A 46309-nucleotide genomic window follows, 5' to 3' on the forward strand; every position below is an offset into this window, starting at 1 on the left:
ACTGTCGCCTACATCAGCCCGGAGGTGGTCACCCGGGGGCACTGCGACGAGCGGAGCGATCTGTACTCCCTCGGGGTGGTGCTCTTCGAGATGCTCACCGGCCGTCAGCCCTTCGTCGGCGAGCAGCCCGTCCACGTCGCGTTCCAGCACGTGCACGAGGACATCCCCGCACCGTCCACCCTGGTCACCCGGGTGCCGCGGGAGCTCGACTCCCTGGTGACCTGGGCCGCCGCCCGCCCCGTCGAGCAGCGACCCGCGACCGCGACCGATCTGCTGCGCGCCGTCCGTGAGCTGCAGCGCACTCTCCCCGCCGCGGTCCTGGACGCGCGTCCGGCGCCGCGGGAGACCCCGGAGGACGTCTCGACCGGCGAGATCCCGCAGCTGACCACCCCGCTCGAGGAGGTCGTCTCCTCACTCGACGGGGATCCGCGCGCCTTCCCCATCGGCCTGCTCGGCGAGACCGTCCAGGGCGCCGACGGGGAGGCCGCGCAGCACGCCGCGGCGGTGCCAGGCGGCGCGCTCGCCGTCGACAGCGACCTTGACACGGAGCCCGGCTCCGGCGCGCCCGTGGTGGATGCCGACACCGCGGCGTCCAAGCCGCGGGAGGTCGCGCTGCACACTCCCCGCGCCCGCCGCGGAAGGCATCTGCCGCTCGGAGCGCGGCGCCGCTCGCGCGCGGTCGCCGCGCTGGCCGCCCTGAGCCTGATCGCGTCCCTCGGCGCGAGCGGCTGGGCGGGCGGCGACTGGTACCTCAACTCCGGCCCGGGAGCGGACCGCACCATCCCCGTCGTGGCCGGCAGCGATCTCGCGGACGCCGAGGCGGTGCTGGGCGCCGCCGATCTCACCACCCGCACCGTGGAGCGCTTCGACGACACCGTCCCCGCCGGACAGGTGATCTCCGCCGACCCCTCTCCCGGGTCCACCGTGAAGAAGGGCACCGCGGTCGAGGTCGTCGTCTCCAAGGGCGTCGAGACCTTCCCGGTGCCGGCGCTCACGGGGCTCTCCCTTGAGGAGGCGCGCTCCGAGGTCGAGGCGGCGCGCCTCGAGCTCGTGGAGGACGAGCCGCAGTACTCCGAGACGGTGCCCGAGGGCGAGGTGATCTCCCAGTCCCAGGAGGCGGAGGCGCTCCCCGCCGGCGGCGAGGTGCACGTCGTCGTCTCCCAGGGCCGGATGCCGATCACGATCCCCGACCAGACCGGTCGCGGCGGGGATGCCGCCCGCTCCACCCTCCGGGACGCCGGCTTCGAGGTCTCGGTCTCCTCCGCCCACCACTCGTCGGTGCCGGCCGGCGCCGTGATCTCCCAGTCCCCTGCCTCCGGCACGGGATACCGCGGGGACACCATCCGTCTCGTGACCTCGCTCGGGCCCGAGATGGTCACCGTCCCGGACGTCTTCCAGCAGCCGGAGGCCGACGCCCGCGCTGCACTCGAGGCGGCCGGTTTCGTGGTCGCCGTCCAGTACGACCGCGGCGATCCCGTGTTCGGCCTCGTCTACGAGCAGTCCGCGACCGCGGGGACCGATCTCGCCAAGGGCTCCACCGTCACGCTGACCGTCTTCTGAGCACCGCCGCGCGGTGCGGTTCGGGGCGCTGCGGCGCGCCCCCGATCCGTCCGGGCGGGCGCGCGCCGCGCAGGGTGCCGCTCAGCGCCGGGCGAGCCGCTCGGCGACGAGGAAGGCGAGCTCGAGGGACTGGGAGTGGTTCAGCCGAGGATCCACCAGGGTCTCGTAGCGGCGGGTCAGGCCCTCCTCGTCGATCTCCCCGGCGCCCCCGAGCACCTCGGTGACGTCGTCCCCGGTCAGCTCCATGTGGAGTCCGGCCGGCACCGTCCCGGCCGCCTCGTGGACCTCGAAGAAGCCGACCACCTCGTCGAGGATGTCCTCGAAGCGGCGGGTCTTGTACCCGTTGGAGGAGGTGATGGTGTTGCCGTGCATCGGATCGGTGACCCAGGCGACCTGCGCCCCGGACGCCCGCACACCCTCGACGAGGGCGGGCAGACGATCGCGGATGGTCCCCGCCCCCATGCGGGTGATGAAGGTGAGGCGACCGGGCTCGCGCTCCGGATCGAGCGTGTCGATCAGGCGCAGCGTGTCGTCGACCGTGGCCGTGGGGCCGATCTTCACCCCGATCGGGTTCCGCAGGCGGGACATGAACTCGACGTGCGCCCCGTCGAGCTGACGGGTCCGCTCCCCGATCCACAGGAAGTGGCCCGAGCAGCCGTAGATCTCCCCGGTGCGGGAGTCGATGCGGGCGAGCGCCTCCTCGTAGTCCAGCAGCAGCGCCTCGTGGGAGGCGTAGAACTCGACCACCTTCAAGGCGTCGAAGTCGGCCCCGATCGCGTCCATGAAGCGGATCGCCTTGTCGATCTGCCCGGCGAGCTCCTCGTAGCGGTCGTACCCGCTCCCCGCGGTGAAGCCGCGGTTCCAGGAGTGCACCTCGCGCAGGTCCGCGAAGCCGCCGCCGGTGAAGGCCCGCAGCAGGTTCAGGGTCGAGGCGCTCGTGGTGTAGGTCCGCCACAGGCGCTGCGGATCGGGGATGCGCGACTCGGGGGTGAAGGCGTAGTCGTTGACCGCGTCGCCGCGATAGGTGGGCAGCGTGATGCCGTCGCGGGTCTCCTCGTCCGCCGAGCGGGGCTTCGCGAACTGACCCGCCATCCGCCCCATCTTCACGACCGGGAGGGAGGCGCCGTAGGTGAGGACGGCCGACATCTGCAGGATGGTGCGGATCTTGTTGCGGATCCGGTCGGCGCCGGACTCCGCGAAGGTCTCGGCGCAGTCGCCGCCGGCGAGCATGAACGCCTCCCCGCGGGCGGCCGCGGCGATGCGCTCGCGCAGCACGTCGACCTCGCCGGCGAAGACCAGCGGCGGTGCAGCGCGCAGGGCGTCGAAGACCTCGGCCCGACGTGCCTCGTCGGGCCACACCGGCTGCTGCACCCGGGGGCGCTCGCGCCAGCTCCCGAGCGCCGCCAGCCCCTCGTCGGCCGAGGACAGCGAGAAGGAGTGAGCGCGGGCGGGGGCATCGGGGCTGAACTGAGTCACGCGCACAGGGTACTCAGTGCGGCCCCGTGCCCTCGCCGCGTCCCGCGGTGCGGGAGGCGAGGCCCCCGGATCCCTGGAGCCGCGCTTCTGCATCTCTCAACCTCCCGGCGTCAGCCTCGGCCGGAGGCCCGCAGCCGGCGCTTGACGTCGGCGGCGTACTCGTCGCTGCGCTCCTGGCCCGACAGCTCGGCGATGCGGTCCATCACCGCATCGGTGACGGCCCGGAGCCGCTCCGCCTCCCCCGCCTCACCGAGGGACGCGGCCAGGGCCCGGAGGTCGATCGGCTCGCCCACGACCGCACGGATCCGCGGGGAGCGGCGCGGGAAGTACTTCCGGCCGCGCTGCGCCTCGTGGGCGCCGAGCATCGCCACCGGCACGACCGGCGCCCCGGAGGCGAGCGCGAGGCGGGCGACACCGGTCTTGCCCCGATAGAGGCGGCCGTCCGGGCTGCGGGTGCCCTCGGGGTAGATGCCGAGCACGCCGCCGTCCCGCAGCACCGCGAGGCCCGCCTCGATCGCCGCGGCCGAGGCGCTGCCGCCCATGCGGTCCACCGGCATGACGCGCAGTCCGCGCATCACTGCTGCGGCGATCCGCTGCAGCGGTCCGCGCCCGGAGAAGATGTCCGACTTCCCGAGGAAGTGCACGCTGCGGCGCACCTGACCGGGCAGGAAGACGGTGTCCGAGTACGCCTGGTGATTCGACGCGAGGATCACCGGGCCCGAGGCCGGGATCCGCTCCGCGCCGCTGATGGTGGGGTTCCACAGCACGCGCACCACGCCCATGACGACGGGCTTGGCGATCTCGTACAGCACGGACGACTCCTCGCGGTGGGCCTGCGGGGCTCGGGATGAGTTCCCCGGCGGAGGGTGCGACGATGTACCCATGGCGTTCAGCGAACTGTCCCGCCCCTGGCGCGCGCGGGGACACTCTAACCCGCGCGGCGGGCTGCTCCTGTGCCACGGATTCACCGGCTCGCCGCAGTCGCTGCGGCCCTGGGCCGAGCACCATGCCGCGCTCGGCTGGGAGGTCGAGCTCCCGCTCCTGCCCGGCCATGGGTCGACCTGGCAGGAGCTCGCCTCGACCCGTTGGGAGCAGTGGTACTGCACGGTCCGCAGCGCTGCTCTGGCGCTCTCCGAGGAGACGGGCCCGATCGCGATCGGCGGGCTGTCGATGGGCGGTGCGCTCACCCTGGCGCTGGCCGAGGACCCCGACCTCCGGGGTCGGATCGCCGCGATCGTCGCGGTGAACCCCGGGATGACCCTGCCTGCCGTCGCGCGGTTCGCCGGTGTCCTCGGCCGCATCGTCCCCACGATCCCGGGGATCGGCTCGGACGTCGCCCTGCCGGGAGCGAGCGAGGAGGCCTACGAGCGCACTTCGCTGCGGGCCGTCGCCCAGCTGCGCGAGCTGTTCGCCGTCACCCGTCGTGAGCTGGGCGCGGTCGAGGTTCCGCTGCTCCTGGCGACCTCCCCGCAGGACCACACCGTGCCCGCCCGGGACAGCGACCTGGTCGCGGCGGGGGTGCGCGGGCCCGTCGAGCGCCTCCCCCTCCCCCGCAGCTACCACCTGGCGACGCTCGATCACGATGCGGAGCTGCTGCTCGAATCCTCGGCGCGGTTCCTGGACCGGCACGTGCCGGTGCCGGAGGCACGGCGATGAGCACGGGGCGCAGCCCTTCGGATCCCCGGGACGTCGATGCCGAGTTCGCCCGGATGCTCGAGGGCGAGGGGATGGTCCTGCGACCCGGTCGCGCCCCGCAGGAGCCGGCCGCCCCCGAGGAGCCGGAGCGGGACGACCCCTGGGATCTCGGCCCCGAGTCCCCTGCGGAGCCGCCGTCGGACGAGGACCGTGCCCGGTCCAGGGCCGCCCATCCAGCGCTCGGCGACCCCGGTGCGGGAGTCCGTGGAGGGGCCGGGCCCCGGGAGCTCGACGACGACGAGGCGCTCGACGGCGACTTCGAGCCGCCGGACCCGGACCTGCCGGCCCCGACCACCGGGGCGCTGTGGGCCTGGACAGCCCTCGCGGGGGGCTTCGCGCTGATGCTCGCGGCGGCGCTCACCGTCCAGGTCCCGACGATCCTCGGGTGGGCGGGCGGCCTCTGCGCCATCGGCGGGCTGGTCGCCCTGCTGCTGCGCGCGCCCCGCTCGCGCGACGAGGATGACGACGGCGCCGAGGTCTGAGCCCCGGCGCCGTCCGCGGTGCCGCTCAGCGCGCGAGATCCGCGGCGCCGACGATGCCCGCCCGGTTCCCCATCGCCGCCGGTACGAAGGGCGTCAGCTCACGATGCGCGCGCGCCGTCAGGTGCGCTGCATAGGATTCCCGCGCCGGATCCAGCAGCAGATCACCGGCGGCGACCACCCCGCCGCCGACCACGATCACGTCGGGATCCAGCAGGGAGCAGATCGAGGCCGTGCCGAAGCCGAGCCAACGGCCGAGCTCGGCGATCAGCTCGCGCGCCCCCGGATCGCCCTGCTGGGCGAGGTGGGTGATGAGCGGCCCGTCGATCTCCTTCTTCGCCCCGCCGGCGGCCTGCACCAGCGGCCCCATCGCGGGGTCCCCGGTCGCGGCGCGGCGCTTGGCCGTGCGCACGAGCGCGGTGCCGGCGGTGTACTGCTCGAGACAGCCGCGATTCCCGCAACCGCACCACTGCCCGTCGGGAACCGCGATCATGTGCGCGACCTCGCCGGCGAAGCCCGCCGCGCCACGCACGAGCGACCCGTCCAGGACGATCGCCCCGCCGAGGCCGGTGCCGACGGTGAGCATCAGCATGTGGCTCGCCCCGCGCGCGGCGCCGAAGCGGTACTCGGCCCAGCCCGCCGCGTTGGCGTCGTTCTCGACGATCACCGGCAGGCCGATCAGCTGCTCGAGCTCGTCGGCGAGCGGCCGATGGCGCCAGGAGAGGTTGGCCGCGAAGTTGATGGTGCGGCGGTCGGATCCCACGAAGCCCGCCGCACCGACGCCGACACCGACGACGTCGTGGCCCGTGCGCAGCTCGGCGACGGCCTCCGCGACGGCCGCCTCGATCAGCTCCGGATCGGTGGCCGGTGTGCTGCGCGTCGTGGTCGCGACGATCGTGCCCTCCTCATCGACCACCCCCGCCGCGATCTTCGTCCCGCCGATGTCCACTCCGATGGAGAGCATGCCGCTCCTTCTCTTCCCAGCCGATCGTGACCTTGGATCAGAGCGATGCACCGCCTGCCCGCGCCCATCGTAGTGCCGCCTGCCGTACGATCGACCCGACCCCACCAGCGCTTCCGGGCAGGCGTCCGGCAAGTCGGCGTCTGGCGCACCGCCCGGATCAAAGGAGATTCGATGCAGCAGTTCAGCACTCCCCAGCAGCACGAGAGCCGTCCGGAGGAGAACACCACCGATCTCCTGCTGGGGCGTCGGCGCCAGGACCCGACCGTGCCGATCTTCGAGCGCACCCTCGCGGGCGGCGGGTACTCCCCGATGAGCGTGGACGAGTTCCTCGCGGAGGTGCACGGGGTGGCCAAGGGTCTGATCGCGAGCGGGGTCGGCACGGGCGACGTCGTCGCCATCCTCTCGCGCACTCGCTACGAGTGGGCGCTCGCCGACTGGGCGGTGTGGTGGGCCGGCGGGATCAGCGTCCCGATCTACGAGACCTCCTCCCCCAGCCAGATCCAGTGGATCGCCTCCGACTCCGGCGCCCGCTTCGCCCTCGTCGAGCAGGCCCGTCACCGCGAGGACATGGAGTCCGTGCGGGGCGAGCTGCCGGCCCTCGAGCACATCGGCGTGATCGAGGACGGCATCTTCGCGGAGCTCACCGAGCGCGGGGCCTCCGTGAGCGACGAGGAGCTCGAGGCGCGGCGCACCTCGCGCGGGATGGCCGACGTCGCGACGATCATCTACACCTCGGGCACCACCGGACGTCCCAAGGGTGCCGAGCTCACCCACGCGAACTTCGTCGACACCACGCGCAGCGCCGTCAACCTGCTCGGCGAGTCGGTGCTGCCGCCCGGCTCCCGAATGCTCATGTTCCTGCCGATGGCGCACGTCTTCGCCCGCCTGCTCACGGTCCTCGCCGCAGCCTGGCCGGTGACCACCGCCTTCACCCCGGACACGAAGAACCTCCTGCCCGATCTCGCGGAGTTCAAGCCCACCTTCCTGCTCGCGGTGCCGCGCGTCTTCGAGAAGGTCTACAACGGCGCGGAGGCCAAGGCCATCGCGGGCGGACGCGGCAAGATCTTCTCCGCGGCCGCGCAGACCGCGATCGACTGGTCGCGGGCGGTCTCGACCGGGAGGGTGCCGCTCACGCTCAAGGCCAAGCACGCCCTCTTCGACCGGCTGGTCTACGGGAAGCTCCGTGCGGCGATGGGCGGGGACGTGAAGTGGGCCGTCTCCGGAGGCGCCCCGCTCGGCGAGCGGCTCGCCCACTTCTTCCGCGGCATCGGCGTGACCATCCTCGAGGGGTACGGCCTCACCGAGACCACCGCCCCCGTGGGCGTGAACCTCCCCTGGGCGGTCAAGCCCGGCACCGTCGGCCCGCCGCTGCCCGGCGCGACCGTCGCGATCGCCGAGAACGGCGAGATCCTGGTCAAGGGCGTCATGGTGTTCAAGGGCTACCGCAACAACCCCGAGGCGACCGCCGAGGCGCTCAAGGACGGCTGGTTCCACACCGGGGACCTCGGTTCGCTCGGCCCGGACGGCTCGCTCACCATCACCGGCCGCTCCAAGGAGGTGCTGGTCACCGCGGGCGGCAAGAACATCTCCCCGGCGCAGCTAGAGGACCAGCTGCGCGCGCACCCTCTGATCAGCCAGTGCATCGTGGTCGGCGACCAGAAGCCGTTCGTCGCCGCGATCCTCACCCTCGACGCGGAGATGCTGCCCACCTGGCTGAAGAACAACGGCCTTCCGGAGATGACCATCGCCGAAGCCGCGCAGGACGAGCGGATCCGCGCCGAGCTGCAGACCGTCGTCGATTCCGCGAACGGCTCGGTCTCCCGGGCGGAGTCCATCCGCGCCTTCGAGGTCATCGACACCGACTTCACCGAGGAGAACGGCTACCTCACCCCGTCGCTCAAGCTCAAGCGCAACGTGGTGGTCCAGGAGATGTCCGGGGTCATCGCCCGCATCTACGGAGGCTCCAAGCCCGCCTCCTGATCCGCGGCGCCGGCCCGGCCCCGATCCGCCTCCCCGACGCCCGCGTCCGGGATCTCGCGGGTCGGGGCCGCGCCGTACCCTGGCCCCCATGCCCGCACGCCGCCAGCTCAGCTTCGAGGACCTCGGCACCCCGCTCGCGGAGGCGACCCTCGTGGTGGTCGATCTCGAGACGACCGGGACCGATCCCTCCGCCGACGCGATCACCGAGATCGGTGCGGTGAAGATCCGCGGCGGCGAGGTCCTCGGCGAGTTCCGCAGCTTCGTGGATCCGGAGCGGCCGATCCCCGCCTACATCGCCTCGCTCACGGGGATCACCGACGCGACGGTGGCGGGCGCCCCGTCGATCCGCGCCGTGCTGCCGATGTTCCTGGACTTCGTGGGCGACGCCGCGCTCGTCGCGCACAACGCCCGCTTCGACATCGGTTTCCTCACCGCGCAGGCCGCCCGTCTCGGGGTGGGATGGCCGCGGCCGACGGTCCTGGACACGCTCGCCCTCGCCCGGCGCGTGTACCGGCGGGACGAGGTGCGCGACCATCGTCTCTCGACCCTCGCCGCGCACGTCGGCGCGAGCATCACCCCCGATCACCGGGCGCTCTCCGACGCGCGCGCGACCGTCGACGTGCTCCACGCGATCATCGCCCGCCTCGGCGAGCAGGGCGCCGGGACGCTGGAGGACCTCGCGGGGGCGCACCGGCGGGCGACGCCGGTCCAGCTGCGGAAGAAGCACCTCGCCGAGACGATCCCCTCGGTCCCCGGGGTCTACCAGTTCCTGGACGCGGCCGGGTCGGTGCTCTACGTCGGCACCTCCCGCAACCTCCGCACCCGGGTGCGGACCTACTTCACCGCCGCCGAGACCCGGCGCAAGGTGCTGGACATGCTGCCGCGCGCGGAGGAGATCCGGGTGCTCGAGTGCGCGACGTCGACGGAGGCCGCGGTGCGTGAGCTGCGCATCATCGCGGCGGAGAAACCGCCCTCGAACCGGCACGGACTGCACCCCGAGAAGGCCCACTGGCTGCGGCTCGGCACCGGCCGGGAAGGACTGCGCGCGGCGCGACTGGCCCGCGCGGAGTCGGACGGATCCGCCCAGATCGGGCCGCTCCGCTCCCGTCACGACGTCGAGCCCCTGCGCGGCCTCCTCCACGATGCGATCCTCGGGCGCGGGGCCGCCTTCGAGCGCGGGGCCGACCGGCCGGAGGCCCTCGGGAGAGGGGCTCGCGAGCGGCTGCGGCGCGCGCTCGTGGAGGACCCGGTCGAGATCCTCGACCATGTCGCCGACCGTCTCCGGGCGCAGGTCACCGCCGGCCGCTACGAGGAGGCGGAGCGGATGCGCCGGTTCGCCCACCTGTACCTGGAGGCCGCGCACCGAGCCGGCCGACTGCGCGCCCTCGCCGCCGTGCCGCTGCTGATCGCCGCCCGCCCGAGCACCGAAGGCGTGATCGGCGGGCGGGGCTGGGAGCTGCTGTCAATGCGGCACGGACGCTTCGCGGGCACGACCCTGGTGCCACAGCGAGCGGATCCGCTCGCCGCCGCCCGGTCGCTCGCCCTGATCGGGGTCGGGGAGGCCGAGCTTGCCGCGCCGCTCTGCCAGGGCTATCACCAGGAGGCGGAGATCCTGCTCGGATGGCTCGAGGGCGAGGGCGTGAGGACGGTGCTCGTCGAGGGGACCTGGGCCGTCCCCGCCCGGGCCCGCTTCGACGCCGAGCATCTCGCCGCTCGCTTCGCCCGCACCGCGGCGGCCGACGGGGCATAGGCTCGGGAGCACGCACCCGTCCGACGACCGCGCCAGGAGCAGCCATGATCACCGCCATCGTCTCGATCCTCGTCGAGTCCGCCCGCATCCCCGAGGTCGCCGAGACCATCGTCGACCTCGACGGCGTGGACCACGTGTACTCCGTCACCGGCGACGTGGACCTGATCGTGGTGGTGCGCGTGCGCGAGCACGAGGAGCTGGCCGACGTGATCGCCGATCGGATCTCGAAGGTCGACGGCGTCCTGGACACCACCACCAACATCGCCTTCAAGACCTACTCGGGCCGTGATCTCGACGCGGCCTTCGACCTCGGCAACGAGGGCTGAGCTCCGCCCCGGACGGACGACCTGCCGGCCCGCCGCCCGTAGGCGGGAGGGCTCAGCCCCGGTCGTCCGCGGCGGCCTGGGAGGCCTCCGCCCAGCGGGTGACGAGCTCGGTAGGACGCCCCGAGTCGAGAGCCGCGGTGACCTCGGCATGGGCGGCGACGAAGCGCCTGGCGAAGTCCGTGGACGCCGGCTGGTCGATGCCGTCGAAGGCGACCACCCCCGCCGCGGCGTTCAGCAGCACCGCATCGCGGACCGGGCCCAGCCGGCCCTCGGACGACCCGGCGAACACCTCGCGGGCGACCTGAGCGTTCTCCTCCGCGGACCCGCCGCGCAGCGCATCGTGATCGCTGCGGGGGATGCCGAGGAGCACCTCGGGGTCCAGGACGTGCTCGCGCACCTCGCCGCCGCGCACCTCCCAGACGTCCGACGGGGCGGTGACGGTGAGCTCGTCGAGCCCGTCCTGCCCGCGGAACACGAGGGCGCTCGTCCCGCGGGAGGCGAAGACACCGGCGACGATCGGCGCGATCACGGGATCGGCGACGCCGACGGCGCTCGCTCGCGGCCGTGCCGGGTTCGTGATCGGGCCGAGGACGTTCATCACGGTCGGGATCCCGAGCCCCTTGCGAGCCTCGGCAGTGTGCCGCATCGACGGGTGGAAGACCTGCGCGAAGAGGAAGGTCATGCCGACCTGCTCCACGAGCGCCTCGACCGCGGGGACCGGCAGGTCGAGGCGGACCCCGAGCGCCTCGAGGACGTCGGCGGAGCCGGACTTCGAGGTCGACGCCCGATTGCCGTGCTTAACGACCGTGCGTCCGGTCGAGGCGATGACCACGGACGCCATCGTGGAGATGTTCACGGTCTGTGCGAGGTCGCCGCCCGTGCCGACGATGTCGATCGCGCGGTCGGTGGCGCGCACCGGCCGGGCATGGGCGACCATCGAGTCGGCCAGGGCGCCGAGCTCCTCGCTCGTGACCCCCTTCGCCTGCAGGGCGACCAGGAAACCGGCGAGCTGCACCGCGGACGCGCTGCCGGAGAAGACCTCGTCCATCGCCCACCCCGCCTGGACGGCCTCCAGATCCTCACCGCGCACGAGGCGCGCCGTGAGCCGGGACCAGGTCGGGGTGTTCTCGCTCATGCTCCCGATGATCGCACCTGCGCCGTGCAGCGCGCACGACGGCCCGCCCACCGAACCGCTCCGTCCCGTCCGTGCGGAGCGCGTCACGGAAGGGTCACGACGGGGCGACCCGACCCCTCACCTGCGCAGAGGGGGCGTGTCCCGGTTCGTGACACCTCGTCAGGAGGGCTATGCTGGGACGGTCCGCCCGGGGTGCTCCCCGCGGCGTGCCCGGACGTCGTGATCCGGGCCGCCGATCCTGACCGCACGACATAATGGTGACGTGAGTACTGCGACCCTGCCTGAGCGCCCCGCCGCCGCCCTGCCGGCGGTCGGCCGACCCAACCCGACGCAGATCGGCACGATCGTCTGGCTCGCGAGCGAGCTGATGTTCTTCGGCGGCCTGTTCGCGATGATCTTCACCCTCCGCTCGATGGTCCCCGAGACCTTCGCGGACGGCCAGGCCCACTTCACGCACGGCTTCGCCCTGCTGAACACCGTGATCCTCGTCGCGAGCTCCTTCACCTGCCAGATGGGCGTGTGGATCGCCGAGGGCCGCCTCCCGGGCGGCCGCACCTTCACCCCGCGCAAGCACCGCACCGGCTCGATCGTCAACATCGCCCGCTGGGGCATGGTCGAGTGGTACATCCTCACCTTCGCCATGGGTGCCGTGTTCGTCTCCGGCCAGGCCTTCGAGTACGCGGAGCTGGTGCACAAGGGCGTGACGCTGTCGTCCTCGCCCTTCGGCTCGGTGTTCTACCTCTCGACCGGCTTCCACGGACTGCACGTCCTCGGCGGCCTGATCGCCTTCCTGATGGTCCTGATGCGCGCCTTCGCCGCGGACTCCTTCTCGCAGCACGAGCAGGTCTCGGCCATCTGCATTTCGTACTACTGGCACTTCGTGGACGTGGTGTGGATCGTGCTGTTCTTCATCGTCTACCTGCTCGATCCGCTGTCCACGCTGCTGAACGGCGACCACATGGTGCCGGTCGACTTCGTCTGGAGGCTGTTCTGATCCCCGGTCGGATCCCGCCCCTGGGACCGCGGTCCGCGCCCGCTCCCTCCCCCGACTCCCCCCTCTCGCCCGTCTCGCCCGTCTTCCTCCTCCACGAAACGAGGTCCGAACCGTGAAGGCACTCGCCGCCCGACGTCATCATCCGATGGCGCTCCTCGTGATACTGCTGCTCGCGCTCGTTGCGACCGGCGGGCTGTACGCCGCCTTCCAGCCGCAGTCGGCGCAGGCCGAGGCCTACACCCAGGACGATGTGGAGGCCGGAGAGGCGCTCTTCCTCGCCAACTGCGCGACCTGCCACGGCCGCAGCGCCGAGGGCCTCCAGGATGCCGACGGCTCGACCCTCGGCCCCTCCCTCATCGGCGTCGGCGCCGCCGCGGTGGACTTCCAGGTCGGCACCGGCCGCATGCCCATGCAGTCCTCCGGTCCTCAGGCGCAGCGCAAGCCCGCGCAGATGAACGAGGAGCAGACCCGGCAGCTCGCCGCCTACGTCGCGTCGCTGGGCCCCGGCCCCGCGGTGCCCGACGAGGAGTACCTCGACACCTCCCTCGGGGACGCCGAGCGCGGTGGCGAGATCTTCCGCATCAACTGCGCCATGTGCCACAACGCCGCCGGCGCCGGCGGTGCCCTCACCCGCGGCAAGTACGCCCCGGAGGTGACCGGGCTCGAGGCCAAGCACGTCTACGAGGCGATGGAGACCGGCCCCCAGAACATGCCGGTGTTCAACGACACCAACCTGTCCCCCGAGGACAAGCGCGACGTCATCGCCTACCTGGAGGCGATCGATGAGGTCGGTTCGCCCGGCGGCATCTCCCTGGGCTCCCTCGGTCCCGTCACCGAGGGTCTGTACGCCTGGACCATCGTCCTGTCCCTGCTGACCGCCTGCGCCGTGTGGCTGGGGGCGAAGGCCAAGTGAACGCGAGCATGAACACCAACCTCGATGGCACCAACCCTGCGCGCGGCGTGAGCGCTGTCGCGCCCAAGGAGGACGGCGGCTTCCCGAACCCGGGACTGCCCCCGCACGTCCACCGTCAGGCGGATCACTCCCGGACCGCGGAGAAGCGCGCCGAGCGCCTCGTCGCCGGCATGTTCCTGCTTTCGGTGCTAGGGACCGCGGTCTTCATCGCCGCCTACTTCCTGGTCACGCCGACCGGGCGGAACATCTTCGCCGAGCAGGGCACCCCCAGCGCCCTGTGGTGGTCGAACCTGGTCACCGGGCTCGGCCTCGCGATCGCCGTCTTCTTCATCGGCGCCGCCGCCGTGCACTGGGCCAAGACGCTCATGCCCGACGAGGAGATGGTCGAGGAGCGCCACGACATCCGCAGCTCCGAGGAGACGCGCGAGGTCGCCGCCGGCATCATCACCGACGGCTTCGCGGAGTCGGGCATCGCCCGTCGACCCGTGATCGTCACTGCCATGGTCGCCGCCTTCGCCGCGCTCCCCATCGCGGTCCTCGCACCGCTGTCGACGCTCGGCCCGCTGCCGGGCAACAAGCTCCACCACACCTTCTGGGGCCACAACCCCGGCCAGCGCCTGGCGCGGGACCACGACGGCACCCCGATCAAGCTCTCCGACGTGGCGATGAACTCGATCTTCCACGTGATGCCGGAGGGGCTCACCGAGGAGACCCCGCACTTCCTCGAGGAGCGCGCCAAGGCGGCGGCGGTCATCGTCCGCATCGACCCGAAGCTCGCCAAGAACGAGGAGAGCATGAGCCAGGGCGTCCAGGGCGTCCTCGCGTTCTCCAAGATCTGCACCCATGTCGGCTGCCCCGTCGCTCTCTACGAGCAGCAGACGCACCACATGCTGTGCCCCTGCCACCAGTCCACCTTCGACGTCACCGACGGCGCCAAGGTGATCTTCGGCCCGGCCCACCGCCCGCTCCCCCAGCTGCCGATCGAGGTCGATGACGAGGGCTACCTCGTCGCCCCCGGCGACTTCAACTCGCCCATCGGTCCCAGCTTCTGGAACATCCACAAGGACCGGTGACCCCCATGACCACCACCACCTCCCGCTCCCCGAAGGCCGCCGCGGCGGCGAACGGCACCTCGCGCATCCAGAAGCTGGGCGCGGTCGGCGGCGACTGGCTCGACCAGCGCACCTCCGGCGGCGGCTTCGTCCGCTTCATCGCGCGCAAGATCTTCCCCGACCACTGGTCGTTCATGTTCGGCGAGGTCGCGCTGTACAGCTTCGTGATCCTCCTGATCTCGGGCGTCTTCCTCACGATGTTCTTCGACCCCTCCATGGAGGAGGTCATCTACACCGGGCCGTACGAGCCCTTGCAGGGCGCTCACGTGTCCCGCGCGTTCGAGTCGACGATGCAGATCTCCTTCGAGGTCAAGGGCGGCCTGCTCTTCCGCCAGATGCACCACTGGTCCGCGCTGGTGTTCATGGTCGCGATCTTCGTGCACATGTTCCGCGTGTTCTTCACCGGGGCCTTCCGCAAGCCGCGCGAGCTCAACTGGCTGGTCGGCTTCGCCCTCATGGTCCTGGGCATGGTCGCCGGCTTCACCGGCTACTCGCTCCCCGACGACGTCCTCTCCGGCAACGGTCTTCGCGTGGTCGACGGCCTGATGAAGTCGATCCCGGTGGTCGGCACCTACATCTCGATGCTGCTCTTCGGGGGCGAGTTCCCGGGCACGCAGATCATCCCGCGCTTCTTCACCATGCACATCCTGCTGGTGCCCGCGCTGATCCTCGGCCTGATCGCGATCCACATGGTGCTGCTCGTGCTGCACAAGCACACCCAGTACCCCGGGCCCGGCCGCACCGAGCGCAATGTCGTCGGCTTCCCCGTCTTCCCGGTGTACGCGGCAAAGGCCGGCGGCTTCTTCTTCCTGGTCTTCGGCATCATCACCCTCATCTCGGCGACGACCTCGATCAACGCCATGTGGGTCTACGGCCCCTACGACCCCTCCCCCGTGTCCGCCGGCTCGCAGCCCGACTGGTACATGCTCTGGACCGACGGCGGCCTCCGCCTCATCCCGGGGTGGGAGTTCACCATCTTCGGCTACGTGATCTCGCTGAACATGCTGATCCCGATGGCCCTCTACGGCGGGATGCTGGCCGTCCTGGCTCTGTACCCGTTCATCGAGGCCTGGGTGACCGGTGACGATCGAGAGCACCACCTCAACGACCTCCCGTACAACGCCCCGGTCCGTACCGGCCTCGGCGTCGCGTGGATCAGCATGTACATCATCCTGGCGCTGGCTGCGTCCAACGACCTCATCGCGATCGCACTGCACCTCTCGATCAACGACCTCACCTGGGCGTTCCGGATCGGCATCTTCGTGATCCCGGTGCTGCTGTTCTACGTGACGAAGCGGCTCTGCCTGGCGCTGCAGCGCCAGAAGCGCGAGCTCGTCCTGCACGGCCGCGAGACCTCGCGCATCGTCCGCACCGAGACCGGCGACATGATCGAGATCCACGCGCCGCTCAACGAGTACGACCGCTGGGTCCTCGTGCAGCATGACGATTACCGTCCGCTGCAGGCCGGGAACGGCGTCTCCTCGCTCCGTGCGAAGGCGACGAGCTTCTTCTTCAAGGACCGCATCGAGCCGGTCTCCCCGGCGGAGCTGCGTGAGGCCATGGAGCATGCCGGGCACGAGCGCCACGTCATCGACGAGCTCACCGGCGGCGATTACCGGACCCCGGCGGAGAAGGCCAGCCACTGAGGCCGTCCCCTCCCCCATCCTGACGAGGGCCCGAGAGCATCTGCTCTCGGGCCCTCGACATGTCGGTCAGCGCGCGGCGACAGGGCTCGCACGGCGCAGGGTCAGCGCTCGACGGACGGAGCATCCGGGCAGGCGAGCGTCACTCTCCAGCGCAGAGGGGACGTCAGCGCATCGCGGGCGCGAGGCGCGCTGCCTTACCCACGCAGTCAGAGGAACCTCAGTGCAGCACGGGGCTGGTCCGCCGCGGAGGCGTCTCTCCGCGTCCGGCAACCGCCTCGACGAGGAACCGCGCCGCGACGAGACTGAGCCGTCGGTCGGCTCGTCGGAGTTCCCGGAGGGAGCGCAGCTGTTGGGCGGACGGATCGAGACCGCGGACCGCGAGGATCTCGCGAGCCCACGCCAGCGCGCGGTCCAGGGCGTCGTCGTCCGCGAACAGTCCACGGACCTCGCGCTCTGCGCGCCCGGCCGGGTCGATGCTGCCACCGATCATCGTGGCCCCTCCTGTCATGAGCGGCATGCAGGAAGATGCCGCGCGGCCCGGAGGGGACAGCAGGTCCGCGTGTCCGCTCCGTCGCCCACGCTAGCACCGGGGGGCCCTCGGCTCGGGGAGACAGCAGGAATGCCTCAGTCCGCCCGCCGCACAGCCGACTGAGCGGTGCGTGCGGTACCAAGCACCGTCTGCATACATCGTTATTTGACAGTTTTCGCTAGTACGCCCTGGAGCGACAGGTGCTCCCTGGACCCAGCGCGCTCCGGGAACCGGGCGCGGTCCCTGGACCGAGCGTGCTCCGAGGAGCGGGGCGTTCTCCCTGGACTGAACGTGTCCCGAGAACCAGGCGTGCTCCCTGGACCGGGCGGATTCCGAGGAGCGGGGCGTCCTCCGCCGGCCGGGTGTGCTCCGCGGACCGAGCGTGCCTCGCGGCGAGGGCGCCCGCGGGTGACTCAGCTCCCCCACCCACACGCGCCGCACCCCCGCATCGGAGATCCGGTACGGGGGTGCGAGGAGCGTGAGGCGAGCTGCCGCCTCAGTGCTGGTGCTGGCCGACGGAGAACTCGAGGACCCAGCTGATGATGCCGTAGATGACGAACACGACGCCGATAGCGAGGATCCACCAGCCGGCGGCGACGCCGAGGAAGGCCATCGCGCATCCGATGGACAGCCACAGCGGTGCCCAGCTGTACGGGGCGAAGCTGCCCTGCACACCGGCCTCGTCGGAGACCTCGGCGTTCTCGTCACCTGCGGCGCCCTGATCATGCTTGCGCAGCGTGATCGTCATGAGAACGGCGATCATGAAGCTCAGACCCGAGGTCGCGAGGATCGCCGGGAAGCCCGCGCCCTCGATGCCCATCGGCTCATAGCGCCAGGTGAGATAGCCGTAAGCGGCACCGACGACGAGGAGGAAGACGCCGAGGATGTAGAAGATCTTGGCAGCGGCCTTCATGTCAGTTGCTCCTGGGGTGCTCGATGGGCTCCGCGTGCAGCATGTGGTCCTGCAGGCCGACCTCCGGGTGGTGGAGGTCGAAGGCGGGACGCTCCGAACGCACACGGGGCAGGGAGTGGAAGTTGTGGCGCGGCGGCGGGCACGACGTCGCCCACTCGAGCGAGGCGCCGTAGCCCCACGGATCGTCGACCGCGATCTTCTTGCCCTTGATGTGGGTGAGGACCACGTTGAGCAGGAAGGGCAGGGTCGAGGCGCCCATGATGAACGCACCGACGGTCGAGATCTGGTTCAGCCAGGTGAAGTCGTCCTCGGCAAGGTAGTTCACGTAGCGGCGGGGAGCGCCGAGCACGCCGAGCCAGTGCTGGATCAGGAACGTCATGTGGAAGCCGATGGTCAGCAGCCAGAAGTGCAGCTTGCCGATGCCCTCGGAGAGCTTGTAGCCGAACATCTTGGGCCACCAGAAGTAGAAGCCCGCGAACATCTCGAACACCACGGTCCCGGCCATCACGTAGTGGAAGTGCGCGACCACGAAGTAGGTATCGGACAGCGGCCAATCCAGCACCGGCGAGGAGAGGATGACGCCGGTGAGACCACCGAAGATGAAGGTGGTGAGGAAGCCGAGGGTGAACAGCATCGGCGTCTCGAAGGTCAGCGACCCTCGCCACATGGTCCCGATCCAGTTGAAGAACTTCACGCCCGTCGGCACCGCGATGAGCATCGTCATGAAGGCGAAGAAGTCCAGCATGACCGCACCGGTGGTGTACATGTGGTGCGCCCACACGGTGACGGAGAGGGCCGCGATCGAGATGGTCGCGCCGATCAGCGTCTTGTAACCGAAGATCGGCTTGCGGGAGAAGACCGGGATGATCTCCGAGGCGATGCCGAAGAAGGGCAGCGCGAGCACGTACACCTCGGGGTGGCCGAAGAACCAGAAGAGGTGCTGCCACAGGATCGGGCCGCCGTTCTCCGGGTTGAAGACCTGCGCGTCGAAGCGACGGTCGGCGCCGAGCGCCAGCAGGGCGGAGGCCAGGGGCGGGAAGGCCATCAGCACCAGCACACCGGTGATCAGCACGTTCCACGTGAAGATCGGCATGCGGAACATGGTCATGCCGGGCATGCGCATGCAAAGGATCGTGGTGATGAAGTTGACCGAGCCGAGGATCGTGCCGAATCCCTGCAAGGCGAGGCCGAAGACCCAGAGATCACCACCCAGTCCCGGCGTGAACGTGGTGTCGGACAGCGGCGCATAGGCGAACCAGCCGAAGGACGCGGCACCCTGCGGGGTGAGGAAGCCGGCGACCACGATCAGAGAGCCCCAGAGCGTGATCCAGAAGGCGAACATGTTCAGACGCGGGAACGCCATGTCCACGGCGCCGATCTGCAGCGGCACCAGGTAGTTCGCGAAGCCGTTGAACAGCGGGGTGCCGAACATCAGCAGCATGATCGTGCCGTGCATGGTGAACAGCTGGTTGTACTGGTCCTTCGAGACCACGACCTGGAGGCCGGGCTCCCACAGCTCGGTACGGATGCCGAGCGCGAGCAGGCCTCCGAAGGCGAAGAAGGCGAAGGCCATGCCCATGTACATCTTGCCGATCAGCTTGTGATCGGTGGTGGTCAGAAGCTGGAAGAACTGGCTGCCCAGGCTGTGCTTCCGCTGCTCGACGAATCGCGCCGGGCGCGCGGGCGACGCGGTGACGGTCTCGGCGCTCACTCGTTCTCTCCCTCGGTGGAGGTGGACTCGGAGTAACGGGGGCCCGCGTCGTCGTGACGCTCGCGCATGCTCCAGTCCTCCTGGTTGCGGTTGAGGTCCACGCCCAGCTGGCCGTCGTAGCCCTGGTCGCGCAGTTCCTGCATGTGGGCGTCGAACTCCTCCTGGGAGACGACCTCGATGTTGAAGAGCATGTCCGAGTGGTACTCGCCGCACAGCTCGGCGCACTTGCCGGCGTAGGTGCCCTCACGGGTCGGGGTCACCTGGAAGGTCGTGGTGTGCCCGGGGATCATGTCCTTCTTGTAGAGGAAGTCCACGACCCAGAACGAGTGGATGACGTCGCGCGAGTCCAGGCGGAACTCAACGGTCTGGCCGACCGGGAGGTACAGGGTCGGCAGCGTCTCGGCCGCCCCCTCCTCACCGGTGGCGAAGGACTGCACGCCCGCGGGCTCGTGGACGTCGGCCTCGACGTAGTTGAAGTCCCAGCTCCACTGCTTGGCGACGACGTTCACGGTGACGTCGGGCTCGGCGACGTGCATCTCGACCTCTCGCGCGTCCCGCTGCGTGAAGTAGAAGAAGGTGAGCACCATGACGACGGGGACGAGCGTGAACATCAGCTCGAGCGGCACGTGATAGCGCAGCTGCGTCGGGAAGCCGGTGTCGTTCTTGCGGCGGCGGTAGGCGATCGCGCACCAGATGGTCAGGCCCCACACGATCAGACCCACGATGATCAGCACGGCCCACGAGCCGACCCACAGGTCGGTGATCATCCCGGTGCGGTCGGTGACCTCGCCGTCGGAGTATCCGGGCAGGAAGCCTCGCAGCTGCTGGTCCGTGCAGCCCGAGAGGACCAGGACGGCCAGGGCGAGTCCTGCGGCCAGAGCGCGACGTCCGTGCCGCGAAGGCTTGGGAACCTGGGGGATCACAGGGAATGACCTTCCGCTCGTCGGCCCCGCTCTCCGGCACCGGTTCCGCGTCAGGCGGATCCGGCTCCGAGGAGCGGAGTGGGTACTGATGTGGGCGGGGACATGCCCACAGTGCCGCGCCCGCTCCGGGGAGCGGGCCGGGCCGGACCGAGGGGTCCGACTCTTGACGGCACCCCGTCATCATACGGCCTCCGAGCGGCGGTTTCGCCCACGGCGCGCCCCTCTCCGGATCCGTCACCGCACCGTGATCGGGGCACCTCGCTCCCCAGGCACGCGACGGGCCCGTTCCCGTGACACGTTGATCATTGGGGACGGGCCCGTCGGGCGCCTCTGCCGTGGGCGGCGGGGCGGATGCTGCGGAGTTGACTCAGGCGAAGGAGTCGCCGCACGCGCAGGAGCTCTGGGCGTTCGGGTTGTCGATCGTGAAGCCCTGCTTCTCGATGGTGTCCGCGAAGTCGATCACGGCGCCGGTGAGGTACGGGCTGGACATCTTGTCCACCACGACCTCGACCCCGGAGAAGTCGACGACCAGGTCGTCGTCCATCGTCCGCTCGTCGAAGTACAGCTGGTAGATGAGGCCCGAGCAGCCGCCGGGCTGCACGGCGATCCGCAGGCGGAGGTCGTCGCGGCCCTCCTGCTCCAGCAGGGACGAGACCTTGCCGGCGGCGACGTCGGTGAGGGTGACGCCGTGCGCCGCGGTGGGACGCTCGGTGGTGGGGGTGGTCATGCGGTCCTCCTCGAAGCTCTGGTCCCGCCAGGATACGCCTCGGCACCTCGCCGTGGTGAGTGGGCCCGCCCACGCGTGCGGTCGGAGCTCGACGGGACTCGACGGCGCTCCGGGCCTCAGAGCACCCCACGGAACGCCGCGAGGAGCATCACTCCGCCGTAGCCGAGGACGATGCCGAGTACCGCGGCGGTAGCGGCATCGCGGCTGCGTCCGGCGAGCACGGCGGAGAAGGCGCCCAGGAGCACCGCGGCGACGACGAGCAGGCCCCACCAGAGGCCGAAGTAGCCGGCCAGGAAACCGAGCACGAGCGTGCCGGTGAGCAGCGGGATCGTCAGCGGGGAAACGGGGGTCGACCCTCCCGGCGCCTGCTCGGTCCCCTTCTCGGATCTCGCGGCGGGGCTCATCGGTCCTCCCGTCGGAGATCGCCCGCACGGAGCAGCAGCAGCGCCTCGGCCAGGCACACCCTGGCGAACTCGCCGAGGTGCAGCGACTCGTCGATCCCATGGGCGCGGGACTCGGGATCCTCCACGCCGGTGACGAGGACGTCGGCCGCGGGGAACACCTCGAGCAGATCCGCGATGAAGGGGATCGAGCCGCCCAGACCGGTGTCCACCGCGGGACGACCCCAGGCATCGGCGAGCGCCCCGCGGGCGAGCTCCATCGCCGGGGAGTCCTGGCGCGCGCTGTAGGGCCGGCCCTGCTCGCCGCGGTGCACGGTGACCTGGGCGGCCGCGGGGGCGTGCGCCTCGAGATGGGCGACGAGCGCGTCCATCGCGGCCGCGGGCTCCTGGCCGGGCGGGATGCGCAGGGAGACCTTCGCCCTCGCCACGGGGACGAGCGTGTTGGACGCGTCGCGGACCGTCGGGGCGTCGATCCCGATGACGGACAGCGCGGGCCTCGTCCACAGCCGGGCGGCGATCGATCCGGTCCCGGAGAGCGGGAGCCCCGCGGGGACGCCGGCATCGCGCCGGTAGTCCTCCTCGGTCATCTCGACCTCGGGGTCCGCGGCGCGGACCAGGCCGGGAATCGCGACCTCGCCGTTCTCGTCGTGGAGCGTCGCGAGGAGCCGGGCGAGCTGGGTCGGAGCATCGAGGACCGGACCCCCGAAGAGCCCGGAGTGGACCGCCTGCTCGAGCACCCGCACCTCGACGACGGCGTCGACCACGCCGCGCAGGCTCGTGGTCAGCGCCGGGACGCCGACAGCCCAGTTCGCGGAGTCGGCGACCACGATGAGGTCGGCGGCGAGGGCGTCCCGGTGCGCCTCGATGAAGGGCCGGAAGGTCGGCGAGCCCGCCTCCTCCTCCCCCTCGACGAAGACCGTCACGCCGATGCCCCCCGCGGAGAGCTCTTCGCCGACCAGGCGCAGCGCGGTCACGTGCGCCATGACGCCCGCCTTGTCGTCGGCGGCGCCGCGGGCGTACAGCCGCTCGCCGCGGCGGGTCGGCTCGAAGGGCGGCGTGGTCCACTCCGCAGGGTCACCCGTCGGCTGGACGTCGTGGTGCGCGTAGAGCAGCACGGTGGGGCGGCCGGGGGCGGCGGGTCGACGACCGATCACGGCAGGGGCCCCACCGGCGACCGACTCGAGGCTCACCTGCTCCAGACCCGCGCCGCGGAGCAGCTCGGCGACAGCCTCGGCGCTGCGCTGCACGGGCTCGCGGTCGTGGCCCGGGAAGGCGATCGAGGGGATGCGCACGAGCGCCTCGAGATCCTCGATCGCCTGCGGGAGGAGCGCGTCCAGGCGGGTGCGGAGGGCGTCGGGATCGGACGCGGCGCCGACGGGGGCGGTGTGCTGGGGGTCCTGCGGAGTCGTCATGGACCCAACCTACCGCCGCCGTCGAAGTCCCCTCCGAGAGCCGACGGCCGCGCACCGCCGTCCTGCGTGGCCGCCCGTGCAGAGAGGTCCCCGGCGAACCGCCTAGAATGCCCCGGTGATCTTCCGGAAGTCCGACTCCTCTCAGCCCTCGCAGCCCTCCGAGCCGACGCCTCCCGTGCGTCCCGGCTCCAAGGGCCGCCCCACCCGGTCCCGCAAGGAGGCCGAGGCGGCACGTCGGCGCCCGCTCGTGGTCGACGACCGCAAGGAGGCCCGTCGTCGCGATCGGGAGCGGGCGAACCAGCAGCGCATCGAGTCCCAGCAGGCCCTGATGACCGGCGATGAGAAGAAGATGCCCGCGCAGCATCGCGGTCCGCAGCGCCGCCTGGTGCGCGACCTCGTCGACTCCCGTCGCAACGTCGGCGAGCTCTTCTTCCCGGTTGCGCTCGTGATCATGCTGATCGCCCTGGTGCTGCCCTTGGTGCGCCCCGATCTCACGGCCGTCATGAGCACCGCGATGCTGGTGGTCCTCTGGGGCGGCATCGCCCTGTGCGTGGTGGACGGCTTCCTCATCCGCCGCCTGCTGCGGCGCCGGCTCGAGGCGGAGTTCTCGGACGTCGAGCGGGGTCTGGTCGGCTACGGAATCATGCGCGCGATCCAGATCCGCCGCTTCCGCCTGCCCCGCCCTCAGGTGAAGCACGGCGAGGTGCCGCTGCGCTGAGCGCGCCCGACGTCCGCGAACGAACTGCGGCCCTCACGTTCGACGTGCGGGCCGCAGTTCGTTCGGGGGCTCCCGGGGGTCAGGCGTCGGCCTCCTGCGTCGCCTCGGCCGGCTTCTCGCCCTTCGCGGCGGGCTTGGCGTCGACACCCGCCTCCTTGCGCTGCTGCGGGGTGATCGGTGCCGGAGCGGCGGTGAGCGGGTCGTAGCCGTTGCCGGTCTTCGGGAAGGCGATGACCTCGCGGATCGACTCCTCCCCGGCGAGCAGGGCCACGATGCGGTCCCAGCCGAAGGCGATGCCGCCGTGCGGCGGGGCGCCGAACTGGAAGGCGTCGAGCAGGAAGCCGAACTTCTCCTGCGCGTCCTGCTCCCCGATGCCCATCACCTGGAAGACGCGCTGCTGCACGTCCTGGGAGTGGATACGGATGGACCCGCCGCCGATCTCGTTGCCGTTGCAGACGATGTCGTAGGCGTAGGCGAGGGCGCTGCCGGGATCGGTGTCGAAGGTGTCGAGGAACTCGGGCTTCGGCGAGGTGAAGGCGTGGTGCACCGCGGTCCAGGCACCCCCGCCGACGGCGACATCCCCGGCCGCGCGGGCGTCGGCCGCCGGCTCGAACATCGGCGCGTCGACGACCCACACGAAGGCGAAGGCGTCGTGGTCGATGAGGCCGAGGCGCTCGGCGATCTCGCCGCGCGCCGCGCCGAGCAGGGCGCGGGAGCTCTTCGGCTCGCCCGCGGCGAAGAAGACGCAGTCGCCGGGCGCGGCGCCGGTGGCCTCGAGCAGTCCCGCCTTCTCCGCGTCGGAGATGTTCTTGGAGACCGGGCCCGTGAGCGAGCCGTCCTCCTGCACCAGGACGTAGGCGAGTCCCTTCGCACCGCGCTGCTTCGCCCACTCCTGCCAGGCGTCGAGCTGCCGACGGGGCTGGGAGGCGCCGCCGGCCATCACCACCGCGCCGACGTAGGGTGCCTGGAACACGCGGAACGGGGTCTCGGCGAAGTACTCGGTCATCTCGACCAGCTCGAGGTCGAAGCGCAGGTCGGGCTTGTCCGAGCCGTAGCGGCGCATCGACTCCGCATAGGTGATCCGCGGGATCGGGGTCGTGATCTCGTGTCCGGCGGTCGCCCACACGTTGGTGAGGATCCGCTCGGCGAGCGCGATCACGTCCTCCTGGTCCACGAAGCTCATCTCGATGTCGAGCTGGGTGAACTCGGGCTGGCGGTCCGCGCGGAAGTCCTCGTCGCGGTAGCAGCGGGCGAGCTGGAAGTACTTCTCGATGCCGCCCACCATCAGCAGCTGCTTGAACAGCTGCGGGGACTGCGGCAGCGCGTACCAGGAACCGGGAGCGAGGCGCGCCGGGACCAGGAAGTCGCGGGCGCCCTCGGGGGTGGAGCGGGTCAGGGTCGGGGTCTCGACCTCGACGAAGTCCTGGTCCAGCAGGGTGTCGCGGGCGGCACGGTTCACGGCCGAGCGCAGCCGCATCGCGCGGGCGGGGCCCTGGCGGCGCAGGTCGAGGTAGCGGTAGCGCAGTCGCGTCTCCTCGCCGACCTCGGTGTGCTCGTCGAGCTGGAAGGGCAGCGCCGCCGAAGCGGAGAGCACCTCCACCCCGGTCGCGGTCACCTCGACCTCGCCCGTGGGCAGCGCCGGGTTCTCGTTGCCCTCGGGGCGCCGGTCGACGCTGCCGACGACCTTCAGCACGTACTCGTTGCGCAGGTGCATCGCCTCGTCCTCGCGCACGACGACCTGGGCGACGCCGCTCGCGTCGCGCAGATCGAGGAACGTCACGCCGCCGTGGTCACGGCGACGGCCGATCCAGCCGGTGAGGGTGACGGTCTGTCCGATGTGCTCCGAGCGGAGCTCGCCGGCGGTATGGGTGCGCAGCACGAGGTGTCCTTCACGATGGGGTCCAGGGGTCCACGCCGCCGCCGGCGTGGAGAACCCAGCCTACCGCGGAGGGTGAGCGATCTCGCCCGGGGCGGCCTGGCCCTCGCCGGGGGCGCCCCCGTACAGTGGACCCTCGTGCGACCTGCGATCACGCAGGTCTGGTTCGCCCCTTGTCGCTAGTGCCCCGCCCTGGAAGGCGGGAGATGCCGTTCGCGATGTGTCGGGGCGCTCATGTCCCGCGATCTCGCGAGGACCGCATCCCCCACTATCCGAGGACGCCATGAACGACGTTTCCCCTGCCCAGAATCCTGCCGTCGAGGACGAGAGCACGCCTGCCGCCTCCGTGGAGAGCACCGTCCCCGCCCAGGACTCCACCGAGGGCGACGCCCCGTCGGCGTCCGAGGCCCCTGCCGAGCCCGCGGCCCCCGCGAAGGCGGAGGCTGAGGCTGAGGCAGAACCCACGTTCGACGACATCGACCTGCCCCCGGCGCTGCGTCGCGCGGTCGATGACCTGGGCTTCACCCGCCCCTCCGCGATCCAGGCCCGCGCGATCCCCGCTCTGCTCGAGGGCAGTGACGTGATCGGCGTCGCCCAGACCGGTACCGGCAAGACCGCGGCCTTCGGCCTCCCCCTCCTCGCCGCGGTCGACCCCTCACTCCGCGAGGTCCAGGGCCTCGTCCTGGCCCCCACCCGTGAGCTCGCGATGCAGGTCGCCGACGCGATCTCCTCGTTCGCCACCTCGATCGGCGGCCTCGAGGTCGTCGCCGTCTACGGCGGTTCCCCGTACCACCCGCAGGAGCGGGCCCTCGCCCGCGGCGCCCAGGTGGTCGTCGGCACCCCCGGCCGCGTGATGGACCACATGCGCCGCAACACGCTGCGCCTGGACACCGTGCGCTTCGCGGTGCTCGACGAGGCCGACGAGATGCTCCGGATGGGCTTCGCGGAGGACGTCGAGGAGATCCTCTCCCACTCCCCCGCGACCCGTCAGGTCGCCCTGTTCTCGGCGACCATGCCGCCCGCGATCGAGCGGGTCGCCCGCGACCACATGCAGGATCCGGTGCGGGTGAGCGTCACCCCGCAGTCCTCCACGGTCAAGAGCGTCCACCAGACCTTCGCCGTGGTGCCCTTCAAGCACCGCACCGGCGCGCTCGCCCGGGTGCTCGCGACCTCGGAGGCCGAGGCGGCGATCGTCTTCGTCCGCACCCGTGCCGCCGCCGAGGAGGTCGGCTCGGCGCTCGTCGCCCGCGGCGTGATCGCCGCGTCGATCAGCGGCGACGTCCCCCAGAAGGAGCGCGAGAAGATCGTCGAGCGCCTGCGCGACGGCTCCCTGCAGGTCCTGGTCGCGACCGACGTCGCGGCCCGCGGCCTCGACGTCGAGCGCATCGGACTGGTCGTCAACTTCGACGTCCCCCGCGAGCCCGAGGCCTACGTCCACCGCATCGGCCGGACCGGCCGTGCGGGGCGCTCCGGCGAGGCGCTAACTTTCATCGGCCCCCACGAGCGTCGCGCGCTGAAGAACATCGAGCGCGCCACCAAGCAGACCCTCGAGGAGGCGGTCATCCCCACGCCGCGGGATGTCTCCAAGCACCGCCTCGCGACCCTGCTCACCCAGGTCCCCGAGCGCCGCGAGCGCGGCCGTCTCGAGCTCTACCGCGAGCTCGTGGGCGAGTTCGTGACCGAGCAGGGCATCGATCCGCTCGAGCTGGCCGCCGTGCTCGGCGCGATGACCGTCGGCGACGAGGGCCCCGGCGCCCCGACCGAGGACGAGGAGTTCACCCAGCAGACCGGGCGCTTCGAGCGGGACGACCGCCGGGACGACCGTCGCGGCGGGGACCGGTTCGACCGCGGGGACCGCGGCTCCTCGCCCCGCACCGAGGCCGGCTACACCTCCTACCGCCTCGGCATCGGCCACTCCCACGGGGCGCGCCCGCCGGCCATCGTCGGCGCGATCACCGGCGAGGGCGGCCTCGACGGCAAGGACGTCGGCAAGATCCAGATCTTCGGCAGCTTCTCGCTGGTCCAGATCCGCGGCGGTCTCGACGACGAGCAGATGGGGCGCATCGGCAAGGCTCGCGTGGGCGGCCGCGCGCTGCGCATCGGCCCGGACTCCGGCCCCCGCGGCGGCAAGGGCGACCGGGGCGACCGCGGCTCCGACCGCGGTGGCTTCCGCTCGGGCGGCGACCGTGGTGATCGGGGCGATCGGGGCGGCCGACGCTTCGAGGACCGCCCCCGCCGCGACGGCGGGAAGTTCGACGCCAAGCGCAAGGGCTTCCGCCGCTCCCACGAGGGCTGAGACCAGCACGCGGCCCGGCATCCTCGGGATGCCGGGCCCGTGAGACGCAGAGGACCCCGCACCGTTCGGTGCGGGGTCCTCCGTGCTGTGGCGCTCTCGGCGCCGACGAGGCGGTGGGCTCAGCCCTGCTGCTCGGCCTGGGCGTCGGCGTAGGCCTTGCGGACCTCGTCCATGTCGAGGTTCTTCACCTGGCCGATGAGGTCCTCGAGGGCCGACTGGGGCAGCGCGCCGGCCTGGGAGAAGACCGGGATGCCCTCGCGGTAGGCGACGAGGGTCGGGATCGAGGTGACGCCGTAGCGCATCGCCAGCTGCTGCTGGTCCTCGGTGTCGACCTTCGCGAAGGTCACGTCCTCGTGCTTCTCGGACGCCTCGTCGAAGATCGGGGCGAAGCGCTGGCAGGGAACGCACCAGCCCGCCCAGAAGTCGATCAGGACGATGCCGTCCTCGACGGTGGTGTCGTGGTTCTCGGTGGTCAGGGTGACGGTAGCCATGTGCGCTCCAACGTCGTAGGGCTCGAAGTCATTCCCACTCTCTCACGGTGTGGGCCAGGCCATCGACAGCGGTGAGGAGACCCACTCCTCAGGCGTCCGCGGACGGGGCGGCGACCACGCGGACCAGCCGGTCCTCGGCGGGCGCCTCCCAGGTGTTGGCGTCGGCCGGGGCCTGCTCACCGCTGCGGATGTCCTTCACCTCGTCCGCGGCGCCGTCGGCGCCGGGGAACCAGACGAAGGGGATGCCGCGGCGGTCGGCGTAGCGGATCTGCTTGCCAAACTTCGCGGCGGTGGGCGCGACCTCGCAGGGGATGCCACGGGCGCGCAGGGCCCGGGCCACGGCCTCGCTCCGGCCGCGGCTCTCCTCCTCGCCGACGGAGACCAGCACGCAGGTGGGCACCGACCGGGTGGGGACGGCGATCCCCGTCGACAGCATCCGGGAGACCAGCCGGGACAGTCCGATGGACAGCCCCACCCCGGGATAGGTGTGGCGGTTGTCCGCCGCGAGACGGTCATAGCGGCCGCCGGAGCAGATCGAGCCGAGCGACTCGTGGCCCTCGAGGAAGCTCTCGAAGACGGTCCCCGTGTAGTAGTCGAGCCCGCGGGCGATCGACAGGTCGGCGAGGATCATCCCGGGGACGGCGGCCTCGACCCGCTCGATCACCGCGGTGAGCTCGGCGATGCCCTGCTCGACCATCTCGCCGGCCCCGCCGAGATCGCGCACCTGCTCGCCGAAGGAGGCGTCACGGGTGCGGATGGAGGCGAAGGCGAGGGCGCGATCGGCCTGCTCCGCGCTCGCGCCCGACTCGTCGACGAGCAGCGTCCGCACCGCCTCGGCACCAATCTTGGGAAGCTTGTCGAGGGCGCGCAGCACCGCGGTGTGGTCCTCGAAGCCGATCGCGCGGAAGAAGCCCTCGGAGAGCCTGCGCGTGTTCGCGTGGATGCTCACCTGCGGCAGCGGCAGCCGGGAGAGGATCTCCGCCATCACGATCGCGACCTCCGCCTCGACGTGCCCGGGCAGGGAGTCCTGTCCGATCACGTCGAGATCGGCCTGGTAGAACTCGCGGAAGCGGCCGTCCTGCGGGCGCTCCCCGCGCCACACCTTCTGGATCTGGAAGCGTCGGAAGGGGAAGGAGAGATCGTTCTGGTGCTCGAGGACGTAGCGGGCCAGCGGCACCGTGAGGTCGAAGTGGAGCCCGAGGGTGCGGGAAGCGTCGGCGCCGGAGCCGTCGCCGCCGTCGTCCTCGGCGTGGAGGCGGCGCAGGACGTACACCTCCTTGTCGATCTCCCCCTTGCGCAGCATCTGCTCGAGGGGCTCGACCGCCCGGGTCTCGATGCCGGAGAACCCGTGCAGCTCGGCGACCTCGCGGAAGACGTCCATCACGTGCTGCTCCACGAGCCGCTCGGCGGGGAGCCACTCGGGGAATCCGGACAGGGCGGCGATCTTCGCCATGCGGGGCACATCCTTCTCGGTCGCGGAAGACGGGAGCACCCATTATCGCCCGGACCTCCCGTGGGCACCGCGCGGACCGTGGCGAGCAGGCGCCCGCGCCCCTGTAGAGTTCCGTGACGTGGTTCTCCCCGGTCGGGGCCAGGACCCCGTACCCGCCCGGCCGTCCCCGCGACGGCAGTGTCCCGCCCCGCAGCGGATCCCTTCGAAGGAGCTCAATCGTGAGCGAGTCCGAGACTCCCGTCCCCGTCTCCACCCCCGCCGATCCGGCCGCCACGACAGAGGCCGCGGCCGCGGCGGGGTCGACGCCGGAGACCGCGCCCCCGGGCGAGACCGCCCCGAGCGTCGAGGCTCCGGCGGACGAGACCGCCGCTGCCGCACCCGCGGATCCGTCGGCCGAGCAGACCGAGCCCGCCGAGCCGACCGAGTCCGCCGAGCCGACCGTGACCGCTGACGCGGTGGACGCTGCCGCTGCCGACGCGCCCGAGGCCCCGGCGACGCCCGCCGCCGCCCCGCGTCCGTCGGCCCCGAAGCCCGGCCTGCCCTCCCCCGCCGCGCTCGCCGGCCGACGGGCCGCCGCGCCGCTGGTCCCGATCGCTCCTCCGGTCTCCACGCACGATCCCGAGGCCGTCGCCGCCGCCCGTGCCTTCGGCACCCTCGGCGAGGACGGCACCGTCTCCGTGCAGGACGGCACGCAGGTCCGCGCGGTCGGGACCAGCACCGAGTCCGATCCGGAGAAGGCGCTGGAGCCCTTCGTCCACGCCTACCTCGACCTGGTCGCCTTCCTGGACCTCACCCAGTCGACCCTCAACGCCCCCGAGCACACCCAGAACGAGCTCAACCGGCTCCTGGAGAACCTGCGCAAGAACATGAAGGAGCCGCGGGTCGTCGGCGACATCCCGGCGCTGCGTGCGCGCGCCCACGAGCTGCGCGAGAACGCCAAGGAGAAGATCCAGGCGCTCGAGGCGAAGCGGGCCGAGGGGCGCGCAGAGGCGACCCGGCGCCGCACCGAGTTCGTCGAGTCGATCGAGGCTCTCGTCGCGACCGATCCGGAGCAGATCTCCTGGAAGAGCGCCGGCGACACCATGCGCCAGATGGTGCCGACCTGGAAGCAGATGCAGTCCGAGGACGTCTCCCTGGACCGTCCCACCGAGGAGGCGCTGTGGAAGCGGCTCTCCGCCGCGCGCGCGACCTTCGACCGCCTCCGCAAGCAGTTCTTCTCGCAGCTCGACGAGCGGCACTCCGAGGCGGCCACCGTCAAGGAGCAGCTCATCAGCCGCGCCGAAGCCATGCAGGACTCCACCGATTGGGGTCCGACGGTCCGCGCGTACAAGGACCTGATGGACGAGTGGCGCGCCGCCCCACGTGGCAGCCGCAAGAAGGACGACGCGCAGTGGAAGCGGTTCAAAGCCGCCCAGGACGCCTTCTTCGCCGCCCGCAACGCGGATCTCCACGAGACCGAGGCCGAGCAACGCAAGAACCTCGAGGTGAAGGAGTCCCTGCTGGTCGAGGCCGAGGCCATCGACCCGGTGAAGGACCTCGACGCCGCCAAGGCCGCGCTGCGCTCGATCCAGGACCGCTGGGAGGAGGCGGGGAAGGTGCCGCGCGCGGACATGCGCCGCGTCGACGACCGCCTCCGCGCCGTGGAGCGTGCCGTGAAGGACGCCGAGCAGGCCGAGTGGCGACGCACCGACCCGCGTACCAAGGCGCGTGTCGAGGGGGCGTCCTCGCAGCTGCAATCGGCGATCGCCTCGTACGAGGAGGCCCTCGAGAAGGCCCGCGCGGGCGGCGATCCGAAGAAGATCGCCGCGGCCGAGGCCGCCCTCGAGGCCCGCAAGGAGTGGCTCGCCGTGATCGAGCGCTCGGCTCGCGACCTCGGCTGACCCCTCGCCCGGGGCGCGCCCGCACGGTCGCGTCCGCGGGCCGGGATCCTTCCTCCCCCGCCCCGCTCCGTCCACAGCGACGGGCGGGGCGTTGCCGTCCGCCGGGTCGCTTGCCACGCTCGGTCCATGATCTCCGTCGCTCCAGCCTCCCCGGATCCGCCGACGGCATGGGATCCCCCGGTGTTCGTCCGGCTGGGTCTCTGCGCCGCCTGGTCCTCCCATGCCGCTGAGCTCGCGGTCCCGCTCGGGGCGCAGCTCGAGCGCTGGCCGGAGAGCCCGGCCGTGGAGTCGATGGTGCGGGACGGTCTGCTCACCCGGATCCTGCCGGGCGTGCTGATGCCCCCGGATCTCCTCTCCGGCGCGATCTCGCGGGTCCTGGCCCTCGGCTGCGCGCTCGGCGAGCACCTGCACTCCACGCAGGTCGTGGCGGGCGCCTCCGCCGCCTGGGTGCTGCTCGGGGGGACGCCGCCCCACCCGGCAGAGCTGCTCTCCTCCGCGCACCGGATGGTCCTCTCCGGCGTGGTGGTGCGCACGGCCCGGCTGCTCCCCCGGGAGGTGGAGACTCTCGGCGGTGCGCCGCTGACGGTGCCGACCCGCACCTGCGTGGATCTGCTGCGCTTCGCTCCGGCCGAGAGCGCGGCGGCGCTCGTCGGCGCGCTGCTCGAGAGCGGTCACGTCACCGAGGCCGAGATCGCTGGCAGTCTGGGGCGGATCTCCTCGCGTCATCCCGGGCTGGCGCAGGCGCGGCTGCGCTTCGAGACCCTGGAACGGACCGGTGCAGCGGCGGCGGCGTGAGCAGCGGGGCTTTCCCCGCAGCGGGACTCACCCCGCGGCGAGAGGCTCCCCCGCATTGACGGCCTTGCCGTCGGCCGTGACCCGGTACACGTCGAACACGCCCTCGACCCGTCGCACCTGCGAGAGGACCGACTGCAGATGCGAGGGATCCGCGAGCTCGAAGGAGAAGAACGCCGTGGCGAGCCGGTCCGAGTTGGTCTGCGCCGAGGCGGACTGCAGGTTGACCTGCTGCTCGGCGACGACCATGGCCAGATCGGTGAGCAGCCGGGGCCGGTCCAGCGCCTCGACCTTGATGTGCACGAGATAGGCGGTGCTGTGCCGACCCGACCAGGTCACCGCGACGATCCGATCCGGCTGCTGCTCCCGCAGCTGCAGGGCGTTCGTGCAGGTCGCGTGGTGGACGGAGATCCCCGATCCGCGGGTGACGAAGCCGACGATCGGATCGCCCGGAACCGGGGCGCAGCACTTGGCGAGCTTCACCCACAGATCCGACTGGCCGTCGACCACGACGCCCTGATCGGTGTCCGCGATGTGCTGCGCCGAGCGCGAGGGCCGCGACTTCGCCCGCGAGGGCAGCGTCATCTCGGCGACGTCCTCCTCGGCGCCGATGGTGCCGCCGAAGGAGGCGCGCAGGCGCTCCACGACGTGCTGGGCGCTCGTGTGCCCCTCCCCGATCGCGGTGTAGAGCGAGTCGACGGACGGCAGGTTCAGATCCGAGGCGACCGTGGCGAGGGTGTCGTGCGTGAGCAGGCGCCGCATCGGGAGGTCCTGCCGACGGAGCGCCTTGGCGAGCTCGTCCTTGCCCCGCTCCAGCGCCTCCTCACGACGCTCCTTCGAGAACCACTGGCGGATCTTGCTGCGCGCCCGCGGCGACTTCACGAACCCGAGCCAGTCCTGGCTCGGCCCGGCCTCCGGGGACTTCGAGGTGAACACCTCGACCACGTCACCGGTGGATAGAGTCGACTCGAGGGACACCAGACGGCCGTTGACGCGGGCGCCGATGGTGCGGTGGCCGACCTCGGTGTGGACGCTGTACGCGAAGTCGACTGGGGTCGAGCCCTGCGGCAGGGCGAGCACGTCCCCCTTCGGGGTGAAGACGTACACCTCCTGCGTGGTGATCTCGAAGCGCAGCGAGTCCAGGAACTCGCCGGAGTCGGTCGTCTCCTTCTGCCAGTCCATCAGCTGGCGCAGCCACGCGTCGTCGTTCCCGATCGGTCGGGTCTCCCCGCCGCTGGGCTGCCCGGCCATGGCCTTGTACTTCCAGTGCGCGGCGACACCGTACTCGGCGCGGCGGTGCATCTCCCAGGTGCGGATCTGGATCTCCACCGGCTTGCCGGTGGGTCCGATGACCGTGGTGTGCAGCGACTGGTAGAGGTTGAACTTCGGCAGCGCGATGTAGTCCTTGAACCGGCCCTGCACCGGGGACCAGCGGGCGTGCAGCGTGCCGAGCACCCCATAGCAGTCCTGGACCGTGTCGACCAGGACCCTCACGCCCACCAGGTCGTAGATGTCCGCGAAGTCCCGGCCGCGCACGATCATCTTCTGATAGATCGAGTAGTAGTGCTTGGGGCGCCCCGTGACCTCCGCCTTGATCCGCGCCTTGCGCAGATCCTCGAGGATCTGCGACGAGACGGTGCGGAGGTACTGGTCGCGCGCCGGGGCGTGCTGCGCGACGAGGGCCACGATCTCGTCGTAGACCTTGGGGTAGAGCACCTGGAAGGAGCGGTCCTCGAGCTCCCACTTCATGGTGTTCAGCCCGAGCCGGTGCGCGAGCGGAGCGTAGATCTCCAGGGTCTCCTTGGCCTTGCGCTCCGCGGAGGCGGCCGGCACGTACTTCCAGGTGCGCGCGTTGTGGAGACGGTCGGCGAGCTTGATCAGCAGCACCCGCACGTCGCGGCTCATCGCGACGATCATCTTGCGGACGGTCTCGGCCTGGGCGGCCTCCCCGTAGGTGACCTTGTCGAGCTTGGTGACGCCGTCGACCATCACCGCGATCACCTCGCCGAACTCCTCACGGAGCCGGTCGAGGGAGTAGTCGGTGTCCTCGACCGTGTCGTGCAGCAGCGCGGCGGCGACGACGTCCGCCGGGGAGCCGAGCTCGGCGAGGATCGTCGCGACCGACACCGGATGGGTGATGTACGGGTCCCCGCTCTTGCGCATCTGGCCGCGGTGGGCCTGCTCGGCGACGGTGTACGCCCGCTGCACGAGGGCGAGGGACTCCTTGGGGCTCGCCGCGGCCATGGTCTCCAGCAGCGGGGCCAGGAGCGGGTCGGTCACGGCAGCCGCGCGGCCGCCGAAGAAGGACAGCCGCGAGCGGGCGCGGCGCGGCAGGCTGCTGGGAGCGCTCCCCGTATCGGCCCCGGAGGGCGCGGTCGAAACGGGCGAGGCCGGTGTTCCCGGAGTGGCGGGCGCGGTCCCCTCCCGGGTCGCCTCGATCTCGGCACCCGGCCTCGTGGTCCCGCTCTGCTCCTGCACTGCGCACCTCCTGCTGGGAGGTCAAGTCTACGCACGCCCCGGGGTGGTCGCGTCCACGACAACTCGCTGGCGGATCAGCGGATCAGTTCGGGAAGGACCAGACCGCCGAGACGGGCACGTCGCCGAGCTTCTCCCGCCCGTTCAGGCCCACGAGCTCGATGAGGAACGTGGCCCCCAGGATCTCGGCGCCGAACTGCTCCGCGAGCGCCACGGTCGCGGCGGCCGTCCCGCCGGTCGCCAGCAGGTCGTCGACCACGAGGGTGCGGGCCCCCGCAGGGAGGGACCCCTCGGGGATCTGGATCACGGCGCTGCCGTACTCGAGGTCGTACTCGAGGGTCGCCGGGTTCCCGGGCAGCTTGCCCGCCTTGCGCACGGGGACGAAGCCCGCGCCGATCTCGTAGGCGAGCGGGGCGCCGAGCACGAAGCCACGGGCCTCGGTGCCGACGACGTACTCGATCCCCTCGGGGAGCCTGCTCGCCCAGTGGCGGATCACCGCGCGCAGTGCCGCACCGTCGCGCAGCAGGGGCGTGATGTCGCGGAAGAGCACTCCCGGCTGCGGGAAGTCCGGATACTCGGCGATGTGGGTGCGGCGGAGCTCCTCGATCACTGCGGGGTCCACGGCGCCCTCCGAGTGCTCAGGGATGCCAGGGTGCTCAGGGGTGACGGTCATCGCTGTCCTCGTCGATCGGAGATGCGCCGCCGGCGGGTGGTCCGACGGGGCTGGGTGCGGGGAGCCGCGGGGCGGGATACGCGGGTCGAGTCGGCGGCCCCACCGGCCGCGGCGGTCTCGACCTCGTCCGCCTCCTCGTCGTCGTCCTCGTCCTCGTCCCGCACGCGCTCGCGCCCGAGGCCGTCGTCGGGGTCCTCGACCCGCGGCGCCGCCTGCACGACGGTGCCGGAGCGACGTGCCCGCTCGACGCGAGCGGTGTGGGCCCGCAGCTCGCTCTCGCCGCGCCGGAGGTCCACGAGCAGGCCCGGAGCGAGGAAGACCGAGGAGTAGGTGCCGGCGAGGATGCCGATGAAGAGTGCCAGCGAGATGTCCTTCAGCGTGCCGGCACCGAGCAGGAAGGCACCGATCACCAGGATCGAGCCGACGGGCAGCAGCGCCACCACGGAGGTGTTGATCGAGCGCACCAGGGTCTGGTTCGCCGCCCGCTCCACCTGCTCGGCGAAGCTGTGGCGCGTCTGCTGCAGGAGCCCCGCGGTGTTCTCGCGGACCTTGTCGAACACGACGATGGTGTCGTAGAGCGAGTAGCCCATGACGGTGAGGAAGCCGATCACCGCGGCCGGGGTGATCTCGAAGCCGCTGACCAGGTAGACGGCCGCCGTGACGAGCATGTCGTGGACCAGGGCGATCAGCGCCGCCGCGGAGGACTTCAGGTTGCGGAAGTACACCGCCATGGTGATCGCGACCAGCGCGAGGAAGACGACCACGCCGCGCAGCATCTTCTGTGTGATGTCGCCGCTCCACACCGGACCGATGTACGAGGTGGAGACGGCGTCGACCTCCACCCCGTAGGCGTCGGCGAGGTCGGCGGCGAGCTCCGCGGTCTGGGTCGAGTCGAGCTGGTCGGTCTGGACCCGGAGGGTGTTCTGGCCGAGCACCGTGATCTTCGGCTCGGAGTCGGGGAGCACCTCCCGCACGACCTCGCGGGCGGAGGTCTGCTCGGTGTCCGCGACCCCGGCGACCTGGAACTCGGAGCCGCCGGTGAACTCGATGCCCAGGTTCGGGCCGCGGAGCCCGGCGAGGGAGCCGAGCACCACGAGGACGATGACGCTGATCAGGTACCAGGTGCGGCGTCGACGGACGATGGGGACGACGCGTCGACCCTCGTGCAGGTCGTTCCCGAGACGGGACAACACGGCGGTCATCGGCCCTCCTCCTCGGTGGTCTCGGCGCTGTCGGCGCTGGTGCTGTCGGGGTCCGGCGTCGGACCGACGGGATCCTCCCCCGCGGCCCGCGTCTCGGCGGCCTCACGGGCGAGCCGCGCCTTGCGGGCGGCGAGGGGCTCCCGCTCGACGGTCCCCTCCTCCACCCGTCCGCGACGGGCCGGGCGCTCCGCGACCGAGCGGAAGCGTCCGCGGCCCGCATAGGCGGGGACGTCCCGGCCCAGCAACGCCGGATCGAGACCGCTCAGCGGATGGCCCTTCCCGAAGAAGCGGGTCCTCACGAGGGACTGCAGCAGCGGGTGGGTGAACAGGAAGACGACCACGAGGTCGAGGATGGTGGTCACGCCGAGCACGAAGGCGAAGCCGCGCACACCGCCCGTGGACAGCGCGTACAGCACCACGGCGGCGATCAGGTTCACCGCGTCGGAGGCGAGGATGGTCCGCTTGGCCCGGTCCCAGCCGTGGTCGACGGAGGCGACGATCCCGCGCCCCTCGCGGATCTCGTCGCGGACCCTCTCGAAGTACACGATGAAGGAGTCGGCCGTGAAGGCGATCGCGACGATCAGGCCGACCACGCCCGCGAGGGACAACCGGTAGCCGATCTCCGGGATGTTCGAGAGGACCGTGAGGATGCCGTAGGTGAGGGCGCCCATGACGAGCAGGCTCGTCGTGGTCACGATCGCGAGCACGCGGTACTGGAAGAAGGCGTAGACGACCACGAGGGCGAGGCCGATGAGCCCCGCGATCAGGCCCATCTCGAGCTGGTCGCTGCCGAGGGTCGCGGAGATCTGCTGCTCCGAGGCGACCTCGAACTCGAGCGGGAGCGCACCGAAGCGCAGCTGGTCCGCGAGCTGGCTGGCCTGCTCCTGGGTGAAGCTGCCGGAAATGGAGGCCTCACCGTTCGGGGAGGGCTCCTGCACCTGGGGCGAGGAGATCACCAGGCCGTCGAGCACGATGGCGAACATCGGGCTCGCCCCCTCGCCGTTGTACAGCGCGGAAGTCATGTCCGAGAAGGCCTGCGCACCGGAGTCCTGGAAGGACATGTTCACCACGAAGTACCCCGTGGCCTGGCCGGTGGGGGTGGTCTCGGAGCTGACCTGGGCGTTCTGGATCGAGGATCCGGCGACCACCTCGGGGCCGAGCAGGAACTTCTGGGTGCCGTCCGGGTCGCAGGCGACGACGGCCTCGTCCGGGGCCGCGTCCGCCATCTTCTCCTGCTGGGCACGGGGATCGGTGCAGTCCGCGGTCATCAGCTCGGTCTGCAGCTCGGGGGTGAGCCAGTCGAGCGACCACGCGGGGTAGGCCAGCTCGCCCTCGGCGGGCGGGGCGAGCGAGGCGTCCTCGCCGAGGGTGCCGGAGAACTTCTGCTCCGCGGGGTCGACGGGCGGGGCGGAGCTCTCCTCCGTCGCCTCGCCCGCGCCGCCGGCGTCGGAGGCGCCGCCTGCGTCGGACTCCCCACCGCCGTCGGACGCCGCAGGATCACCGGAGCCCTCGGGCGCCACGATCCCGAGCACGGGCCGGAAGGACATCGACGCGGTCTGGCGCAGCGCCTGCGAGGTGGCCTCGTCGAGCTGGCCCGGCACGTCGATGACGATGTTGGTGCCGCCCTGCACGGTGATCTCGGTCTCCGCCACGCCCATGGCGTTCACGCGCTGGGCGATGATCTGCCGCGCCTGCTCCATGGCGGTGGGATCGATCGCCGCGCCGTCGCTGGACTGCGCCTGCAGGATGATCTGGGTCCCGCCCTCGAGGTCGAGGGCGAGCTTCGGGGCCGGTTCCCAGCCGCCCTTCCAGACTCCGGCGCCGATCCCGCCGCCGAGCAGCAGGATCAGCAGCGCGAGGGCGAGGAGGGCGATACGGCGTGCGGGCATGGAGAGGCGATCCTCAGGGTGCGGCGGTGTGGGAGGGTGGTCCGGTGGGGATCAGCGGTCGCGACGGTCCGCGTCGCGGGCGACGTCCTCGGTGACGGTCACGCCGGGCACCTCGCTCGCGGCGGAGGACCCCTCGGTCCGCTCCTGCTCGGAGGCGTCGACGGCGCCTGCGGCGAGGGCCTGGTCCTCGGTGCCGGCCTCGTCCTCGGTCGGCTCCGCGGCGGGCTCCTCGACGGCCATGGCGATCGCCTGACGCGCCCACTTGCTCTGGGTGCCGTCCTCGGACTCGAGCACCACGACGTCGTCGTACGCCTCCACGATCAGGCCGTAGAAGCCGGAGTGGGTGCGCACCTCGTCGCCGACGCCGAGCGCGCCGACGAGATCTCGCTGCTTCTGCTGGGCCTTGCGCTGCCGGCTCGACATCCACATCAGGGGCAGCATCATGACGGCGAAGATGAGCAGGAGGGGGAGGAGTTCCACGAGGTTCCTTTCGGCGGTGAGGTCGCCCCGTCGGGATCCCGGTCCCGGACGTGCGCCTGCCGCGGGCGACTGACCCGCCCACTGTACCCGCCACCGCCGCGCCGCCCTCCCAGGGGTGGCGCGTCGCTCAGAAGCGGCCCAGCATGGGGGCCGCGCCCTCGGGACCTGCGGGCGGCTCGAGCCCGAGATGGATCCAGGCGGCGGGGGCCGCCGCACGACCGCGCGGGGTGCGGAGCAGGAACCCCTCCCGCACCAGATAGGGCTCGACCATGGTCTCGACGGTCTCGGTCTCCTCCCCCACCGCGACGGCGAGGGTGGACAGGCCCACCGGACCTCCGGCGAAGCGATGGCAGAGCGCGGAGAGCACCGCGCGGTCCAACCGGTCCAGCCCCCGCTCGTCGACCTCGTAGACGCGCAGCGCCTCGCGCGCCGCGGCGAGGTCGAGGGCTCCGCTGCCCTTGACCTGTGCCCAGTCGCGCACGCGCCGCAGCAGCCGGTTGGCGATCCGCGGCGTGCCCCGGGAGCGGGAGGCGATCTCCGCGGCCGCCTCGTGCTCGAGCTCGACCTCGAGCCGGATCGCCGAGCGGCGCACCACCTCGTGCAGCTCCCCGGGGGCGTAGAAGTCGAGGTGACCGATGAAGCCGAAGCGGTCCCGCAGGGGGGCGGGCAGCAGCCCGGCGCGGGTCGTCGCGCCGACGACGGTGAAGGGCGGCAGGTCCAGCGGGATCGAGGTCGCGCCCACGCCCTTGCCGACCACCACGTCGACCCGGAAGTCCTCCATGGCGATGTAGAGCATCTCCTCGGCGGGCCGGGCCAGGCGGTGGATCTCGTCGATGAACAGCACCTCGCCCTCGTCGAGGGAGGAGAGGATGGCGGCGAGGTCCCCGGCGTGCTGGATCGCGGGACCGGAGGTGATTCGCAGCGCCGCACCGAGCTCGGCGGCGATGATCATCGCGAGGGTCGTCTTGCCGAGGCCGGGCGGCCCCGAGAGCAGCATGTGCTCGGGAGCGCGGCCGCGCGCGGCGGCCGCGTCGAGGACCAGCGAGAGCTGCTCGCGCACGACCTGCTGCCCCACGAACTCCTCGAGCCGACGCGGACGCAGCGCGGCCTCCGCGGTGCGCTCGGGCGGGAGGGACTCGGGGCTGGTGAGCGACGGATCGGCGCCCGGATCGGTCATCGACTGCCGCCCAGGTGCCGCAGCGCGGCGCGCAGCAGCGCCGCGGCGTCCAGACCGGTGCCGCCGTCGCTCTCGCGCATGCGGTCGACGGCGGCGGTCGCCGACTTCTCGGGCCAGCCGAGTCCGAGCAGCGCCTCGACGACATCGGCATCCACTCCGGGCCGGGTGGCGCCGCCCTGCCCCGAGGCGACGGTGCCCGCCGCGGCCAGGGCGGCGGGAGCCGGCAGCTTCCCGCCCAGCTCGAGCAGCATGCGCGAGGCGACCTTGGGCCCGATGCCCGGGGTGCGGGTGATGGTCTTCGCATCCTGCTCGGCGACCGCCCGGCGGAGCTCCTCGGGGTCGAGCACGGCGAGGACCGCGAGGGCGGTGCGCGGGCCGATGCCGGAGACGGACTGGACGATGCGGAAGGTCTCCGCCTCCTCGGCGCTCGGGAACCCGAACAGGGTCATCGAGTCCTCGCGGACCACCAGCTCGGTGTGCAGGGTCAGCTCGGCGCCGTGCCGGGTGGAGGTCAGGGCCTGGGGCGTGGTGCGGACGAGGTAGCCGACGCCGCCGACCTCGAGCACGAGGGCGTCGAGGTCGAGGCGGGCCACCCGCCCGGTCAGGGATGCGATCACGGCACCACCATAGAACGAGTGTTCGATCAGAGGCGGGAGGTGGAGCGCTCCCGGGCGCGTCGGGCCTCGCGCTCGGCACGGGCCCAGACCTCCTGGGCGCTGGTCCGTGCCGCGCCCGTCGCGTCGAGCGCGACCCCTCCCCCGCCGCGCCACAGCTGCGTGAGGGCGATCGCGACCGCGTCGGCGGCGTCGGCGGGCTGCGGCGGGGCGTCCAGGCCGAGCAGTTTCACGAGCACGGTCTGGATCTGCGCCTTGTCCGCGCGGCCGCTGCCGGTCACCGCCGCCTTGACCTCCGAGGGGGTGTGCATCGCGACCGGGATGCCGCGCTCGGCGGCTTCGAGGATCGCGATCCCCGAGACCTGCGCGGTGCCCATGACCGTGGAGGTGTTGTTCTGGCTGAACACGCGCTCCACGGCGACGGCGTCGGGGCCGTGCTCGTCGAGCGCGGCCCGCAGGCCCCGGGCGATGGCGAGCAGGCGCTGGTCGATCGGGTCGCCCGGGGCGGAGCGGATGACGCCGGCGTGGACCAGGCGGGCTCGGCGTCCGCCGAGGGCGTCGATCACGCCGATCCCGCACCGGGTCAGACCCGGGTCCACGCCGAGCACCCGCAGCATGGTCACTCGGAGTCGTCGAGCTGCGCCGCGACGTCGTCCGGGATGTCGAGGTTCGAGTAGACGTTCTGCACGTCGTCGCTGTCCTCGAGGGCGTCGATGAGGCGCAGCGCCTTCTGCGCTCCCTCGAGGTCCACCGGTGTGCGCATCGTGGGCACGAACTGCGCCTCGGCCGAGTCGTAGTCGATCCCGGCCTCCTGGAGCGCCGTGCGCACGGCGACCACGTCGGTCGCCTCGGAGAGGATCTCGAAGGAGTCGCCCTCGTCGGTGATCTCCTCGGCGCCCGCGTCGAGGACCACCTCGAGCAGCGTGTCCTCGGTCAGGTCGCCCTTGGGGACGGTCACGACACCGCGACGGGAGAACAGGTAGGACACCGATCCGGAGTCCGCCATGTTGCCGCCGTTGCGGTTGAAGGCCAGCCGCACCTCGGAGACCGCGCGGTTCTTGTTGTCGGTGAGGCACTCGACGAGGACTGCGACGCCGCCCGGTGCATAGCCCTCGTACATGAGGGTCTCGTAGTCGACGCCGCCGCCGTCGAGCCCGCCGCCGCGCTTGACCGCGCGATCGATGTTGTCGTTGGGCACGGAGGTCTTCTTCGCCTTCTGGATGGCGTCGAAGAGCGTCGGATTGCCGGCGGGATCAGGGCCTCCAATACGCGCGGCGACCTCGATGTTCTTGATCAGCTTCGCGAACGACTTCGCGCGCTTCGCATCGATGGCGGCCTTCTTGTGCTTCGTGGTCGCCCACTTGGAATGCCCTGACATGTCTCTCCCTCCGACATCTCCCGCCACGTGCCGGCGGAATGCCGCCCCATTCTAGGGGCAGGGCCGCGGGCACCGGTCCGGCGGGTGCCGACACCCGGCCGGCGGAGTGTCTCAGCGGCGGACGACGGGGGACGTGAGAGCGCCGATCAGCCGACGGTCGGCGGTGAGCCGCTCGAGCCGCTCGCGCTCCATCGCCCGCGTGCGCGCCGTCGGACGCCCGTGGAGCACGCTGTGCCGCTCCATGCCCAGCGCGATCGCGGTGCGCAGGAAGTCCCGCATCGCCATCCGGGCGACGGCACCGTGCCGGGCGGCCCAGCGCTCGGCGCGGCGGCGCCTGCCCATCGCGACGAGCAGGTCGACCTCCTCCGGGGAGAACCAGCCGGCACGGCCGTAGTCGGACAACCGCCGGCGCAGGATGCGGCGCTCCCGCAGCCGCAGGAACAGGGCGATGCCGACCAGGAGCGCGAAGATCGGCACCTGCACCGTGACGTAGTACCGCAGGAAGCCGGCGAGCGGGGCCTCGGGGTCGACGGGGAGGAAGAAGCTCGAGCCGTTCCACAGCGCATGCAGCAGCATGCCCAGGGACAGTCCCCCGATGCCGAGGCCGAAGTACAGCATCAGCGAGCGCCGCTCGGCGGCGATGCCCAGACCCAGGCCGCACAGCGCGGTGAAGGAGACGTGGGCGAAGGGCGAGAGCAGCCCGCGGAGGAAGAAGGTCTGCCAGAAGACGGCGACCTCACCCGCGGCCTGCGACTGATGGAAGGAGCTGCCGAAGTAGAGGATGTTCTCGGTGAAGGCGAAGCCTCCCGCGATGAGCGAGGCGTAGACGACGCCGTCGATCGGCCCCGCGATGTACTTGCGCCCCCAGATCAGCAGGGCGACGAGTCCGAGCGACTTCATCGCTTCCTCGATCACCGGTGCCTGGATGACCGCGCCCAGGAAGCTCGCGACGATGTCCGCAGGCTCCTCGGGGCTGATCCAGTTCTGGAAGGCGCCGCCGATCATGAAGGTCAGGCCCACCGAGCCGATCGCACCCCACACGAAGGCGTAGACGAGCGAGGTGCGGGGCTGCGGGGTGTAGCGGTCCAGCCACCACACGGCGGAGAACACCAGCGCGACCGGGACGAGCGCCGCGGTGAAGGCGACCAGCGAGGTGCCGAAGCCGAGCGGCAGGATCACGAAGAGGTAGAGGACCACCGCGGTGGCAGCGAGTCCCAGGAAGACCAGCGCCCAGTAGATGATCCGCCAGAGGCGGGAACGCTTCCGTCGGGGCTCGCGGCCCGCCCCGAGGCGCCCCGGGGCGCGCGGGTCGCTGCGCTCGACGTCGTAGCCGTACCCGAGCGATCCCGGAGCGGCCGGGTCGGGCCGCTGCGGCGGCGCCCCCATCGGATGCGGTGCGCTCGGCACGCTGGGTGCCCCGGTGATGCTCATGCCGCCCTGTTCCTCCCGCTCCCCCGACCGGACCGTCCGATGGTAGCCCAGGTCACGTCGGCCACGCCTCGGCGTAGAGGCGCCGCGTCTCCGAGAGCAGGATCGGGAGGGCCTTGGTCCGGCCCACGACGGGCAGGAAGTTCGCATCCCCCGGCCAGCGCGGCACCACGTGCTGATGGAGGTGGGCGGCGATCCCGGCACCGGCGACCTCGCCCTGGTTCATGCCCAGGTTGAAGCCCGCCGGGGAGGAGACCTCTCGGATCACGCGCATCGCGGTGCGGGTGATCTCGGCGACCTCCGCGACCTCGTCGTCGGTGAGCTCCGTGTAGTCCGAGACGTGCCGGTACGGGCACACCAGCAGATGGCCGGAGTTGTACGGGTAGAGGTTCAGGATCGCGTAGGCGACCCGACCGCGGTGCACGATCAGCGCATCCTCGTCGCCGCGGGCGGGGCCGGCGCAGAAGGGGCACTGCGCGGCGTCGTGGGGGTCCTGGGGCTTGTCCTGCCCGCCGATGTACGCCATGCGGTGCGGAGTCCAGAGGCGCTGGGTGGTGTCGGGGACGCCCGCGAAGTCGCGGGCGTCCTCGATCACGACGGGCTCGTCGCCCTGATCGGCGGACCCCGTCACACCTGCGCCTTGTCGCGGATCGCCGCGACGATCCGCTCGACGGCCTCGTCGACGGCGATGCCGTTGTCCTGGCTGCCGTCCCGCATGCGGAAGGAGACGGCGCCGGCGGCCTGGTCCTCGCCGCCGGCGATCAGCAGATAGGGGACCTTCTCCTTGGTGTGGGTGCGGATCTTCTTCTGCATCCGGTCGTCGGAGTCGTCGACCGCCACGCGCACGCCGCGCTGGCGCAACCGCTGCGCGACCTCCTCGAGGTACGGCGCGTACTCGGCGGCGACGGGGATGCCGACGACCTGCACGGGGGCGAGCCAGACGGGGAAGGCTCCGGCGTAGTGCTCGAGAAGCACGCCGAAGAAGCGCTCGATCGACCCGAACAGGGCGCGATGGATCATCACCGGGCGCTGCCGCGTGCCGTCCGTGGCGGTGTACTCGAGCTCGAACAGCTCGGGCTCGAAGAAGTCCAGCTGGATGGTGGACAGCTGCCAGGTCCGACCGATCGCATCCTTGGCCTGGACCGAGATCTTGGGGCCGTAGAAGGCGGCGCCGCCCGGGTCCGGGACCAGCTCGAGACCGGAGGCGGTGGCGACCTCCTCGAGGGTGCGGGTCGCCTCCTCCCAGGTCGCGTCGTCGCCCACGGACTTCTCGGGATCGCGGGTGGACAGCTCGAGGTAGAAGTCGTCGAGCCCGTAGTCGCGCAGGAGGTCCAGCACGAACTGCAGCAGGCTCGCGAGCTCCTCCTTCATCTGCTCGCGGGTGGTGTAGATGTGGGCGTCGTCCTGGGTGAAGCCGCGGGCGCGGGTCAGGCCGTGGACCACCCCGGACTTCTCGTAGCGGTAGACGCTGCCGAACTCGAACAGCCGCAGCGGCAGCTCACGGTACGAGCGGCCGCGCGAGCGGTAGACGAGGTTGTGCATGGGGCAGTTCATGGGCTTGAGGTAGTAGTCCTGGCCCTGCTTGGTGACGTTGCCCTCCGCGTCCACCTCCTCGTCCATGTGCATGGGCGGGTACATCCCGTCGGCGTACCACTCGAGGTGCCGCGACGTCTCGAAGAGGTTCTTCTTGGTGATGTGCGGGGTGGAGACGAAGGAATAGCCGGCCTCGACATGGCGGCGGCGCGAGTAGTCCTCCATCTCCATCTTGATCATGGCGCCCTTGGGATGGAACACCGGCAGGCCCGAGCCGATCTCGTCCGGGAAGGAGAAGAGGTCGAGCTCGCTGCCCAGGCGGCGGTGGTCGCGGCGCTCGGCCTCGGCGATCCGCTCCTGATGGGCGCGCAGCTCCTCCTTCGTGGGCCAGGCGGTGCCGTAGACGCGCTGCAGCATCGGGTTCTTCTCGCTCCCGCGCCAGTAAGCGGCGGCGGAGCGGGTCAGGGCGAAGCCGTTGCCGATGAGCTTGGTGGAGGGCAGGTGAGGGCCGCGGCAGAGGTCGGTCCAGACCACCTCGTCGCGCCGGTTGACGTTGTCGTACATGGTCAGCCCGCCCTCGCCGACCTCGACGCTCGCGCCCTCGCCGGCGTCCGCGGCGGTGGACTTCAAGCCGATCAGCTCGAGCTTGTACGGCTCGCCGGCCTCCTCGGCGCGGGCGGCGTCGTCGCTGATCTCGCGACGCACGAAGCGCTGCCCCTCCTTGACGATCCGGCTCATCTCCTTCTCGAGCGCCTTGATCGACTCGGGGGTGAAGGGCTCGGCCACGTCGAAGTCGTAGTAGAAGCCGTCGGTGATGGGCGGTCCGATGCCCAGCTTCGCGTCGGGGTTGATCTTCTGCACCGCCTGGGCCAGCACGTGCGCGGTCGAGTGGCGCAGGATCGAGAGGCCGTCGGGGCTCGAGATGTCCACGCCCTCGACGCCCTGCCCGTCCGTGAGCGCGGTCGCGAGGTCGCGCAGCTCGCCGTCGACGCGGAGGGCGATGATCGTGGTGGTCCCCGCGAAGAGCTCGGTGCCCGTCGTCCCCTCCTCGATCCGCTGGGGGGAACCGTCGAGGGTGATGGCGATCTGTGCCACGGAATGCTCCTTGCTGTGCGGGTCGAGCCGGCCGACGATGCCGGCTCCGCCAGGCATCTTATCGGGAGCGGATCGCTCGGAAACCCGAGCAGCACCGGACAGCGCGGACCAGCAGCGGACAGCACGCGAGCCCCGGTCCGAGGACCGGGGCTCGCGTCGATGGTGGGCGATACTGGGATCGAACCAGTGACCTCTTCCGTGTCAGGGAAGCGC

40 protein-coding genes (1 of these 40 running past the window's edge) are annotated in these 46309 nt (G+C 71.6%); 14 read left to right on the forward strand and 26 right to left on the reverse strand.

What is annotated here, in order from left to right; translation table 11 throughout:
* On the forward strand, positions 1–1560 hold the 3' portion of the coding sequence (gene pknB / locus ACZCAH_RS03650) for a Stk1 family PASTA domain-containing Ser/Thr kinase (RefSeq protein WP_464339760.1). 540 nt of this gene lie to the left of the window's left edge; the window shows 1560 of its 2100 coding nt (coding positions 541–2100); the start codon falls outside the window, past its left edge; its stop codon occupies positions 1558–1560.
* Positions 1561–1641: 81 nt separating this feature from the next.
* Here pknB and ACZCAH_RS03655 read toward each other — a convergent pair whose 3' ends face one another.
* Entirely contained in the window at positions 1642–3036 is a 1395-nt protein-coding gene (locus ACZCAH_RS03655) for a class II 3-deoxy-7-phosphoheptulonate synthase (RefSeq protein WP_464339761.1), read from the reverse strand.
* Between the two features lie 110 nt (positions 3037–3146).
* The gene (locus ACZCAH_RS03660; protein ID WP_464339762.1) at positions 3147–3848 is read right to left on the reverse strand and encodes a lysophospholipid acyltransferase family protein; all 702 of its coding nucleotides are present in this window, start codon (positions 3846–3848) and stop codon (positions 3147–3149) included.
* Between the two features lie 70 nt (positions 3849–3918).
* Here ACZCAH_RS03660 and ACZCAH_RS03665 point away from each other — a divergent pair, with 70 nt between their 5' ends.
* A complete protein-coding gene (locus tag ACZCAH_RS03665) occupies positions 3919–4692 on the forward strand; it encodes an alpha/beta hydrolase (RefSeq protein ID WP_464339763.1) in 774 nt (257 codons plus the stop codon).
* On the forward strand, positions 4689–5213 hold the full coding sequence (locus ACZCAH_RS03670; RefSeq protein ID WP_464339764.1) for a hypothetical protein: 525 nt from the start codon (positions 4689–4691) through the stop codon (positions 5211–5213). The genes ACZCAH_RS03665 and ACZCAH_RS03670 overlap by 4 nt, the downstream gene beginning before the upstream one ends.
* Before the next feature lie 25 nt (positions 5214–5238).
* Here the strand turns inward: ACZCAH_RS03670 and ACZCAH_RS03675 are convergent, their stop codons facing one another.
* Positions 5239–6174 (reverse strand): ROK family glucokinase, encoded by a 936-nt coding sequence (locus tag ACZCAH_RS03675; protein ID WP_464339765.1) that lies wholly within the window; start codon positions 6172–6174, stop codon positions 5239–5241.
* 171 nt (positions 6175–6345) lie between these two features.
* Here ACZCAH_RS03675 and ACZCAH_RS03680 point away from each other — a divergent pair, with 171 nt between their 5' ends.
* From ACZCAH_RS03680 to ACZCAH_RS03690, 3 genes are all read left to right on the forward strand, one after another.
* A complete protein-coding gene (locus ACZCAH_RS03680; protein ID WP_464339766.1) occupies positions 6346–8154 on the forward strand; it encodes an AMP-dependent synthetase/ligase in 1809 nt (602 codons plus the stop codon).
* Positions 8155–8242: 88 nt separating this feature from the next.
* Positions 8243–9904: a DEDD exonuclease domain-containing protein gene (locus ACZCAH_RS03685; RefSeq protein WP_464339767.1), complete on the forward strand. Its 1662-nt coding sequence runs from the start codon at positions 8243–8245 to the stop codon at positions 9902–9904.
* Between the two features lie 44 nt (positions 9905–9948).
* On the forward strand, positions 9949–10230 hold the full coding sequence (locus tag ACZCAH_RS03690) for an Lrp/AsnC family transcriptional regulator (protein WP_329746869.1): 282 nt from the start codon (positions 9949–9951) through the stop codon (positions 10228–10230).
* A gap of 52 nt (positions 10231–10282) precedes the next feature.
* Here the strand turns inward: ACZCAH_RS03690 and trpD are convergent, their stop codons facing one another.
* A complete protein-coding gene (trpD, locus tag ACZCAH_RS03695; RefSeq protein WP_464339768.1) occupies positions 10283–11365 on the reverse strand; it encodes an anthranilate phosphoribosyltransferase in 1083 nt (360 codons plus the stop codon).
* A gap of 262 nt (positions 11366–11627) precedes the next feature.
* Here trpD and ctaE point away from each other — a divergent pair, with 262 nt between their 5' ends.
* The 4 genes from ctaE (at position 11628) to qcrB (ending at position 16030) form a co-directional block, all read left to right on the forward strand.
* On the forward strand, positions 11628–12359 hold the full coding sequence (ctaE, locus tag ACZCAH_RS03700; protein WP_464339769.1) for an aa3-type cytochrome oxidase subunit III: 732 nt from the start codon (positions 11628–11630) through the stop codon (positions 12357–12359).
* 112 nt (positions 12360–12471) lie between these two features.
* Positions 12472–13272: a cytochrome bc1 complex diheme cytochrome c subunit gene (qcrC, locus tag ACZCAH_RS03705; protein ID WP_464339770.1), complete on the forward strand. Its 801-nt coding sequence runs from the start codon at positions 12472–12474 to the stop codon at positions 13270–13272.
* A gap of 8 nt (positions 13273–13280) precedes the next feature.
* A complete protein-coding gene (qcrA, locus tag ACZCAH_RS03710) occupies positions 13281–14345 on the forward strand; it encodes a cytochrome bc1 complex Rieske iron-sulfur subunit (RefSeq protein ID WP_464339771.1) in 1065 nt (354 codons plus the stop codon).
* A 5-nt stretch (positions 14346–14350) separates the two neighbouring features.
* Positions 14351–16030, forward strand: coding sequence for a cytochrome bc1 complex cytochrome b subunit (gene qcrB / locus ACZCAH_RS03715; RefSeq protein WP_464339772.1), 1680 nt, complete (start codon positions 14351–14353; stop codon positions 16028–16030).
* A gap of 217 nt (positions 16031–16247) precedes the next feature.
* Here qcrB and ACZCAH_RS03720 read toward each other — a convergent pair whose 3' ends face one another.
* The 7 genes from ACZCAH_RS03720 to ACZCAH_RS03750 form a co-directional block, all read right to left on the reverse strand.
* Positions 16248–16520 (reverse strand): hypothetical protein, encoded by a 273-nt coding sequence (locus tag ACZCAH_RS03720; protein WP_464339773.1) that lies wholly within the window; start codon positions 16518–16520, stop codon positions 16248–16250.
* Positions 16521–17055: 535 nt separating this feature from the next.
* On the reverse strand, positions 17056–17472 hold the full coding sequence (locus tag ACZCAH_RS03725) for a cytochrome c oxidase subunit 4 (protein ID WP_329748500.1): 417 nt from the start codon (positions 17470–17472) through the stop codon (positions 17056–17058).
* 1 nt (position 17473) lies between these two features.
* Entirely contained in the window at positions 17474–19114 is a 1641-nt protein-coding gene (ctaD, locus tag ACZCAH_RS03730) for an aa3-type cytochrome oxidase subunit I (RefSeq protein WP_464339810.1), read from the reverse strand.
* Positions 19115–19179: 65 nt separating this feature from the next.
* The gene (gene ctaC, locus ACZCAH_RS03735; RefSeq protein WP_464339774.1) at positions 19180–20106 is read right to left on the reverse strand and encodes an aa3-type cytochrome oxidase subunit II; all 927 of its coding nucleotides are present in this window, start codon (positions 20104–20106) and stop codon (positions 19180–19182) included.
* 367 nt (positions 20107–20473) lie between these two features.
* Entirely contained in the window at positions 20474–20833 is a 360-nt protein-coding gene (gene erpA, locus ACZCAH_RS03740; RefSeq protein ID WP_329746879.1) for an iron-sulfur cluster insertion protein ErpA, read from the reverse strand.
* Positions 20834–20949: 116 nt separating this feature from the next.
* Entirely contained in the window at positions 20950–21237 is a 288-nt protein-coding gene (locus ACZCAH_RS03745) for a hypothetical protein (RefSeq protein WP_464339775.1), read from the reverse strand.
* The gene (locus tag ACZCAH_RS03750; protein ID WP_464339776.1) at positions 21234–22646 is read right to left on the reverse strand and encodes a M20/M25/M40 family metallo-hydrolase; all 1413 of its coding nucleotides are present in this window, start codon (positions 22644–22646) and stop codon (positions 21234–21236) included. Before ACZCAH_RS03750 ends, ACZCAH_RS03745 begins: the two co-directional genes overlap by 4 nt.
* 115 nt (positions 22647–22761) lie before the next feature.
* On the opposite strand from ACZCAH_RS03750, the gene ACZCAH_RS03755 reads away from it, so the two are divergent.
* Entirely contained in the window at positions 22762–23364 is a 603-nt protein-coding gene (locus ACZCAH_RS03755) for a DUF3043 domain-containing protein (protein ID WP_464339777.1), read from the forward strand.
* 79 nt (positions 23365–23443) lie between these two features.
* Here ACZCAH_RS03755 and aspS read toward each other — a convergent pair whose 3' ends face one another.
* Complete coding sequence (aspS, locus tag ACZCAH_RS03760) at positions 23444–25243, reverse strand: aspartate--tRNA ligase (RefSeq protein WP_464339778.1); 1800 nt, start codon at positions 25241–25243, stop codon at positions 23444–23446.
* A 280-nt stretch (positions 25244–25523) separates the two neighbouring features.
* On the opposite strand from aspS, the gene ACZCAH_RS03765 reads away from it, so the two are divergent.
* On the forward strand, positions 25524–27536 hold the full coding sequence (locus ACZCAH_RS03765) for a DEAD/DEAH box helicase (RefSeq protein WP_464339779.1): 2013 nt from the start codon (positions 25524–25526) through the stop codon (positions 27534–27536).
* Positions 27537–27655: 119 nt separating this feature from the next.
* Here the strand turns inward: ACZCAH_RS03765 and trxA are convergent, their stop codons facing one another.
* Positions 27656–28027 (reverse strand): thioredoxin, encoded by a 372-nt coding sequence (trxA, locus tag ACZCAH_RS03770; protein WP_464339780.1) that lies wholly within the window; start codon positions 28025–28027, stop codon positions 27656–27658.
* A gap of 88 nt (positions 28028–28115) precedes the next feature.
* Positions 28116–29480 (reverse strand): histidine--tRNA ligase, encoded by a 1365-nt coding sequence (gene hisS / locus ACZCAH_RS03775; protein ID WP_464339781.1) that lies wholly within the window; start codon positions 29478–29480, stop codon positions 28116–28118.
* 218 nt (positions 29481–29698) lie between these two features.
* On the opposite strand from hisS, the gene ACZCAH_RS03780 reads away from it, so the two are divergent.
* Entirely contained in the window at positions 29699–31360 is a 1662-nt protein-coding gene (locus tag ACZCAH_RS03780) for a DUF349 domain-containing protein (protein WP_464339782.1), read from the forward strand.
* Between the two features lie 126 nt (positions 31361–31486).
* Entirely contained in the window at positions 31487–32155 is a 669-nt protein-coding gene (locus ACZCAH_RS03785) for a hypothetical protein (protein WP_464339783.1), read from the forward strand.
* A gap of 27 nt (positions 32156–32182) precedes the next feature.
* On the opposite strand, the gene ACZCAH_RS03790 is transcribed toward ACZCAH_RS03785, so the two are convergent.
* The 12 genes from ACZCAH_RS03790 to thrS all read right to left on the reverse strand — a co-directional run bounded on the left by ACZCAH_RS03790 (position 32183) and on the right by thrS (position 46096).
* A complete protein-coding gene (locus tag ACZCAH_RS03790; RefSeq protein ID WP_464339811.1) occupies positions 32183–34396 on the reverse strand; it encodes a RelA/SpoT family protein in 2214 nt (737 codons plus the stop codon).
* A gap of 316 nt (positions 34397–34712) precedes the next feature.
* On the reverse strand, positions 34713–35300 hold the full coding sequence (locus tag ACZCAH_RS03795) for an adenine phosphoribosyltransferase (protein ID WP_464339784.1): 588 nt from the start codon (positions 35298–35300) through the stop codon (positions 34713–34715).
* Entirely contained in the window at positions 35297–36502 is a 1206-nt protein-coding gene (secF, locus tag ACZCAH_RS03800; protein WP_464339785.1) for a protein translocase subunit SecF, read from the reverse strand. The genes ACZCAH_RS03795 and secF overlap by 4 nt, the downstream gene beginning before the upstream one ends.
* Complete coding sequence (secD, locus tag ACZCAH_RS03805; RefSeq protein WP_464339786.1) at positions 36499–38391, reverse strand: protein translocase subunit SecD; 1893 nt, start codon at positions 38389–38391, stop codon at positions 36499–36501. The genes secF and secD overlap by 4 nt, the downstream gene beginning before the upstream one ends.
* Positions 38392–38442: 51 nt before the next feature.
* Entirely contained in the window at positions 38443–38871 is a 429-nt protein-coding gene (yajC, locus tag ACZCAH_RS03810; protein ID WP_464339787.1) for a preprotein translocase subunit YajC, read from the reverse strand.
* Between the two features lie 127 nt (positions 38872–38998).
* The gene (ruvB, locus tag ACZCAH_RS03815; RefSeq protein ID WP_464339788.1) at positions 38999–40048 is read right to left on the reverse strand and encodes a Holliday junction branch migration DNA helicase RuvB; all 1050 of its coding nucleotides are present in this window, start codon (positions 40046–40048) and stop codon (positions 38999–39001) included.
* A complete protein-coding gene (gene ruvA / locus ACZCAH_RS03820; RefSeq protein ID WP_464339789.1) occupies positions 40045–40665 on the reverse strand; it encodes a Holliday junction branch migration protein RuvA in 621 nt (206 codons plus the stop codon). Before ruvA ends, ruvB begins: the two co-directional genes overlap by 4 nt.
* Before the next feature lie 26 nt (positions 40666–40691).
* Positions 40692–41279, reverse strand: a complete 588-nt coding sequence (gene ruvC / locus ACZCAH_RS03825; RefSeq protein WP_329746908.1) for a crossover junction endodeoxyribonuclease RuvC — start codon at positions 41277–41279, stop codon at positions 40692–40694.
* Positions 41280–41281: 2 nt separating this feature from the next.
* On the reverse strand, positions 41282–42040 hold the full coding sequence (locus ACZCAH_RS03830; RefSeq protein ID WP_329746895.1) for a YebC/PmpR family DNA-binding transcriptional regulator: 759 nt from the start codon (positions 42038–42040) through the stop codon (positions 41282–41284).
* Positions 42041–42151: 111 nt separating this feature from the next.
* The gene (locus ACZCAH_RS03835; RefSeq protein ID WP_464339790.1) at positions 42152–43471 is read right to left on the reverse strand and encodes a PrsW family intramembrane metalloprotease; all 1320 of its coding nucleotides are present in this window, start codon (positions 43469–43471) and stop codon (positions 42152–42154) included.
* Between the two features lie 52 nt (positions 43472–43523).
* On the reverse strand, positions 43524–44099 hold the full coding sequence (locus ACZCAH_RS03840; RefSeq protein WP_464339791.1) for an HIT family protein: 576 nt from the start codon (positions 44097–44099) through the stop codon (positions 43524–43526).
* Complete coding sequence (gene thrS, locus ACZCAH_RS03845; RefSeq protein ID WP_464339792.1) at positions 44096–46096, reverse strand: threonine--tRNA ligase; 2001 nt, start codon at positions 46094–46096, stop codon at positions 44096–44098. Before thrS ends, ACZCAH_RS03840 begins: the two co-directional genes overlap by 4 nt.
* Positions 46097–46309: the final 213 nt, after the last annotated feature.

The sequence above is a fragment of the Brachybacterium sp. B718/18 genome (assembly GCF_055454375.1).

Bases quoted from the DNA above. Each gene is read 5' to 3' on its own strand.
- ACZCAH_RS03665 (WP_464339763.1), top strand. From the start codon at position 3,919: ATGGCGTTCAGCGAACTGTCCCGCCCCTGGCGCGCGCGGGGACACTCT.
- ACZCAH_RS03670 (WP_464339764.1), top strand. From the start codon at position 4,689: ATGAGCACGGGGCGCAGCCCTTCGGATCCCCGGGACGTCGATGCCGAG.
- ACZCAH_RS03675 (WP_464339765.1), bottom strand. From the start codon at position 6,174: ATGCTCTCCATCGGAGTGGACATCGGCGGGACGAAGATCGCGGCGGGG.
- ACZCAH_RS03680 (WP_464339766.1), top strand. From the start codon at position 6,346: ATGCAGCAGTTCAGCACTCCCCAGCAGCACGAGAGCCGTCCGGAGGAG.
- ACZCAH_RS03685 (WP_464339767.1), top strand. From the start codon at position 8,243: ATGCCCGCACGCCGCCAGCTCAGCTTCGAGGACCTCGGCACCCCGCTC.
- ACZCAH_RS03690 (WP_329746869.1), top strand. From the start codon at position 9,949: ATGATCACCGCCATCGTCTCGATCCTCGTCGAGTCCGCCCGCATCCCC.
- trpD (WP_464339768.1), bottom strand. From the start codon at position 11,365: ATGAGCGAGAACACCCCGACCTGGTCCCGGCTCACGGCGCGCCTCGTG.
- qcrA (WP_464339771.1), top strand. From the start codon at position 13,281: ATGAACACCAACCTCGATGGCACCAACCCTGCGCGCGGCGTGAGCGCT.
- qcrB (WP_464339772.1), top strand. From the start codon at position 14,351: ATGACCACCACCACCTCCCGCTCCCCGAAGGCCGCCGCGGCGGCGAAC.
- ACZCAH_RS03720 (WP_464339773.1), bottom strand. From the start codon at position 16,520: ATGATCGGTGGCAGCATCGACCCGGCCGGGCGCGCAGAGCGCGAGGTC.
- ACZCAH_RS03725 (WP_329748500.1), bottom strand. From the start codon at position 17,472: ATGAAGGCCGCTGCCAAGATCTTCTACATCCTCGGCGTCTTCCTCCTC.
- erpA (WP_329746879.1), bottom strand. From the start codon at position 20,833: ATGACCACCCCCACCACCGAGCGTCCCACCGCGGCGCACGGCGTCACC.
- ACZCAH_RS03745 (WP_464339775.1), bottom strand. From the start codon at position 21,237: ATGAGCCCCGCCGCGAGATCCGAGAAGGGGACCGAGCAGGCGCCGGGA.
- ACZCAH_RS03750 (WP_464339776.1), bottom strand. From the start codon at position 22,646: ATGACGACTCCGCAGGACCCCCAGCACACCGCCCCCGTCGGCGCCGCG.
- ACZCAH_RS03765 (WP_464339779.1), top strand. From the start codon at position 25,524: ATGAACGACGTTTCCCCTGCCCAGAATCCTGCCGTCGAGGACGAGAGC.
- trxA (WP_464339780.1), bottom strand. From the start codon at position 28,027: ATGGCTACCGTCACCCTGACCACCGAGAACCACGACACCACCGTCGAG.
- hisS (WP_464339781.1), bottom strand. From the start codon at position 29,480: ATGGCGAAGATCGCCGCCCTGTCCGGATTCCCCGAGTGGCTCCCCGCC.
- ACZCAH_RS03785 (WP_464339783.1), top strand. From the start codon at position 31,487: ATGATCTCCGTCGCTCCAGCCTCCCCGGATCCGCCGACGGCATGGGAT.
- ACZCAH_RS03790 (WP_464339811.1), bottom strand. From the start codon at position 34,396: ATGGCCGCGGCGAGCCCCAAGGAGTCCCTCGCCCTCGTGCAGCGGGCG.
- ACZCAH_RS03795 (WP_464339784.1), bottom strand. From the start codon at position 35,300: ATGACCGTCACCCCTGAGCACCCTGGCATCCCTGAGCACTCGGAGGGC.
- secF (WP_464339785.1), bottom strand. From the start codon at position 36,502: ATGACCGCCGTGTTGTCCCGTCTCGGGAACGACCTGCACGAGGGTCGA.
- secD (WP_464339786.1), bottom strand. From the start codon at position 38,391: ATGCCCGCACGCCGTATCGCCCTCCTCGCCCTCGCGCTGCTGATCCTG.
- ruvB (WP_464339788.1), bottom strand. From the start codon at position 40,048: ATGACCGATCCGGGCGCCGATCCGTCGCTCACCAGCCCCGAGTCCCTC.
- ruvC (WP_329746908.1), bottom strand. From the start codon at position 41,279: ATGCTGCGGGTGCTCGGCGTGGACCCGGGTCTGACCCGGTGCGGGATC.
- ACZCAH_RS03830 (WP_329746895.1), bottom strand. From the start codon at position 42,040: ATGTCAGGGCATTCCAAGTGGGCGACCACGAAGCACAAGAAGGCCGCC.
- ACZCAH_RS03835 (WP_464339790.1), bottom strand. From the start codon at position 43,471: ATGAGCATCACCGGGGCACCCAGCGTGCCGAGCGCACCGCATCCGATG.